Source organism: Photobacterium damselae (assembly GCF_003026815.1).
Lineage (GTDB): Bacteria > Pseudomonadota > Gammaproteobacteria > Enterobacterales > Vibrionaceae > Photobacterium > Photobacterium damselae.
Window position 1 is genome coordinate 1 of sequence record NZ_PYOG01000021.1, and the last position, 57,671, is coordinate 57,671.

A 57,671-nucleotide genomic window follows, 5' to 3' on the forward strand; every position below is an offset into this window, starting at 1 on the left:
TGAGCTAACCTGTACTAATTGCCCGTGAGGCTTAACCATACAACACCCAAGGGGTTTTATCGGACTCCACAAACACTTGAATGTAAGTTTGAGAACTAGTTAACTTTCCCAGATTGCTATTTCAAGCGTTGCTTGAAATAAACGAATTTGCTTGGCGACCTTAGCGCTGTGGTCCCACCTGAATCCATGCCGAACTCAGAAGTGAAACGCAGCAGCGCCGATGGTAGTGTGGGGTCTCCCCATGTGAGAGTAGGACATCGCCAAGCACCCATTTCTTGTTTTTAGATTTTTAAAAAATCTAAAGGCAAAAATAATTACCGTACTGAACATACGGTAGTTTAAGTGGAGCGGTAGTTCAGTTGGTTAGAATACCGGCCTGTCACGCCGGGGGTCGCGGGTTCGAGTCCCGTCCGCTCCGCCACTTATTTAGAAAAGCCTGATTCGAAAGAATCAGGCTTTTTTTCATTATACGTTTTAGAAATAAAAATATATAAAAAGCTGAGCGGTAGTTCAGTTGGTTTGCTTTTTGTTTAAGAGCAAGCCGGCCTGTCACCCCGGGGGCGCGCTGATGTTCGGTATAGCAGTCCCGTCCGCTCCGCCATTTGTTTAGAGAAAGCCTGATTCGAAAGAGTCAGGCTTTTTTTCATTATATGCTTTATAAATAAAAATAGATAAAAGTTGAGTGGTAGTTCAGTTGGTTTGCTTTTTTCGTTATAGTAATTTATCAAATAATACTAAGCCCGAGTCGAAAGACTTGGGCTTTTCTACATTTGAGTAAAAACTGAGTTGGGTAATAGGTATCTGATTAAGATATGTTTACCTAGATGATTATTATATGTGCTTATCGGATTCGATTTGAAAGTGTCGGCTTAAAGTATCAATAATATTTTTGCGGTAGCCTGAATTATCATGGTCACCTAAAAGGTGTTCGAGCTCTTGTCCGATAATACTAAGTCGATAATAACTGAATGTACTTTTTGTTTTTAGACTCACTAGTTGATAAGTATGCTGACCTTTCGATAATGTTAATGCACTATTTTTAGCAATGGCCTTAGTTGATAGTTCTGTTTTAAGTAATAACCCAGCTTCCATCAAAATCATTAACATAGATACTGTAAGTGTGTTGGGCAACAAATCAATTTCTAGATACTGGTTTGAAAAAAGTCTTTTATTAGTGATTACTATTTGGCTTAACAGTTTACTGTTGTTGTCTTGGTTTCCTAGTTGCCAGCATGTGTTGAGGGCTTTTTTAAATATAGCAAGCTCATAGTGAGTTAATTGCGCCAAGGTTTGTAATGCTTTTAGACTGATGCTATGAGGATTCAATGTTTCTTGGATTAAAGCTTTTGCCCATACTTTTTGCATTTGCGGGCTATAAATATCTTGTGCTAGCTGTAAGTAATGATGCCACCAATCGATATCAAGTTCCCGTGAGTTTTCTTCACCTGCATAGCTGTGAGCAAGCTTTATGATTTGCTCTAAGTTATTTTGTTTACTTTGCGCTAGGTATCGTTCTCGATGCTCTAAACGTTCAATTAAAGACAGCTCAGAACTATTGATTAATTCAGCTATATAATTTTGTTTTGCTAGGCGCTCGATACGCTGTTTACTTGAAATGAGAGACGAGGAAGTTCGAGCAAATGGTAAGTTAGCCATATTTTAATTACTGTCAGCTTAGAGTAATGAACCGTTTGGGATCTTAATCTTTTGTCCAAAAAATCATAGAGGCAGCCAGATGATTTGGCTACCTCTGAGATCTTGGTTACAGATTTGCTTTAGTTAGCTCAATTACTTTAGTGACTTGTTGTGGTGATAATTTACCTTCTTGAGCAAATAATATTTTACCGGCTTTATCGATAACAATAATGGCTGAATTATCTTTTTCTAATTGCCAGCTTTGTTGTACTTTTCCTTTAGCATCTAGCACTAGAGATGACCAGGGGAATTCTTTTTTGCTATCTTCTGCCGATGATTTTACTAAGCTTCCTGTGCCCCAAATGGAGTCATCTTGGTTAATAATAGTGATAGTTTGATACTTATCTGCTGGGAATTTAGCTTGGGTAATTGCACTGACTACAGAGGCATTCATCTCTTTAGCTGAGCTTCTTCCTGCAATAGCTTGAATAATGTGAACCTTTCCTGCAAGTTTTTGTGTGCTCCATGACTGATAATAAATATCGTCTTTTTTATTTAGGACGATTTCACCTTTATCTTGTACTTTTACTTGTGGAAGTGATTCACCCAATTTTAAATTGTGAGCACTTACAGAGCTTGAGAGTAAAGTAAAAAATAAAAGGGCTAGGGGCTTCTTGTTCATCATATTAATTTCCATATGTTTTTATATATCCAGATGTTAAAAAATCACTGGGAGATAAATCGCTGTTATCTATAATTGCTTTTTGTTGACACTTTGACCAATTAATATTGATATAGTTTCGCAAATGAATAGTTAACATCTTAAGAATACTTGATTTTTTAGATTTAGAGAAAGTTGACTGGCAAGAAATTTGCTAGTTCTTTGATGAAGAGTCGAAACCAAGTCGCTCGTTGATTGTCTTAACCTTACATCAAGTCTGGAGGCAATAATGTTACGAATTTTTAAGCAATATAGGCCGATTCAAGTTGCTCGTCATGTGAAAAAATATTTCAGAGGTCGAGTTTTTATTTGGGGCGTAGGAGCTTTTGAATTTGATAAGGGGCGCTTACTTCCAGCGGAACACCATAATATACAGGCGCTAAATACACTTTCTGAAGTGAACCGTCATATTGATGCGTTAGCCGTTGATTTGGCTCTTGTATAATTAAACGATCTTCTAGAGACTACTCTCATTTATTTATTGTAGTTTCTCCCTATCTCTATAGTTGTTCTAATCTATATCTTTGTGGGTATGTATTATTTTGATAAATGTTGAATATGTGTGTTAGTGAGAGCTTGGTAGGCATATTCAAATTTTTTCAGCGCCAACTTATTGGCAGCGTAGTTGTACTTTGTCAAAATGCACAAGATCCTAAATAAAAATCCACCATTCCATAATAAGAAGCTCATTGGACATGAAAAAGTTTTTCAAGCCGCTTAGCTTGACTGCATTTGCTTTAGCTTTTTCTACCGCTGCTCATGCCTCTTCATCTTTGAAGATCAAAGGCCTAGACGGTAAGTTAGAAAGTAATGTTGAAGCATATCTGTCAGGTATTCCAAAGGAAGATTATAGTGCCACCTTACGTTTTCAAGAGCAGGTTGAAGATGAAGTAAAGCAAGCTCTTCAAGCTCTGGGGTATTACCAACCATCTATTGATTATCGAGCAAAGCCTGATGGTGATGAAATTGATATTACCATTACGGTTGATGCCGGAACTGCGACTCATATTGCGAAAAGTGATATTGAAATTACAGGTGCAGCAGCAAATGACCCTGACTTTCTTGCTTTGATCAGAAATAGTGGCCTAAGTATTGGCGATCAACTCAATCATGGCAATTACGAAGCATTTAAATCATCTCTATCAAGTTTAGCGTTGAAAAAAGGCTACTTTGATGCCGAGATGACGAAAAGTGTTATGGAAGTTGCTCCAAGTCGAGCAGAAGCTTTTATCATCATTCACTTTGATTCTGGTAAGCGTTACAACTTTGGTCAAACTCTTTTCCAAGGCAGCCAGATTGATCAAGATCGTTTAGATTCATTAATTCCATATCAAGAGAATGAGCCTTATCTTGCCTCTAAGTTAGGGTTGTTTAATGAACGACTATCTAGTGTAGGGTGGTTTTCATCGATCTTTGTTGGTGGTGATGTTAATGAGCGTAAAGGTGATGAAATCCCAATTCATGTAGCTCTGTCTCCTGCTGTTCGTAATAAGGTTGAAGTTGGTATGGGTTACTCTACCGATGTGGGATACAACTTTAAGCTGAACTGGAAAAAACCGTGGATCAACAGTAAAGGTCATAGCCTTACTGTTAAAAGTGAGTTCTCGAAAGTACAGCCTAAAATTGAGGCGGCTTATAAGATCCCGCTTGATGATGTTCTAAATAATTATTATCAAGTGATTGGTGGTATTCGTTATGTTGATAACCATGATACTCGTAGTACAGAGTACAGTGCTGGTTTAGAGCGTCATTGGAAACTAGAGTCTGGCTGGAAACGTGTCGCTTCTTTACGTTGGTTGTATGAAGACTATAAGCAAGGTGAATTTGAAAGTGGCGTTGCTCATATGCTTATTCCTGGTCTGACTTATTCAAGAACTCGAACTCGTGGTGGTGCGATGCCAACGTGGGGTGATCGTCAAATGTTCTCAGTTGAAGTGACCGATCCGGCACTGGGTTCTGATAATCGTCTCGCTCGTTTGCGTGGTCAAACAGCATGGATTCGCTCTCTTAGTGAGAATCAACGAGGCTTATTCCGGTTAGATGCTGGAGCGGTCTTTACTGATCATTTAGCAACCGTACCACCATCTATGCGCTTCTTTGCAGGTGGTGATAATAGTATTCGTGGTTACGGTTATGAATCAGTGGGTCCTCGCGACTCTGCGGGTAAGTTGCTTGGTGGTAAGTACATGGCAACATCATCACTTGAATATCAATACCGTGTCTATGGCGATTGGTGGGGAGCTATTTTCTACGACTATGGTTCGGCATGGAATGATAGTCCTGATTGGGTGAGCGGTGCTGGTGTTGGCGTTCGCTGGGCATCTCCTGTTGGTCCTGTCACCCTTGATTTTGCCTGGGGTCTAGATAAAGAAAAAGATAAGTTCCAGCTCCACTTCTCATTAGGTCCTGAATTATGATCTGGGTAAAACGTATATCTCTTGCTGTGCTGGCAATATTGCTGGTTTTAGTAATAACGCTAGCAACCTTGCTGTTTACTCCTGCAGGGGTAAAAGTTGCGCTATGGGGGGCTCAAAAGGCACTGCCTGCGCTAAAGATTGAAAGTAGTGATGGCGGCTTCTTTGATGGCTTGATCTTGAATAATGTTCAATACGATGATGGGAACATGTCGTTATTGGCCAAAAAGATCTCATTGAATTTAGACGATGGCTGCCTGTTAACTCCCGAAATTTGTGTTAAAGAGCTCGGAGTTGACGGGGTAACTTTTGCGATGCCTGAGTTACCTCCACCATCGACTGAACCTGAGCAACCTTCAGAGCCTGTCACTGAAATATCAATGCCTTTACCGATTCATATTGAAAATGTCCATCTTAATGACATTAAACTTGATATTTTGGGTAATAAGGTTGGATGGAAAAGTTTCACAACAGCAGCTGAATTGGCTGGTAGCAAGGTGACACTTAAACCAACAGATTGGCAAGATATTGATTTAACACTAGCGCCAGCTAAGCCTCAAACAAAAAGTTCATCTAAAGCAAAGAGCAGTGCTCCAACTAAAGCTGAACCGATTGTATTGCCAGATGTTGTGTTGCCGATGTCGTTTGATGTTGAGCGATTTACCGTTAAAAACTTTGAGCTACATGGTGAAACACCGCATAAAGTGAGCTTGCTTGAACTGATAGCAAAAGCTGAAAAAAGTAATATTAATATCAGTAAGCTGGAATTAATTGCACCCCAAGCAAGTGTGAATGCAAAAGCGGATGTGACATTAACCGGTGATTATCCCCTTGAGTTAGATGCCAATGCTAAAGTTGCCATGAAACCGCTCCAGGGGCATAAACTGAGCGTAAAAGCATCGGGTTCATTAGCGAAATTATCACTTGATGCCAATTTGAAAGGTAAGCTCGATGCGTTAGTGAAAGGTCAATTATCACCGTTGGATCCTAACTTACCGTTTGATGTCAAAGTATCGAGTAATCACATTCAGTGGCCTATTGATACGAAAGCAGAGTACAACGTTAATAAAACCAACATTAAGGCGAAAGGTAGCTTAAAAGGGTTCAGTTTCAGTGCCAAAACAGATGTTAATGGTACGACTATTCCTACGGTTAATGTGGACCTAAATGGTAAAGGCGATCTTAATCAGGTTGATTTAAGTGCTTTGACGATTAAAACGCTTGGTGGTGTTGTTTCTGGTAATGCGAAAGCCAGCTGGAAAAATACGGTAAAATGGCAAGGTGCAATCGCTCTTGACAGTATTCAACCTGGCAAACAGTGGCCAGAAGCTGACGGTAATATCAGTGGTAAGTTAGAGACATCTGGTGGGCTTACTGCTAAAGGTGGATGGTTTGCTAAATTACCACTATTAGATATTCACGGTAACATCATGAAACAACCGTTTACCTTAGCGGGCTCTGCAAATGCAGAAGATCTGTCAGGTAAAGGTGATCTTAATGTTGTTACCGATGGCTTAACCTTGAAACACGGTATTAATGGATTAACAGCAAAAGGCAGTTTAGGTAAAGACTGGAACATGATCGCACAAGTGAATGCGCCTGATCTTTCCCGTTCTCTTGCTGGATTACGCGGCCGAGTAATGGGTGATGTTAAGCTAACTGGCAAGATGGCAGAACCCAATGTGATGATCGACCTAGAGGGTAATGGTTTAGGTTGGCAGAAGATGGCAAGCCTACAATCTTTTGCAATTAAAGGTCAGATTAAACCGATGCCTGAATTACAAGGTGATTTAAGCATTACTGCTGCGAATGGCAAATATGACACTATGTCGTTAAAAGACCTTAAGGTGCTATTTAATGGCAGTGAGAAGCAGCATACTCTAACGCTTAACCTTGATGCTGAGCCAGTAAGTGCCAACCTCGCTCTTGAAGGTCAATTAAATCGTGAGACTGGATGGCAGGGGATGCTATCTAAAGGCAATATCAAAACCCCTGTTGGTAATTGGGTACTCAATCATCCAACGCGTTTAGGTTATAACTTAAAAACAGCGATGGCGAATGTTGAAGCCCATTGTTGGCAACAAGGTCAAGCTAGTATTTGCCTAACTCAAAACCTAACCGCAGGTAAATCGGGTAAAGCAGATTTAGCAATTAAGAACATTAACTTTGAGATGTTGAAGCCATATCTTCCTGATGGTATCGAATTGAAAGGTGGTGTTGGAGCAACGGCATCGGCTTCTTGGGCTCCAAATCAAGCACCTGTGGTCAATGCTCAAGTGCTTTTACCTGAAGGTTCTGTTAATCAACGTTTTTCACCTGATGAGCGCCCATTAACCTTTGCTTGGGATAAAGTGACGCTTAATGCTGATATGAAAAATGATGTCTTAAATGCGAATTGGTTATTTGCAATAAAAGATAATGGTGATTTAAGTGGTCAAGCTCGTATTACGAATCTGCAAGGTAATCAGCAGATCAATGCACAAGTAAAACTCGATCGCTTTATGCTGGCCTTCTTAGAGCCTGTGATTAAGGACTATCATAAGTTCGATGGGGCAGTAAATGCTGATCTACGAGTGACGGGCCCTATTTTACACCCTGCAGTTAATGGTCAATTGAGCGTTGATAAATTACAAGCGACTGGACGTAAAGTTCCGCTTGATATTAAAGACGCTGAAATTACAATTGATTTTAATGGTTACAATGCCCAGCTCTCTGGTGATATTTTCACTCCAGACGGTAAGTTGTTATTGCGAGGTATGGGTGACTGGCAAAACATGGCAGCTTGGAAATCTGAGCTTCATGTAAAAGGTAGTGAACTTCAAGTAAGCGTACCTCCTATGGTTTCGTTGAAAGTCTCTCCTGAATTGAGCATTACAGCGAATCCTAAAGGCGCCGATATTACCGGTAATGTGGAAATTCCTTGGGGTCGTATTCGAGTCAATCAATTGCCTAAGTCTGCGGTATCAGTTTCTAAAGATCAGGTGTTATTAAATAACGATCTGAAACCGGTAAAAGAGCAAGTATCTACACCATTTGATATTCGTACCAATGTGATGGTGAAGATTGGCGATGATATGAAGCTTAAAGCCTTTGGTTTAAATGCAGGACTTACAGGTGATCTAAATGTTCGCCAAGAAGGTAAAGGACCGATGATTTACGGTGAGATCAATATCACTGATGGTTCGTTCTATCGTGCTCTTGGTCAAGAACTGCAAATCCGTAAAGGTCAGATTATCTTTAACGGGCCAGCTGATCAGCCATATCTTGCTTTTGAAGCGATTCGGGATCCTGACAATATTGAAGATGATGTGATTGCTGGTGTGCGTGTAACTGGTTCAGCAGATGCACCTAAGGTTGAGATTTTCTCAGATCCTGCGATGCCACAGCAAAATGCTTTATCGTACATCTTAACTGGTCGTAATTTAGATAGCGAAGATGCTGATAACGGTAATGCGATGACAACTGCGCTGATCGGTATGGGCCTAGCTCAAAGTGGTCAGTTAGTCGGTGACATTGGCGAAGCTGTTGGGGTAAAAGATCTTAGTTTATCAACGGCAGGTTCTGGCGACGATTCTCAGGTTCAAATCAGTGGTTATATTGCACCTGGTTTACAGGTTAAATATGGTGTTGGTATCTTTAACTCAATCGGTGAATTTACCGTGCGCTATCGTCTAATGAAGGACCTCTATGTTGAGGCTGTTTCTGGGCTTGATAGTGCAGTAGATTTACTGTACCAATTTGAATTTAACTAAGCTAAACTAGGCAGTAAAAAGAGCGTGTGGTGAAAAGCCAGGCGCTCTTTTTTTATTTATTGAAACTAATTTTAACCTAATTTAAATCGGTTATGGTTTTGCTTGTAACAGTTGCTGATAGCTCATGCCATTAAAGGTGTTTGGATAACCTAAGGCATTAAGTTGTTGTTCGGCAATACGAGCTCGTTGGCCAGAACGGCAATAGAGTAGAATTGGACGATCTTTTTCTTTCACTTGAGCTTCAAGTTGAGCGATTTGATCAAAAGGAATATTCATAGCTGAAGGGAAATGCCCTTGCTTAAATTCAGCCGGAGAGCGCACATCAACAATGACTGTATTAGGTGTTTGCTCTAATTGCCAAAATTCAGCAGGGGTAACCTCTTTTGCGGATAAATTTTGGCTACTAAATAAGCCACAGAAAAGGATTCCCATTGTTTTTAAGTGGAAACTAGAGGTAGTAGTTCTATACATTATTTTTTCTCAGCGCGCTGAAAAGAGGTTTCAATTTCGGCTTTAGCGGCAGTAGCATCAGCCCAACCATCGACCTTAACCCACTTCCCAACTTCAAGCTCTTTGTAGCGTTCAAAAAACTGAGTGATTTGTGCTTTTAGTAGGGCTGGCAAGTCACCAATATCTTGAATGTGCTCGTACTCTTTACTGACTTTATGATGAGGAACGGCAATGACTTTGGCATCTTCACCGGATTCATCTGTCATTTTTAGAACACCGACTGGGCGGCATCGTATTACAGAGCCTGGTTGCAGTGGATATGGGGTTGGGACTAATACATCAACCGGATCGCCATCTAAAGATAAAGTGTGATTGATATAGCCGTAATTACATGGATAAAACATCGGGGCAGACATAAATCGGTCAACAAATAGCGCTCCGCTGTCTTTATCGACTTCATACTTGATAGGATCGGCATTGGCTGGGATTTCAATAATGACGTAAATATCATCGGGCAGTGATAGTCCAGCTGGGACGTGGTTCAAACTCATTGGCTTTCCTTACTGTGAGTTAATAAATTGTTACTACGAATTATAAACACAGTTGAACAAAATATCAGCACTCTTAACGGAGATACCCAAGTCACTCCAAACTTGGTTTGAAATTTCTTGGGTATCAATATGCGTGACTTTTTGTTTTATTCGCAATAGCGTTCTAGATAGTCTTCCACCTGTTTAACCATATTTTTAGAGCCAACAAAAAATGGTACACGTTGGTGAAGTTCTTGTGGTTTCAGATCTAATATACGATTGATACCATCTGATGCACATCCCCCTGCTTGTTCAACAATAAATGCCATCGGATTGCACTCATACAGTAATCGCAATTTGCCGTTAGGATGAGTCAAGGTACTTGGGTAGAGATAAATCCCCCCTTTTAATAGGTTGCGATGAAAGTCTGCGACGAGAGAGCCGATATAGCGAGAGGTATAAGGGCGATTATGTTCGGGTGTATTCTCTTGGCAGAACTTAATGTACTGTTTAATGCCTTGCGGAAAACGGATGTAGTTACCTTCGTTAATGGAGTAAATGGTGCCATTAACTGGAATTTGCATATTTTCATGAGAGAGACAAAATACGCCCAAAGATGGGTCATAGGTAAAACCATGAACACCATTTCCTGTGGTATAGACCAACATTGTGGAAGAACCGTAGATGACATATCCTGCCGCAACTTGTTGATGACCCGGTTGAAGGAAGTCTTCTTGGGTTGGTGGGGTGCCAATAGGAGAGACTCGGCGGTAAATAGAGAAGATGGTGCCAACAGAGACATTAACATCAATATTAGATGAGCCATCTAACGGATCCATCAATACCACGTATTTCGCATTACGATTAAGCTCTTTGTTAAACGCAACTGCTTCATCTTCTTCTTCACTTGCAACACCACACACTTGATCTCGTGCTTCTAGTGCCGCTTTAAATTTGTCATTGGCATAGACATCGAGTTTTTGTTGCTGCTCTCCTTGTATATTTTCAGCACCCACGGCTCCTGTGATATCAACAAGACCGGCTTTATTAATTTCGCGGTTAACGATCTTTGCTGCTAGTTTAATTGAGCCTAGTAAGGAGGAGAGTTCACCGCTGGCGTGGGGAAAATCATTTTGTTTTTCAACAATGAATTCGCCAAGCGTTCGAATGTCAGACATAGATAATCCTTGCATCCTATTGTCATTAAGGGAGAAATCTCAGGTACAATAAGGATAGACTTTATTTTGATACACTGAGTTTTCACAGTTTGATGTTCTCGTATTTCCAGCCATGCTTTTACTGCATTATTGTTATCCGCTGGAGATATAACAAATTGTATGAAAAGATCTTTTTTATGGTAACGAAGTAACGCAAAAGCGTGAAAAATGCCAAGATTTGTGAGGGAGATAGCAGATATGCATATCCATATTTTAGGTATTTGCGGTACGTTTATGGGTGGCGCTGCCATTCTTGCTCGTCAACTCGGCCATAAGGTAACGGGCTGTGATGCGAATGTGTATCCACCGATGAGTACTTTATTGGAATCGCAAGGGATCGAGATTATTCAAGGCTACGATCCTAGTCAACTGGATCCAGCCCCCGATCTTGTTGTGATTGGTAATGCGATGAGCCGTGGCAACCCATGTGTTGAATACGTCCTAAATCATAATCTTCGCTACACTTCTGGCCCGCAGTGGCTACAAGAGTTTTTATTGCATGACCGCTGGGTGATGGCTGTTTCGGGTACGCACGGTAAAACAACCACAGCAAGTATGCTCGCGTGGATCTTAGAAGATTGTGGCTATAACCCAGGCTTTTTAGTCGGTGGTGTATTGGGGAACTTTGGTGTTTCGGCGCGTTTAGGCGAGAGCATGTTTTTTGTGGTCGAAGCGGATGAGTATGACAGTGCTTTCTTTGATAAGCGTTCTAAGTTTGTTCATTACCACCCTCGAACTCTGATCATGAATAACCTTGAGTTTGATCATGCTGATATTTTTGATGATCTCAAATCGATTCAGCGCCAATTTCACCATCTGGTACGAACGGTTCCGGGTAATGGTCGTATCCTTGCTCCTCATGGCGTTGCCGCAATAGATGAAACGCTTGAAATGGGATGTTGGAGTGAGTTGGAATACATAGGTGGTGATGGCCATTGGCAGGCTGAAAAGCTTATGGCTGATGGCAGTCAATTTTCTGTTTTGCTTGATGGGGAAAAGGTTGGCGTAGTGAATTGGCCTTTGGTTGGCGATCACAATGTCAATAATGCTTTAATGGCGATAGCTGCTGCTCGACATGTTGGTGTGACCCCAGATCTTGCATGTGAAGCTTTGGGTAATTTTATTAACACTAAACGCCGCTTGGAATTAAAAGGCGAAGTGAATGGAGTGAAGGTCTATGACGATTTCGCCCATCATCCAACAGCTATTGAGTTAACGTTAGGTGGCCTTCGAGCTAAAGTAGGAGCTGATGCTCGCATTCTGGCTGTGCTTGAGCCTCGTTCTAACACCATGAAGTTGGGTGTTCATAAAGATGATCTTGCACCATCGCTGCAGGCAGCAGATGAAGTCTTTTTGTTCCAGCCAAATAATATTCCATGGTCAGTTAGCGATATTGCTAATCAGTGTTCACAGCCTGCTTTTACAAATGATGATCTTGATGGCTTAGTGGCGGAGATCTGTGCTCATGCGAAAGAGGGCGATACTATCTTAGTAATGAGTAATGGCGGATTTGGTGGTATTCACGATAAGTTATTGGCTAAACTAGGACAATAGTCACGAAGCTAAGGATAAACCATGAGAGATAAGCGCATTACTTTAGCCTGGACCGGAGCCTCTGGTGCCCCTTATGGTCTACGGTTATTGCAATCACTGTTGGCCGCTGAGTTTGAAGTCTATTTATTGATCTCATCGGCTGCTCGCGTTGTGCTGGCAACCGAACATGGTTTAAAGCTGTCTGCCAATCCTGAAATTGCGAAATCCCAATTAGTGGAGCATCTCGCTTGTGAGGCTCATTTTCTTCATGTATGTGGTAAAGACGATTGGTTCTCGCCGGTCGCTTCTGGATCTGCCGCTCCCAAACAGATGGTGGTATGTCCATGTTCTGCTGGGTGTGTGGCTGCAATAGCTCATGGCATGTCTGACAATTTGTTAGAGCGTGCTGCGGATGTTGTACTAAAAGAGCGCGGGCAATTACTGCTGGTGGTGCGAGAGACTCCATTTTCAACGTTACATCTTGAAAATATGCTTAAACTATCGCAAATGGGCGTCACAATAATGCCCGCCGCACCGGGGTTTTACCATCAGCCACAATCGATTGAGGATTTAATTGATTTTATGGTGGCAAGAATTCTCGATCACTTACAGATTGAGCAAAAGTTAGTACCTCGCTGGGGATATGATAATCGTCAATCCTAGTCTCTCATCCTAATAAAAAATGGCCTGTTATATTATCGATAACGGGCCATTTTTATATCAGTTAACAAATACTCTTACCCATATTATGGTGCTTTAAATAGTAAGAGCTCGACGTCGATGATTCCAAGCCAATAAACTTAGAATAAAGAGCACCGGAATAAATACCCACTCTTTCATTGGCCTTGGATTTGGTACACTTATCGATTGAATCTGCCAATCAAAATCAATTCCTACCGCTTCGGCCGGACTTGCAAAATCGACCATATCAACCCAGATTGTGTTCTCTTCTTGGCGCAGATTTAATCCGGTCGATTGAATTCGTTGTTGCGCTGTTTCTGCTTTATCATCAAAGGGTAATAAGACATGTTTACTGACTTCTTTTCCTTCGAGATTGATACCTGTGACTTGCAGTTCTATTGGTGAGCCTATCGGTAGATTTGCAACGACTTGCTCAATATTTTTCCCAGGTAAAATGTTTTTTGCTGGATAGATTTGATCCCACCAAAATCCAGGCCTAAAAAGTGAAAAAGTAATCACCAGTAGGGCGATAACTTCCCACCATTTTGTTTTCGTTAACCACCACCCTTGAGTGGCGACTGAGAACGTAAGCATGGCTAAGATTGCAGAAATAACGGTAAGTAAAAGATGCCACCAAGAATCGATATTGAGCAATAACAGCTGAGTATTAAAGATAAACATAAATGGCAAAATCGCAGTACGGATATCATAGGTAAAGCCTTGGATACCGGTTTTTATTGGGTCTGATTTGGCAATTGCTGCTGCGGCAAAGGCGGCCAAACCAACCGGAGGGGTATCATCGGCTAAAATACCAAAATAGAACACAAACAGGTGCACTGCGATCAACGGAATGATCAAACCGTGTTGTGCTCCTAGGGTTACGATCACGGGAGCCATTAATGTTGAAACGACAATATAGTTAGCTGTTGTTGGCAGTCCCATACCTAAAATTAAACTGATCACTGCGGTAAATATCAACATTAATAAGATATTGCCACCAGAGATAAACTCAACAAAATCAGTCATAACCAGACCAATTCCCGTTAATGTCACTACGCCAACAATGATTCCTGCTGCCGCTGTGGCTACACCTATCCCTATCATATTGCGAGCCCCTGATATCAGGCTAGCAATGAGATCTTGACCTCCTTGTGCGAATGCTTGAGAAAGCGTTTGTTCTTGAGTAAAGAGAGCCAATAGTGGTCTTTGCGTTAGTAAAATAAAGATCATAAAGACGGTTGCCCAAAACGCAGATAAGCCAGGTGAGAAGCGTTCAACCGTGAGACACCAAACTAAAACAACAATAGGCAATAAAAAGTAAAGCCCGGATTTTAGTGTTGGTAAAGGATCGGGGACATAGGTCAGCTCTTGGTTGGGATCTTCTAATAAATGATCTTGATAGCAGGCGGCCAGTTTGATGAGCAGCACATAAGCAATGAGTAAGGCGATAGTAATCATCGGGGTTGCTAAGACGCCAAATACTGTTTTTGTCCAGCCAATACCGTAGTAGACTGCGGCACTTATTACGAGAAAGAGTAAAATAGTGAAAATAAAAGAGAGCAGCTTTTGAGCCATACTGGGCTGATGTTTGCGAGGTAACCCTGACATATTGGCTTTACAGGCTTCTAAGTGGACGATGTACAGCAGTGCGATATAGGAAATAGCAGCAGGTAAGATCGCCGCTTTAATCACTTCGACATAAGAAATACCAACATATTCCACCATTAAAAAAGCAGCTGCTCCCATAATAGGGGGGGTCAATTGACCGTTGGTTGAGGCTGCTACTTCGACAGCTCCTGCCTTAGTGCCGGGAAAACCGACTCGTTTCATCAAGGGAATAGTAAAGGTTCCCGTTGTAACCACATTGGCAATTGATGAGCCAGAAACTAACCCTGAGAGGCCAGATGCGACAACAGCGGCCTTGGCGGGGCCTCCTTTCATATGCCCTAAGAGAGAGAACGCAAGTTTAATAAAATAGGCTCCAGCTCCCGCTTTTTCTAACATAGCTCCGAATAACACAAACAAGAAAACAAATGAGGTTGAGACTCCTAATGCAACACCATAGACCCCTTCTGTGGTGAGCCAAAGATGAGACATGGCTTTGTTTAAGCTCGCCCCTTTATGTGCAATGACATCGGGCATGTGAGGACCGGCAAAGGTATAAGTTAAAAAGATGGCTGCAACGACCATTAAAGGTGGACCTAAAGTACGACGAGTGGCTTCAAGTAATAAGATCATTCCAGTACAAGCGATATAGATATCAGGTGTCGTTGGCGCTCCAGATCGCTCCGCTAATTGTTGATAGAAAATAAATAGGTAGCATGCAGAAAAACTTCCTGCAAAAGCAAATAGCCAGTCGAGTAGTGGGATTTGATCTCGTGCTGAGTGCTTAAATGCAGGATAAGCCGTAAAGGCTAAGAACATGGCAAAGCTTAGATGGATTGCTCGGGCTTGAGTATCATTAAAAATGCCGACATTAAAAATAAAGGGAAGAGGTGAGGCATACCAAAGTTGAAATAGAGACCAGCAAAGAGCAATAGAAAGTAATATTTTTCCCGCTAACCCAGACGGGGTACGGGCTCCAGTATCGGACTGAGCGACTAAGTCTTCAACATGTTGTGCTGTATGATTTTTCTCTGTCTTCATCAAAACATCCTTATGATGGCAGCAGAAAGTAAGCCAATATCCTATGGCTTATAACAAGATCTACGAGATAAAAAGTAAGCGCACACTTTCAAGTATGCGCTTGGGCTTATTATTCTTTAGGAAGTAGTCCCGCTTCTTTGTAATAGCGAATTGCGCCTGGGTGTAGTGGAATAGAGATACCGTTTTTTACCATATCTTGAGGTTTTAAATGGGCAAAGGCAGGATGGAGTCGTTTGAATGTATCAAAATTTTCAAACACGGCTTTGGTTAAAGCATAAACTGCATCATCAGAGACATCGGTGCTGGTCACGAGAGTTGCAGCCACACCAAAGCTTTCTACATCATCATTTCCTTGGTACATATTGCCCGGAACTTCTGTTGCCGTATAATATGGATTATCAGCAATGATCTTTTCGATCGCCTCACCAGTAACTGGGATCAATTTTGCATTACACGATGTAGTGGCTTCTTTAATCGACCCATTTGGGTGACCAACCATGTAAATAAAGGCATCAATTTTATTGTCGCACAGGGCTTGCGAACGCTCAGAACCTTTTAGCTCAGAAGCTAATTTAAAATCCTTTTCAGTCCAGCCAAGGGCATCCATAACAACGCCCATAGTAGCGCGATCTCCTGAGCCTGGATTACCTATATTGACCCGTTTCCCTTTAAGATCTGCAAGGGTTTTAATGCCAGAATCAGCACGGGCGATAATGTTAAAGGGTTCGGTATGGATGGAGAAAACTGCACGAAGTTTTGGATATGGGCCTTGTTCTTTAAACTTACTACTACCGTTATAGCCATGATATTGCCAATCTGACTGAACCACTCCAAAATCTAACTCACCACTGCGTAGGGTATTTATGTTATAGATGGATCCCCCCGTTGATTCAACAGAACAACGGATATTGTGATCTTTTCGATCTTTATTAACGAGTTTGCAGATTGCACCGCCTGTTGGGTAATAGACACCCGTTACTGAACCGGTACCTATGGTAATAAACTCTTGCGCACTGGCTTGACCGGCCAATAACAGGGTTGCAGCAATCGCGCTACTGGAGATAAGTGTTTTTAATGCCATTGTTGTCCCTTCCTATTATGGTTCGTTTCCATGTGAAATAGCGTATGAGATCGCAATTGATCTTATGGACAGAATAATAGCAAAAAAACCTTAAAAGTTAAAAAAAGGTTAACAAATTGGAAATTAGAAAGGGAGTAAAAGGAAGGGTAAAGGAGGAGTGGTTTCCTCCTCTACAAAGCAGTTAGTGTGCGTATTCAAATAGCTCACAAACAGAATCGTACAGTTCTTCTGTTGTTGTTGAATTAGTTGGAGTAATGAAAATCGTATCATCACCAGCAACAACACCAAGAATACCCTCAGCTTTGCCTAATGAGTCAAGTAAACGCGCGATAACTTGAGCCGCACCAGGACCAGTATGAATAACAACTAAAGCTGAGTTGTAGCCCACTTCCATCACAAGCTCTTTTAGCGGGCTTGTTGTTGTTGGAACACCAAGCTCAATAGGAAGGCAGTACACCATTTCCATTTTAGCGTTGCGTGTACGTACCGCACCAAACTTAGTTAGCATGCGCGATACTTTAGACTGGTTAATATTGTCAAATCCTTGAGCTTTTAACGCGTCGACAATTTCGCCCTGAGAGCTGAATTTTTCTTCTTTTAGAATAGCTTTAAAAGCACGAACTAGGCGTTCTTGTTTATCTGAATTTCGCATAAGTAATTCTTATATATCAGGATGAGATACCGTATTTTTGCATAGACTTCTAGCTGCAAGCAAACGAAGTTCATGCAAATTGGTATGTCTATCACCCTTATGATTAGGATTAGATACTAGGTGGTATAGACCAAAAGAGTGAAATAGTATAGCAAAATTTATGCAAAATATGCTTTCTAGCTATACCAAAACCATATAGGAAGTAGTGCTATTAAGTTGTTTATTTTCGCATTTTTATTCGGATTATGCGTGACTTCGCAAAGCTGATCGCTATAGATTGTATTTATTTAAGCCTTGCTATACCGTTTTTGTCAGTTGTTATATTTGATTTTTAGGTCTGAAAAAATACTTCTATCGGAAAGGAGAACGAATATGAAAGTGGCTGTTATTGGTGCTGCTGGTGGTATTGGACAAGCACTAGCTCTACTACTAAAAAATCGCCTACCAGCAGGCTCTGATCTTGCTTTATATGATATTGCACCAGTAACGCCTGGTGTGGCAGCAGATCTAAGCCATATCCCTACGCCAGTATCCATTAAAGGTTATGCCGGTGAGGATCCAACACCTGCATTAGAAGGTGCTGACGTGGTTCTTATCTCTGCAGGTGTTGCCCGTAAGCCGGGGATGGATCGTTCGGATCTATTTAATGTTAACGCAGGTATTGTTAAATCACTGGCTGAGAAAATTGCTGTGGTTTGTCCAAATGCTTGTGTTGGGATTATCACAAACCCTGTTAATACGACAGTTGCTATTGCTGCAGAAGTATTAAAGAAAGCAGGTGTGTACGATAAGCGTAAATTATTTGGGATTACAACACTGGATGTGATTCGTTCTGAAACGTTTGTTGCTGAACTAAAAGGCAAAGCACCATGTGATATCCGTGTACCAGTAATTGGTGGTCACTCTGGTGTAACCATTTTGCCTTTATTATCGCAAGTTGAAGGTGTTGAGTTTACTGAAGAAGAAGTGCAAGCGCTGACACCTCGTATTCAAAATGCGGGTACCGAAGTTGTTGAAGCTAAAGCGGGCGGTGGTTCTGCAACACTTTCTATGGGTCAAGCGGCTTGTCGTTTTGGTCTTGCTTTAGTGCGTGCTCTGCAAGGTGAGCACGGTGTGGTTGAATGTGCTTATGTTGAAGGCAATGGTGAGCATGCACGTTTCTTCGCACAACCTGTTCTACTTGGTAAAGACGGTATTGAAGAGGTGATGGACTACGGCACTTTAAGCGCGTTTGAACAACAAGCGCTAGAGAGCATGTTAGACACATTGCGTGGTGATATTGCTATTGGCGAAGAGTTCGCTGCGAAATAATTAACGCGCGCTCCCATATACAGAAAGCCCCAACGAGAATGTATCGTGGGGCTTTTTTTTCGTTAAGAGTATTACGGTGGCAAAAGAGGATCTTAATAGTATTGATCACACCCACTATGTAATTGAGGTTGATCGTGTAAATCATCACAAGATAATTGAAAGGTTTGTTGATCATTGGGATTTTCAATGATCACTGAGTCAGAGAGATGATCAATGGCGACAACTTTGCCGATACCATGGGGGAACTCGATCCACATGCCGATCTTAATTTGATGAATATTCATTGTGGCCTCCTTTCTTTGAGTATAGAAGAGGATGCTTTGAGATAAAATAAAAGCCGATAGGTACCCATACCCATCGGCTTTACTGTATTTAGTTATGTGATTACTTATTACGCTGCACAGAAAGATGGGCCAGTGCGATAAGCGCTTGTTTGTGTGCTGACTCAGGTAAGATATCTAAAGCTGCAATTGCTTTATCAGCTTCTTGTTCAGCACGCTGTTGAGTATATTCTAGCGCCCCTGTTTCACGCATGCAGGTCAAGATCTCATCTAGCTTATCCATTCCGTTAGCTTGTTCGATGGCTTCTCGAATCATAGCGGCTTGTTGTGGATTACCGTGGCGCATAGCGTAAAGGAGAGGAAGAGTGGGTTTGCCTTCAGCCAGGTCATCACCAACATTCTTACCCATTTCTTTACCATCGGCGACGTAATCTAAAACATCATCAATCAACTGGAAGGCGGTACCTAAGTAACGGCCGTAGTCTTGAAATGCAGTTTCAACTTCAGGTGAAGCTTTTGCAATAATTGCTGCGACTTGTGTTGCTGCTTCAAATAGGCGAGCTGTTTTGGAGTAAATGACTTCCATATAGCTCTCTTCCGTCGTATCAGGATCGTTACAGTTCATTAATTGCTGTACTTCACCTTCTGCGATCACATTGGTAGCCGCACTCATGATATCGAGGATCTTCAAGGATCTTAGGCTCGTCATCATTTGGAAAGAGCGGGTATAAATGTAGTCACCGACAAGCACACTGGCGGCATTACCAAAAGCAGCATTGGCCGTTGCTTTTCCACGACGCATATCTGATTCATCGACAACATCATCGTGCAGCAAAGTTGCAGTATGAATAAACTCGATAAATGCTGCTGCTGTGGTGTGATCTTCACCTTGATAATCGAGTGCACGAGCAGCTAAAACTGCAAGCATTGGACGTAGGCGTTTACCTCCGCCACTTACAATGTAAAAACCGAGTTGGTTAATTAGGGCAACATCTGAGTTAAGTTGCGCTTGTATCTTTGCGTCTACAGCCGCCATGTCGTTGGCAGTGAGCGCTTGGATCGCTTTAAAATCCATTATACATCCAGCAAATTTGTTGGCCGCGATAGGCGGAAAGTTTTTTAATTAAGTTAGCTGATATTACACCAAAATGGACAAATTCTCATAACCCCTAGTTATTGTATTTTTAACTCTTTTTTCCGTGGGCGACTTTTCACCAATTTTCTTTACTGAATCTCTTGCCAGAAAGACGATTTTCACGTAACATCCGCACCCTATTGATGACAAGATTAAGCGCATACCCATTGCCCAAAAATTAAGCGGCGAATGGCCTATGCGGAAAAGCGGAGTAAGACATGTACGCTGTTTTCCAAAGTGGTGGTAAACAACACCGTGTTAGCGAAGGTCAAACCCTTCGTCTAGAAAAACTAGAAGCAGAAACTGGTTCAACTGTAGAATTCGATTCAGTTCTTCTAGTAGCTAACGGTGAAGAAGTAACAGTGGGTGCACCATTTGTTGCTGGCGGTAAAGTAACTGCTGAAGTTGTAACGCACGGTCGTGGCGATAAAGTTAAAATCGTTAAGTTCCGTCGTCGTAAGCATTCTCGTAAGCAAATGGGCCACCGTCAGTGGTTCACTGAAGTCAAAATTACTGGCATCAGCGCTTAATAATAGGAGAGTTTAAAGATGGCACACAAAAAAGCTGGCGGTTCTACACGTAACGGTCGTGATTCAGAAAGCAAACGTCTAGGTGTTAAGCGTTTCGGTGGCGAATCTGTTCTTGCAGGTAACATCATCGTTCGTCAACGTGGTACTAAATTCCACGCTGGCACAAACGTTGGCCTAGGTAAAGACCACACTCTATTCGCTCTATCTGACGGTAAAGTGAAGTTTGAAGTTAAAGGTCCTAAAAACCGTAAATTCGTATCAATCGAAGCTGAGTAATATCAGTCTCGACACGAGTTCTAAAGCCCTGCCATTTGGCGGGGCTTTTTATATTTGGAGGGTTTATGTCGGGTCCCGTTATTGGAGCATTATTAGCGTTAACAACAGCAGTGTTTTGGGGCGCATTGCCCATAGCGATGAAGCAAGCTGTTGAAGTTATGTCACCGTTTACTATTGTTTGGTATCGCTTTATAACCGCGTTTATTGGCTTAGGTATTTGGTTATTATGGCGCAAGCAGTTACCCGCAAAATCATCCCTAAACTTCCCTCGTTTTGGTTTCCTTTTATTAGCCAGTTTAGGGTTGGCAGGCAACTTTGTTTTATTCAACAGTGCCTTACAATATCTGAGTCCTCCGGTTGTTCAGGTCATTATTCAGCTTGCTCCAGTGATACTATTATTAAGTAGTGTGTGGCTGTTTAAAGAAACCTTAGGTCGTCATCAAATCATTGGTGTGATCTGCTTATTTTCAGGCTTATTGTTATTTTTCAATGAGCGATTAGTTGAGCTATTTACCAGCTTATCAGGCTATACTCTTGGCGTGATACTGGCAGTGACAGCGGCTTTGGTATGGGTTGTATATGGCCTAACCCAGAAGCGCTTGTTACGAGATTTTAGCTCAGCGCAGATACTATTTATGGTATATGGCATTTGTGCGTTATTATTAACGCCCTTTGCTGAGCCAAAGCAGTTATTGCTGATGGACTCACGACAACTGGGCATGTTGATGTTCTGTTGTATTAATACGCTGGTTGGCTATGGTGCTTTTGCCGAAGCGCTAGCACGTTGGCAAGCAGCTCAGGTAAGTGCAGTGATTACACTTGCCCCTCTATTTACGATATTATTTGTAGACCTTGCTAGTTTGGTATGGCCAAAATTTGTTGCGCCAGTCGCTCTAAATAGCTGGGGTTATTTAGGTGCTATGGTTGTCGTCAGTGGTGCTATGTTCTGCGCTATTGGTCATAAGCTTATTCGACAGCAGAGATAGCAAAGGTCGATTACAATGGTTAATACGGTAAGATCTTTGAGGATCTAAGATCTTACTCGTACAGTAAACGCCCAAGTGCGGAGAATAAGATGAAATTTGTAGATGAAGCGGTAATTCGAGTTGACGCTGGTGACGGCGGTAACGGTGTAGTGAGTTTCCGTCGTGAAAAATATGTGCCAAAAGGTGGCCCTGATGGTGGCGATGGCGGTGACGGCGGCGACGTATACCTTGTTGCTGATGAGAACTTAAATACTCTGATCGATTACCGTTTCCAGCGTTTCTATGCTGCTGAGCGTGGTGAAAACGGTCGTGGCGGTAACTGTACTGGTAAGCGTGGTGAAGACATCATTCTATCAGTTCCTGTTGGTACTCGTGCGGTAGACGAAGAGACAGGCGAGGTGATCGCTGATCTTACTGAGCATGGTATGAAACTTATGGTTGCTAAGGGTGGTTTCCACGGTCTTGGTAATACTCGTTTTAAATCATCAGTAAACCGTGCTCCTCGTCAAAAGACCATGGGTACAAAGGGTGAGATTCGTCATCTTCGCCTTGAGCTTCTACTGCTTGCTGATGTGGGTATGCTTGGTTTGCCAAACGCTGGTAAGTCTACGTTTATTCGCGCAGTATCGGCAGCGAAGCCTAAAGTTGCAGACTATCCATTTACCACATTAGTTCCAAGCTTAGGTGTGGTTCGTGCTGGTGCGGATCGTAGCTTCGTGGTTGCAGATATTCCAGGATTGATCGAAGGTGCCGCAGATGGTGCTGGTCTTGGTATTCGTTTCTTGAAGCACCTTGAGCGTTGTCGTGTATTACTACACATGATTGATCTGCTACCTGCTGACGGTTCTGATCCTGTGGAAAATACTTTCACAATAATCAATGAACTTGAGCAATACAGTGAAAAACTAACAGGTAAGCCTCGTTGGTTAGTATTTAATAAAGTTGATCTAATGCCTGAAGATGAAGCAAATGAAAAGATCCAAGAGATCTTAGATGCTTTGGCATGGGAAGATAAATACTACCGCATTTCAGCGCTTAACCGTTTAGGTACTCAAGAGCTGTGTTATGACTTGATGGAGTTCATTGAGCAACTTCCTCGTGAAATTGAGATCGAAGAAGAGAAGCAAGAGAAAGTCGAGTTCAAGTGGGATGATTACCATGCAGAACAAGTTAAGCGTCACCAGAAAGATGACGATGATGACGACGACGATTGGGAAGATTGGAATGAAGATGATTACGATGTTGAAATCATCTACAAGCCATAATCCAATATAAATTATGAAAACCGCTCCTTGTGAGCGGTTTTTTTGTGTCTAATCAAGCAGAATGTTGAAAAATTATTCGATAATATTTGCGCGTGCTCACACCATGATTAAGGTAATGTGAGTTTTATAATGATTTGGAACAAAAGGAGATTGCCCCAACTATGCCTGATCATGAGGGATGTTTGTCTGAGCCTGAGCAGCGAGAAATATCGCATCTTGCCGTTACTGCCGGACAAAAATTGCTGCAACACGGCGCGGAAAGTACTTTGATTGCCGATGTCACAAGACGGATAGGGTTGGCTTTAGGAGTCGATACCGTTGAGGTCTCGTTATCAGCCAGCTCCATGGTGATCACAACGCGCTATCAAGGACGCTGTATTACCACAACGAGACGTTGCCAAGATGGTGGCATAAATATGCAGGTTGTTACCGAAATTCAGCGGATCTGTATTCTGGCTGAGCGGGGACTGATTAGTGTTAAAGAAGTTCATCACCGTTTAGAGCATCTTAAAGCAACACGTTATAACCGCTATTTAGTGGTGTTTATGATCGGTCTTTCTTGCGCTTCATTTAGTCGTTTAGCAGGGGGCGATTGGCCTGTTTTTTGGTTAACGTTTTTCGCTTCAAGTATTGGAATGTTTGTTCGTCAAGAGATAGCACATTGCCAATTTAACCCTCTTATTAACTTTGGTATTACCGCTTTTGTCACCACGCTAATCTCAGGCTTTGGTCAGGTTTACCAAGTGGGGGATACACCTTTTATTGCGATGGCATCATCAGTCTTAATGTTAGTACCTGGCTTTCCTTTGATTAATTCAATCGCTGATATGGTGAAAGGTTATGTCAATATGGGAATTGCTCGTTGGGCAATGGCGACGTTATTAACCTTATCCACTTGTATGGGAATCGTTGCTGCTATGAATGTACTCGATGTATGGGGATGGTTATGAATGATATGCTGACACTATTGCTGGCTCTTGCCAATGATATGTTCTTTGCCATGATCCCGGCGGTTGGTTTTGCGTTGGTTTTTAATGTTCCTCCCAAAGCACTGAAATATTGTGCCATTGGTGGAGCTTTAGGGCATGGTTGTCGTTTTCTACTGATGCACTGGGGTGTTCCTATTGAGTGGGCAACGTTAGCAGCTGCAACCTTAGTTGGTATGATTGGCGTACATTGGTCTCATCGTTTTTTAGCTCACCCAAAAGTATTCACAGTCGCTGCGATGATCCCTATGGTCCCTGGTGTTTTTGCATTTAAAGCTATGATTGCCGTTGTTGAAATAAACCATAGAGGCTTCTCGCTTGAGTTATGGGGATTGATGGTTGAAAATGTACTAAAAGCCATCTTTATCATTGCGGCGTTAGCAATCGGTCTTGCGATGCCAGGGCTGTTATTTTACCGTCGTCGTCCAGTGGTATAACTCAAAAGTCATCATGAGAAAATATATGAAAATCAGTATGATTGCCGCCATGGCAAAAGACCGAGTGATCGGAAAAGATAATGCAATGCCTTGGCATCTTCCTGCTGACTTTGCGTGGTTTAAACAGTCGACATTAGGTAAGCCGATAGTGATGGGACGAAAAACCTATCAATCTATTGGTCGTCCATTACCAGGGCGATTAAACATTGTGATCAGTCGAGATCCTCAACTAACGATTGAGGGGGTAACGGTTGTTAACTCTCTTGAACATGCGAAAATGGTTGCTGGAGAGGTAGAAGAGCTAATGATCATTGGTGGTGGATCGATTTATGAGCATTACTTGGCGCAAGCTGATTGCCTATATTTAACTTTTATTGAAGCTCAGCTTGAAGGTGATACTCGTTTCCCTAATTGGGGCGAAGGGTGGCTCAAGACCTATAGTGAACATTATACCGCTGATGAGAATAATGCTTATGATATGGAGTTTGTTATTTTACAGCGATCTTAACTGTTTCTTGTACCGCTATTTTCTTAAATAAATATAGGCTTTACTTCTCTTACTAAGAAAAGTGAAGCCTATATTTCTATAACGATTATTATCGCAAAACAGCTAATTAGTGGCTGTAGATAGGGCAAGGAGTAGAGAAAAAAGCTTTGTCTTCCCAGCGCATCATAGTAAGGCTATTACCCCATACACACCCAGTATCAAGCCCAATACAATATTCATCTTGATGCCCCATCAGTGCAGCCCAGTGACCAAATAGAATGGTTTTCTCCATTGGCGTTAAGCGAGGAATGTCAAACCAAGGTTTAAGCTCGGTAACGGATTGAGAGTCAGGGCCTTCCTTACAAGCCATATCTAAACGACCATCGGGGTAGCAAAAACGCATTCGAGTAAAGTTATTGATGGTAAAACGCAGCTGCTCTAGCTCAGTTAAATTATCTTGCCATAAGTTAGGACCATCGCCATACATATTGGTCAATAGCCATAAATAACGATCTGATTGTAGAACCGATTCTACATGACGGGCCTGAGTACGAGCTTGCTCTAGTGACCACTGTGGCGTAATTCCAGCATGAACCATAACAAAATTATGCTGAGGATGTTCAGCTAAAATAGGCTGCATGCGAAGCCAGTTAAGCAGTTCTTCGCCATCTGGTGCGGTAAAAATGTCGTGAATTTTATCTTTGGATTTTGCTTTTGCTATTCCATTTGCAACCGCCAGAAGATGGAGGTCATGGTTACCTAAAACGATGGTAGCTGCGTTGCCAAGTGCTTTAATAAAACGTAATGTTTGTAATGATTTTGGCCCGCGAGCGACCAGATCTCCTGCTAACCATAGCTCATCAGTGTTTGCATCAAACTGAACTTGCTGCAGCAGTTTTTCTAAATCATCAAAACAGCCCTGGATATCTCCAACGATATAAGTTGCCATTAAACACTCACTTATCTGATTGTGCCTCTGAAGGTGTGGGGCAAAGAGGTGGATACGATGTTTATTTGATAAAAAAATCCCCTTTGCTCAAAAAGCGAAAGGGGATGATATTAGCTCAGTTGCAATTACTCGGCTTGGTAATTTGCATCCAGCCAGTTAGCCAGCGCCACAAATTTTTCGACTGAAATATTTTCGGGACGATCGCTTGGGTTAACCCCTAATGCTTCGATCTGCTCTGCGGTCATAAGAGCTTTAAAGCAGTTACGAACGGTTTTACGACGCTGGTTAAAGCCTTCACGACAGACGCGATCCAACCATTTTAGATTGGTACATGGGAAAGGCAGTGTCTCATACGGTGTTAGACGTACAACAGCAGAATCTACTTTAGGTGCTGGTACGAAAGATTCAGGTGGAACTTCCAGTACTGGCATGACTTTACAGTAGTATTGTGCCATTACAGTTAAACGACCATACGCTTTGCAACCTGGACCTGCCGCTAGACGGTTTACCACTTCTTTTTGCAGCATAAAGTGCATATCCTGAACATCTTTATGATAAGTGAACAGGTGGAACATCAGTGGGGTTGAAATGTTGTATGGCAGGTTACCAAATATACGTAGCTTAGCATCTTCACGAATCAGTTTAGTGAAGTCAAAGCGCATTGCATCGCCTTCATTGATGGTAAGCTTTGGACCCAGATCTGGGTGATTGCGTAGACGCTCTGCAAGATCTCGGTCTAGTTCAATAACATTAAAGTGATCAACTAGCTTACCTACTTCTTCGGTGATGGCGCCAAGGCCTGGACCGATTTCAACTAGGTTTTGACCTGATCTTGGGTTAATCGCCGATACGATACCGTCGATAATAAAAGGGTCGGTTAAGAAGTTTTGACCAAAGCGCTTACGGGCGCGGTGGCCTAAATGGACATCGTTGCTCATGCTTGTTTTTCTACCAGTTCTACGGCATGAGTAAGCGCCGTCCAAAGGCTGCCTATCTCTGCCTGTCCAGTACCTGCGAGTTCCAGTGCGGTACCATGATCTACTGAGGTTCGAATGAAGGGTAGTCCTAACGTGATGTTAACGGACTTACCAAAGCCTTTAAATTTGAGCACTGGTAACCCTTGGTCGTGATACATAGCTAATACTGTATCTGCCTCAGCCAAATATTTAGGTTGGAAAATTGTATCAGCAGGTAAAGGTCCTACTAAATGGATATTTTCCTCGCGAAGTCGATTGAGCGTTGGAGTAATCACATCGATTTCTTCATGGCCTAAACAACCGTCTTCGCCTGCATGCGGATTGAGTCCACATACATAGATTTTGGGAGCAGCAAGACCAAATTTTGTAACAAGATCTTGATGCAATATACGAATAACTTGCTCTAGTCGTTGTGGTGTAATGGCTTTTGCAACACAAGAAAGAGGTATGTGAGTTGTCACTAACGCAACTCGTAACCCTTCGGTTGCTAACATCATAACAACTTGCGCTGTATTAGATTGCTCTGCAAAAAATTCAGTATGTCCGCTAAATGCAACACCGGCTCGGTTAATAACACCTTTATGTACCGGTCCTGTCACGATTGCCGAAAACTCACCACTTAAGCAGCCCTGGGCCGCCCTGGCTAGTGTGTTCAGTACATAGTGACCATTGGCTTCATTTAACTGGCCCGCACAGACAGCCTCTTGTGTATCTATTTGAGCAACGACAAGTGTCCCTGCTCGATGAGGTTCTGCTGGTTGGGTTTGATCATAGCGGATGATCTCAACTTGAATTCCCAATTGAACCGCACGTTCTACCATAACCTGCGCGTCAGCACAAATGACAAGTTGGTGCGGCCAGTTGTGTTGGCTTAGAGCCAGAACTAAATCTGGCCCAATCCCTGCCGGTTCTCCAGGGGTTATCGCAATGCGTTTAACCTTATCCATTATTTCCTGTATTTGTTAAATTATCGATATAAGCACTAGCTCGCAGCTCTTGCAGCCAAGTTTGTGCTTCTTCGTTAAACTTACGGTTGAAGAGAATGCGATAAGCTCGATTTTTCAGTGCTGCATCGGTACGGTCAACATTGCGGCGACCTTCTACTTCAACGATGTGCCAACCGTGTACCGTTTTAAATGGCTGACTGATTGTATCTACTGGTAAAGTTTCTACTTTATCTTTAAATGCTGGAACATATAAATCTGGTGTCTGCCAACCTAATTCACCACCATTAGCCGCAGAACCTGGGTCTTGGCTAATCGCTTTTGCCGCTTGAGCAAACGTCTCTTTACCTGACAAAATCTTTTGACGAACTTGCTCTAACTCTTGTTTTGCTCCTGCATCACTTAGAATCACAGATGGCTTAAGCAAAATGTGGCGAGCTTTCACTTCCATAACAGAAACGGTTTGTAGGCCTTTCACATCGTTAATTTTTAAGATGTGGTAACCAACACCACTACGGAATGGACCAATAATTGCGCCTTTACCATTGTTTTTGATTTGATCGGCAAAGATAGTTGGCATTTCTTCTTTACTCATCCAACCCCATTCACCACCTTTTAGCGCTTTAGGGCCTTTAGAGTAGGTGTAAGCCAATTTGGCAAAATCAGCACCATCATTAAGATCTTTTACTAATTTATCCGCTTCTTCTTTAGCGGCATCTCGCTCTGCTTTGGAAGCACTTTCATCAACACGGATTTGAATTTGGCTGATGTTGTATTCAGTATTTTGCTGAGTCTGCTGGCCAAGTTGCTGAGCTAGATTTTCAACTTCCTGCGGTAAGATATTGATACGACGACGAACAATTGCGGTACGTGCTTCGCTTGCCATTAGATCTCGTCGAATTTGATCACGAAAATCAGCAAATGAAATACCATATTGAGCTAATTGCTGGCGTAGCTGATCGATCGACATATTGCGTTCTTTGGCAATTTGGCCAATCGCTTGCTCTAGTTGGCTATCGTCAATACGAATACCCATCTGCTTTGCCTGCTGAACCTGTAGCGTCTCCATGATCAATTGATCCATAACCTGTTGGCGCAGAATATTTTCTGGTGGTAATGGTTGATCGTGACCGGCTGCATTTAGATGTACCGTTTTTAGCATGTTGCTTACGTCACTTTGTAAAATCACACTGTCATTTACGGTAGTAACAATTTTATTCAGCTCTTGTGGCGCAGCAAATGAGCTTGCTGAGGCACCCATAATGGCTAAAGCTAATAGGGAAGACTTCCACTTTTTCATGTCAATTCCATCAAAATGAGAATAGCGGTCATCACAACCGCTATTTAAATATTAATTATTTAGTGAGAACGAGTTACCGTAAGACAGTGCATTACCATCATCGGTCGAGCCAAAAGGTTTAACGCCTTGTAAGCCCAGCAAGCTGAAGGAAATGCTGACGTTACTATCGTATTCGGTAAAGTCATTACCTAACGAATTCTTCGCGTAACGGTTATAGTTCAATCCAATCATCCAACACGCAGAGCGATAGGTTACACCCACTTGGCTTTCTATCATCTTATTGACATTAAGATCTTGGAAATAATCCGCCTTAACGTAAATATTGTCGTAAAGTGGGAAGCCAGTCGATAAACCAATCTGTGAAATACCGTCATTATCTTTATTTGGGTTCTTCACATATTTATCAAGATATGTATTTGAAACATAACGGTAGTTAGGCTGGATATACATACCATTAGCTCGATACTCAATAGCACCACTAGCCATTTGGATATCATTATCACTGGCATCGTATTGCATTGAGCTCTTCAAGAATAAACTGTCTGCAAGGTTAAACTCAGTTTCTAATGCTGTTGCAGAGTAACTCTGCGCATCCTGATTACCTTCTGCTGTCGGTTTATTGATATAGAAGATTTGACCTAATGATAGGGTAAATCGTTCCTTATAATTACTGTCAAAATAGCGAGTCGAAGCACCAATAGTGACTTGGTTTGCTGGAGCTATGTAGTCAATACCACTATAGGTACGGTCACTAAACAGGCCATAATAGTCTTGTTGTAAACGTGTAGAGTCGTAGCCACCGCCACTGTAGTCAAATGGGTTATAGATATCTTTTTGGTCGACATCTTTGATGTATAAGTACTGAATTTGTGGCTCTAAACTTTGAACATAATCTTCTCCTAGAATGGAGGTGTTGCGTTCAAAATATAGCCCGCTATGGATACGAAATTCAGGAATAGTACGGTCGACCGATTCTTTTAAGTCATTGAGACCTGAGTTACGAGCATCTTGGTTATAATGGGTATACATCAGTTTAGCTTCTGATGTTACTGTCCACCAAGGGGTTGCATAAGGCAGAACAAGACTTGGTGCAATATAAAAACGATCAGCAGTCGGTTTGGCTTTAGAGTCGTTATCAAAGCGGCTCACGCTAGAATTAACTTTAAACTCTAAGTTATATGGCAGATCTTGTTGGTAATAATTGAGATCGAACTGAGGCATCAATCGATATTGATTGCCTTGACCATCAGCGGTTAACGGCTGGAAGTCTCGTACTCGTAAGGTGGAATCCCAATTGGTATCACGATAAGAGACATCGGCTGTTTGCAACAGGTTGTTATCTTCTCGGTTACCGATATCAGAATCAAGATCAGAGAAATATTGGAAGTCACTGGCTTTACTGTAATCAATATCAAACAACCAATGCTGATTGTAGATACCTTTATGTTCCCAGTTAAATGCCCAGCGAGCACCTTTATCTTTATACAGTTTATCGCTGTTAAGATATTCGCCTTTTAAGCTACCTTGCCCTAGTTCGGTTAGATAGCGGAATTGAGAATCAAGTTGTAGTCCTCGATTACTCATATATTTAGGCGTTAAGGTTAGGTCGTAGTTCGGTGCGATATTCCAGTAGAATGGCGTTTCTAGCTCAAAACCATCACGAGAACCGTAGCCAATTGATGGGTATAAGAAACCGGTTAAACGCTGATCGGTAACGGGCACACGTAAATACGGTAAATAAAAGACCGGTACATCGAGTACTTCAAATCGAGCATTGTAAAGATCGGCAAATGGCGATTCGCCATCACGTTCTAAAGATGAAGCAGAAAAACGCCAGCTTTTATCTTTGGCTGGGCAGGTGGTATAGGTACCATCTTTCATCTTATAGAACTGGGTGCCATCTACATTGGTCTTGATGATCTGTGCCGCATCGCCACGACCTGGTTGGCAGGTCATATTATAGATGGCATCATCCATTTCTGAATTTTGGGTATCAAGATTACTGGTGATACGCTTAGCATCAACCTCGATACCACCATCATGGAGATACACATCACCTGTTGCCGTCACAACATTTTCAGGTTGCTTTAATGAGGCCTGATCCGCAACAATTGTGCGAGTGCCTTGCTTAACAATGACATCACCCTTATAGGTGATCTTTTTCTCATTAATGGCTTCGGCACTATCAGCTGTGATTTTAACTGGTAGGTTATTGGTGTCTTCTTGGCGATCTTGTGGCGCAATACAAACTCCGCGAACCACTTTCGGTTCATCAGCCTGAGCGACAGTATGTTCATCTTTTACTTTGTCACTTGGCGCTGAGAGTTCATTCGCCATTGCTGGTCCGTATAGGGCCAGACTGATCATGGTGGCAAGCAAGCTGCGGGAGGTTAATGACATTAATTAAACATTCCTGTATCAGAGTCGTTGCGCGTAAAATTGGTGGCGCTTTTTACAAGCATTCCCGATAAATGACAGCTATCATAAAGCAAATTCAACTCGACGGCATCCTTTCTCGCCAAAGAGTCGGGTAAACATTGAATAAATTTAGCAAATTACCAGAGAGTATAGAATGCAAACAGCAGGTATTTGGGGAAAAATCATCGGCGCATTGCTCGGTTTGGCCGTATTTAAACTCCCTGGACTTTTTATTGGCCTTTTTATTGGTCATCAATTTGATAAAGCCTACGCCCGTCAGATGGGGAGTTTCGCTGGGTTTGGTGAGCGTATGTCAAATGCGGATCGACAGGCCGCTTTTTTTGATGCGTGCTTCTCAGTTATGGGACACTTGGCAAAATCTAAAGGCCGAGTGACTGAACAAGAGATTCGGGTAGCCAGTGCTATTATGGATCGTATGGGACTACAAGGTGAAGCTCGCCGCCGTGCCCAAGATGCTTTTCGCCAAGGTAAAAATGAGCAGTTTCCACTGGAAGAAACACTATTAAAAGTACGCCAAGCGCGACGTGCGGATCTTTCTCGCTTTTTCCTTGAACTACAAATTGCTGCAGCCTTTGCTGATGGTTCGATTCACCCGAATGAGCGTCAAATGCTGCATGTTATTGCGCGTCACTTGGGCTTTTCTGAAGCGCAGCTAGAGCAAACATTGCGTATGCAAGAAGCAGCATTTCGTTTTCAACAAGGTGGCTTTAATCAGCAGTATCAAAATGCTGGTGGCTTTCAACAAGCCCCAACTCGCGATCAACTAGCCGATGCGTACAATGTATTGGGTGTTGATGAAAGCGCATCTGCACAAGAGGTGAAGCGAGCTTATCGTAAGCTGATGAGTGAGCACCATCCCGATAAACTGGCTGCAAAAGGCTTACCTCCTGAGATGATGGAGATCGCTAAGCAAAAAGCACAAGAGTTGCAAGCGGCTTATGATTTAATCCGTAAAGAGAAAGGCTTTAAATAAAGCATCTTAAAATAAAAGCGAGTCAGATTTTGGTCGACTAAGACTGAATATCTGGCTCGCTTTTTTATGTGCGATTAATCTAAAGTGCGCGTTGGTGCATCAGGATAAAAGTCGCATGGTGCAAAGATATGCATTGGCTCTTCTGTATAAGGGTGAGCAAAGGTCAGTTCTGCTGCATGTAACTGCAGACGAGGTGCCATTTCACGAGCTTCATCGTGAGCGTAGAAACGGTCGCCTAAAATCGGATGTCCAATCGCCATCATGTGTACACGCAGTTGATGGGAGCGACCTGTCACTGGGAGTAAACGTACTAAAGTGGCATTTTCTTCATAGCGCACCACTTCATAATGAGTCAGTGATGGCTTCCCTTCTTCGTAACACACCTTTTGTTTTGGGCGATTTGGCCAGTCACAAATTAAAGGTAAGTCTACCGAACCGTGTTGTTGTTCTAGATGACCCCAAACCCGAGCATAGTAAACCTTATGAGTTTGACGCTCTCGAAACTGGGCTTTGAGATGGCGCTCCGCGTTTTTATTAATCGCCAGTACAATCAATCCAGAGGTGGTCATATCTAGGCGATGCACAATCTGTGATTTTGGATGATCACGTAATACGCGTGAGTAGATACTGTCATAGTGAGCCGGATCGCGGCCAGGGACAGAGAGAAGGCCTGACGGTTTATTTACCGCAATAATATCGCGATCTAGATGAAGGACATCTAACCAAGGATCTTGAGGCGGATTGTAATCCAACAAAGGTAACGGTTTCATGGCTGACTCGAAGTGAATACGGTAAATCATAAAGGTTGGGGATCCTAATACGAATTATCGTGAATACCAAGAGTAATTGAAATCCAACCCAAGAAAACCTGCACCTTGGTTGGAGATAACGAAAAAAAAGCCGCTAGTAAAATAGCGGCTTGATATACATATTTTATTCTCAAGTTAAGAGCTTATCTTGCTTGAGCTAATACGCTCAGATCAGTTATGACTAACGACGATTAAGCGCAGTGAATCTAACTGGATTTGCGCTTTACCGATGTAATTTGTTAGCTCTTGAATCTGCGTTTGCAGCAGTTCTAACTCGTCATCACGAATATTTGGGTTAACGGCTTTTAGCACTTGCAGGCGATTAAACTCCGCTTGTAGTGTTGCTTCCATTTCCGCTTGTGCTTGCTGGCGAACTTGGTCTAGCTCAGTTTCAATTGCACGTTCAGCATGCTCAATTAGTACGTGAATGTCTTTTTGTACTGAATTAACCAGTTTGCTACCTAGATGGCGGTTAACTGGGCTTAGTTGGCGGTTAAAGCTTTCAAACTCAACATTAGCTGCAAGGTTGTTGCCTTTACTATCAAGTAAGATACGAATTGGTGTTTTTGGTAAGAAGCGACCAATACCTGACTGCTTTGGTGCTTGGGCATCTACCACATAAACCAATTCAAGCAGAAGGGTACCAACTGGCAATGCTTTGTTCTTCAGTAAAGAAACCGCAGTTGTACCCACCCCCTCTGTTAATAGTAGATCGATACCACCTTGGATCATTGGGTGCTCCCAACTGATAAAGTGCATATCTTCACGAGAAAGTGCCGTGTCACGATCAAAGGTGATCGTACAACCGTCGTATGGAAGACCTGGGTAGCTCGATACCATCATGTGCTCAGACGGAGTAACCACAATAGCATTTTCACCACGATCGTCTTGGTTTAAACCTATGGTGTCAAATAGACCAAGCGCAAAGGTAACTAGGTTGGTATCGCCATCTTTTGCTGAAATCTCATCAACTAAAGCGTGTGCTGCTTCACCGCCATTAGAATGCATTTCCAATAAACGGTCACGGCCTTGCTCCAGCTTAGCTTTTAGCTCATTGTGCATAGCGGCACTGCTGGTGATCAGATTTTCAAGTTCTGCTTCATCGTGCTTTTCACTTGCAAGAAGCGCTAATAAAGCATCTTGATGAGCATCATATACCGCACGACCGGTTGGGCAAGTCTCTTCAAAAGCATTAAGACCTTCGTTATACCAACGAGCCAGAAGCGCTTGAGAGGTGCCTTCTAGATGTGGAACATGAATTTCTATATCGCGTTTTTGACCAATACGATCAAGACGACCAATACGCTGTTCCAGCAAGTCAGGGTTATTTGGTAGATCGAACATCACCAATTGATTAGAGAACTGGAAGTTACGACCTTCAGAACCGATCTCTGAACACAATAGTACCTGAGCGCCTTCTTCATCTTGCGCAAAGTAAGCCGCTGCTTTATCACGCTCAATGATCGACATCCCTTCATGGAACACTGATGCTCGAATACCTTCACGTTCGCGCAGGGCTTGCTCTAGTGTCAGGGCTGTTTGAGCTCGAGAACAGATCACTAAAACTTTTTCACCACGGTTAGCTTTTAAGTGCTCAATTAACCAAGTTACACGAGGATCAAAGTTCCACCATGTGGCTGTATCACCTTCAAATTCTTGATAGATATCTTCAGGATACAGGAGCTTCATCACTTTTTGCTCAGGGCTCATTCGACCGCCCATCATGCTTGCAACACGCATTGCCGTTTGGTATTGAGTCGGCATAGCAAGTGGATACATGTTTAAGTGACGCTGTGGGAAACCTTTGATGGCTGCACGAGTGTTACGAAATAGAACACGACCTGTACCATGGCGATCCATTAAGTTGGCAATTAACTCATTACGGGCAGCAATTGCTTCACCATTATCTAAGCTAGATGATTCGATAAACGCTAGGGTTGGCGCGATATCTTGCTCAGGTAGAAGTTGTGCTAAGGTTTCTTTCTCTTGCTCAGTTAATGTTTCACCTGATAATAAGCGAGAAACCGCATCAGCAACGGGCTCATATTTACGTTCTTCTTCGACAAACTCTTGGTAGTCATAGAAGCGATCTGGATCGAGTAGACGCAAACGGGCAAAGTGACTTTCGCGGCCAAGTTGTTCTGGTGTTGCGGTTAGCAGAAGCACACTTGGGGTTTTTTCTGCAATTTCTTCAACCACTTGATATTGGCGACTTGGCTTGTCTTCACTCCACTCTAGGTGATGAGCCTCATCGACAACTAAGAGATCCCAATCGGCTTCAAGAGCTTGTTCAAAACGGCGACGACTCTTACGTAAGAAGTCTAATGAACAAAGCACATATTGCGCGGTATCAAATGGGTTAGCTGCATCAGCATAGGCTTCAACACAGCGCTCTTCATCAAAAATAGAGAAGTGCAGGTTAAAACGGCGCATCATCTCAACCAGCCATTGATGCTGAAGAGTTTCTGGTACCAAAATTAAGATACGTTCGGCACGACCAGATAACACTTGCTGGTGGATGATCATACCCGCTTCAATGGTTTTACCTAGACCTACTTCATCGGCAAGTAAAACGCGAGGGGCATAACGACGACCGACTTCATGAGCAATATAGAGCTGATGAGGGATCAAACCTGCACGCATACCGCATAGACCACGTAATGGGCTCTTATGCTGTTCGTACTGGTTTTTCAATGCTCGATAACGCAGAGCGAAACGATCCATACGATCGATTTGGCCTGCAAAAAGCTTATCTTGAGGCTTGTTGAAGCGAATTTGATGATTCAAGAATAGTTCACGTAACGCAACATCTTCTTCTTGAGTATCAGTACGGGTTCCGACGTAAGTTAATACGCCTTTCTCTTCAACGATGTTTTCGACTTTGAGGGTCCAGCCTTCATGGCTTTCAACCACATCACCAACATTAAACATTACACGGGTAACAGGAGCATCATTGCGTGCATACAGACGGTTCTCTTCAGAGGCAGAAAACATCAAAGTCACGGTACGCGCATCCAGCGCCACAACGGTACCCAGACCTAAATCACTCTCAGTATCACTGATCCAACGTTGACCCAAAGCAAATGGCATAGTGGTAAAAACCTTCTAATTGTTTGATATCAAGGAAATTGTTTGGTGTAGCATTCCAATATTTATGGTCTACACTGAAAAGTAAGTGTAAGCCAAAATTGAGAATTTGGTATGCCACGAAAAAGGGAAGTTATGTTACTGCATGATGGACTCAAGATCACGATGTAAGTCAGCTTTTTTAGTGATATCGCAAAGCATCTTGGCCTCTTAGAAGAATCTACCCTTTGTCATACCCGCGTCATATTACAACGGCATTAATAATTAAGGAGTTCAATCAAAAAGGAACAACAATTGCAGGACATAAATTGAGTTCTGCAGCTATCAAGGAGGCTATATGGATGGCAGCACAAGGAAACTCTTTGTTTTAGATACCAATATACTGTTACATGAACCTCTCGCTATTTACTCATTTCAAGAACACGATGTGATTGTTCCGATGACAGTGCTTGAAGAGCTCGATCGGATTAAAGATTCTAAACGCGATGTCTCTCGTGATGCTCGAGTGGCTATTCGAGCTTTAGAAGATATCTTTCATGATGCAACCCCTGAACAAATCTCTGCGGGTGTTCCGCTGCAATCTCAGAACGAGACTGGTGGCACTATTGCTATTTTTGCTGACTATGAAGTCAAAGAAACGGTACATGCTTTTAGTGACAAGATGGGGGATAACCGTATCTTAAATAGCGTGTTATTTTTGCAGCAGAAGTTTGCCCCTCGTGATGTGGTCTTGGTGACTAAAGACATCAATATGCGGTTGCGGGCCAAAGGAGCGGGGGTCTATTTTGTTGATGATTACCGAACCGATCAGCTTATTGATGATGTCGCTTTATTAAGTAAAGGCTTTCATCGCTTTGACGGTTCTTTTTGGGCGGGTGTTGCGCAATGTGATTCTGAAAAACGCGGTATGAGTACCTGTCACACGTTACCTAAACATTTGTTTGAAAATCCCTATCCAAACCAATACCTCATTGATGAGTCGCAAGATTTTGCTGCTCGAATCCAAGAGATTGATGCTGAAACTATTACAGTAAAAGATCTAGGGTTTGAACGTTTGATGCATCGACAAGCGTGGGGTATTTCACCTAAAAATATCTATCAGGCGATGGCGCTTGATGCCATGTTAGATCCTAAGATTGATCTGGTAATACTCACAGGACCTGCTGGGTGTGGTAAAACCATTTTGGCCATGGCGGCGGCTCTTGAGCAAGTTATTGAAAAAGGGATGTACGATAAGATACTGGTGACACGAAATACCCCTGAAATTGCCGAATCAATTGGTTTTTTACCCGGCAGTGAAGAAGAGAAAATGTTGCCATGGCTTGGTGCGGTAACCGATACTTTGGAAGCTTTGCATAAGCATGATGTATGTACCGATGGCTCAATGAAATACATTTTTGATAAAGCCAATATTCAATTTAAATCAATTAACTTTATGCGTGGGCGCTCCATTCAAAATGCGTTTGTGTTGTTAGATGAGTGCCAGAATTTAACCGCTTCCCAAATTAAAACCATTATTACTCGTTGTGGCGAGGGAACCAAAATTGTCTGCTCGGGTAACCTTGCGCAAATTGACTCCAATTACCTCTCACCAGTTACTTCTGGCTTAACCTATATTGTTGAGCGTTTTAAGAATTTTGAAGGAAGTGCCAATATTTACCTCAATGGCGTTGTGCGTAGTCGCTTGGCCGAATTTGCTGAAGAAAACCTGTAGTATTTATTGTTTGTTATGATAAAGAGGGGCTTTGAGTTCCCCTCTATTTTTTGGTTTTTACTATAAGCCGAAGGATATGGCACCGGACATTAATCAAGCCCAAGGTAGCGCTGTAGTTCTGGATGAGCGGGGGCGTGAAAAAGCGCTTGAGTCGAACCAAATTCCACTACTTCACCTCCTGAGACAAAAGCACATTTATCACTGATTAGTAATGCATCATCTGGATTGTGGGTGATCATTAACACCGTAATATGCTGCTCTTTAGCGAGCTGTTTCACTTGATTGAGCATCTCTTGGCGCAATATCGGATCTAAAGCCGAAAAGGGTTCATCAAGCAACAATAAAGGACGTTGTCGAGCTAAACATCGAGCTAAGGCTACTCGCTGTTTTTGGCCGCCTGAAAGTGATGGCGGGAGTCGGTCCAAGAAAGAGTCAAGGCCTACTTGAGCGGCCACTTGAGTAATAGTATCTCGCTGGGCATCAGAGAGGTGCAACTTACCATTAAGACCTAATCCGATATTGGCAAATACGGTTAAATGTGGAAACAAATTGTGTTCTTGAAACAAAATGGAAAGTGGTCGTTGGGCTGGTTTAAGTTGATTGAGCACTTGTCCATTAAACATTATCTGGCCGCTTTGTGGGGTTAAAAAACCACTGATTAGGGCCATAAGAGTACTTTTACCAGCACCACTGGGGCCCAAAATAGCCACAATCTCACCGTCTTGAGCCTGTAGATTGAACATCATCGTTTCACCGTTTTCGTAATGATAACGAACTTGCTCTAATTTAAGCATGAGATGATCCTTTGGTTGATCCTACCTTATGAGAGGCGGTTGTTGTGGTGTTTATGGCGTTATGATTGGGTTTTAATATGCCTTCGATGATGCTAAAAACCCCAAAGCTTAATAGCAAAAGAATAAGTGCCGCGACACTAGCTGCTGCCATCTGGTAACTGCCCATGAGCTGGAATAAGTACAAGGGCAGTGTTTGAAAATCTTGACTGCCAAATAGAGAAATAGCGCCAAGATCGCCCAAAGATAGCACAAAGCTAATTGCGACCGCTTGGGCTATTGGATAACGAAGTAATCGCCATTCAACCCAGTAGAGACGCGAGAGGCCACTCATATTTAAACTGCAACATAATTGATTATATTGTTGGGCAACATGCAGCATTGGTTGGCTTAACGTCTTGATAATATAGGGTAGAGCCATCAAAGCATTGACCAAGGTGACAACCCAAAATGCGGCGCCATAGGCATCGGTATAGTTACGCAATAATAAGAAAATACCCGTACTGAGCACTAATCCCGGAGTGAGTAAGATAATGGTTCCAAGCATTTCAATTGTATTGGCAGACCATAAACGGGAGCTAAGACGCCAGTAACGGCTCGTTAGGATAATGGCAACAGCGAATACGAAAGCGATCACACTGGCACAACTGGCAATGGTTAAAGAATTTTTGATTGCCTGCCAAAGTTCAGCTTGTTGCAGTAAGTGCCAAAACTCGTGATTAAGCCCTGCCACAATGACGGCAACAAAAGGTGGTATCACCAGCAGTAAAGAGGCGCCAATCCACAATCCATCCCACCATTTTGCCAAGGTGCCATTTTCAAATTGAGGCTGTACTTTATTTTGGCCACTTTCAATTGCAATCGGCTGGCTAAAATAATGACTCAGAAGTACTAAACCAGAGCAAAGAACAATTTGCCATAGTGCTAAAATTGCACCGGTAGCTAAATCAAAGTCATAACGAAGCGCTTGATAGATAGCCAGCTCAATCGTGGTTGCTTTAGGACCGCCCCCCAGAGACATGATAACGGCAAAGCTGGTAAAGCAAAGCATAAAGACTAAACCTACAACATGGGGAAGTTGCTGCTTTAGTCGAGGCCAAGCAACAAAACGAAATTTGCTCCACCCTGTAATACCAAGATGGGCTGCAAGCTGGTGGTGCTCAATTGGAATACTTTCTAAACTCTGTAATAACAAGCGTACAGATAGGGGCAAATTTAGAAATACATGGGCCAGTAAGATCCCACTCAAACCATAAATATTAGGAGCAGGCAGTCCAAAGTGTTGCATCCATTGAGATATGATCCCCCCTTTACCATATATCGCAAGTAGACCAAATACGGCAATCAATACTGGCAATACCAAAGTCATGGCGAACAGTTTTAGCACTAAGGCTCGCCCGATAAATTGGCGACGAGAAAAAGCATACGCAATCGCAATCGCAGGGATCACACTGAGTAATGTTGAGTACAGAGCTTGTTTAAAGCTAAAGGCAGTAACATGACGTAAATAAGGATCGGTCCAAATAACCGTAATAGAGAGATCTTTAGCTTGTGAGATGAGAGCGAATAAGGCCCCCATTACAACGGCCATAATAAGCCCAGAGCTGATAACTCCGGGCCAAGTTGTAGAAGAAAAACGCGAACTATTCAATTGAGAAACCAATTATTGGGTTAGTGCTTGTTGCCATTCACGAATCCAACTACGACGCTCTTGAGCTATCTTTTCTGGGCTGAATTCCAGTGCTTTGGTTGGAATGGTTAACTGATCAAATCCCTTTGGTAGTGGTTCTGAAATCACAGGATACATCCAGTTTCCCGTTGCCATTAAAGATTGAAAAGGCTTAGTTAAGATAAACTGCATAAATTCATCGGCCAACTTGGGATGAGTGCTGTTTTTTAATTTAGCGGCGACCTCGACCTGCATATAGTGGCCTTCTTTAAAGTCTGCGGCTCGGTATTGCTGCTTGTTTTCTTCAATAATATGGTAGGCCGGAGAGGTGGTATAAGAGAGCACCATATCCGCTTCACCTTGTAAAAACATATTATAAGCTTCCGACCAACCTTTAGTCACAGTAACCGTATGCTTTGCAAGAGCTTGCCATGCTTGAGGTGCTTTATCGCCATAGACAGATTTGATCCACAGCATTAAGCCTTGCCCTGGTGTTGAGGTGCGAGGATCTTGGTAGATTACACTGATAGATTGATCATGAATCAATTGATCTAAGCTGCTTGGTACCTGTTTTAGCTTATTACTGTTATAGACAAAGGCAAAATAACCGTAATCGTAAGGAACAAAAATAGGGTCATGCCAGCCATTAGGGATATTAACTTTGCTAGTATCTACGCCACTTGGTGCTAAAAGACCGGTTTTTTTTGCTTCTTCAATTAGGTTGTTATCTAAACCCAATAAGACATCAGCCTTGGTTCGGCTACCTTCTAAGCGCACGCGATTTAAGATGGATACACCGTCATCTAAAGCAACGAAATTAAGATTACAGCCACACTCTTGTTCAAAAGCGCGTTTGACCTTAGGTCCTGGCCCCCAGTCCGCGGCAAATGAGCTGTAAGTGTAGACGGTTAATGTGGGTTTATCCTGAGCCATTACCGATGCCGATAATAACGTCAGTCCCAATAGAGGGAGTATTTTTTTCACTATGCGCTCCTGTGTCAGGCATCCTGCAGTGACAGTAAAAATGAGAGCGGCACAGGTTGGGAAGCTAGCTTAAGCATGATAAGAGTAATACTTAACTAGAGGGGCTTCTCAATTCCTACGCCAGCATGATCTGGTTCAGGTTCGATGGGTTCTGATTACTCAATCTCAGCCAAAGGCACCCCATGAGAACAGCCATATTGTAAAACGGTGGTTTGTGACAGGCTAGTGATTTTATCTAAGCTTTAGATTTGCTAGCGCTTTAATTCATTTAATTGCCAGTTATAGTCAAAACGCACCTTATCTAAACTCACAGGCTGTTTGCGATAATGGTTAATATGAGCATTGAGCTCAGATTGCGAGCCAAAATCACTGCTGTACCAATCATAAATCGATGAGAGTTGAATTTGGTTGTTGTTAGCATTAATGACATCGACACCTTTGGTGCTATTAATAAACCGAGTTGCCGCTTGATCCAGTAGGGTTTGACTGTTGCTTGCTGTAAGTGCGGTTGGCATTAAATCAGGGCAGCCTAAACTGGCACAATTGACAACATAATGAATGCGTTTATCTTGCCAGATAGGGCGCAAAATTCGATGTTCGATATCATTTAACGTCAATGACCTACCATTTATGGTTAACAATTTTTCATCCCATAGACCAAAACTAAATAGCCCACCTAATTTGGTAATAGAAGCTATAGGATAGTTTTGTAAGATGAGATCAACCGTTGCCGCATTATAGAGATTAACCCAGTAGGCAAATTGTTCGTTACGGTTTAGTTTCCGAGGATCGATTGCTGTTAATCCTTGAATATATTGTTGCAGTTGTTGGCGGCTTTGTTGCGTGACAAGACGGTAATTAAAATAGGTTTGATGAGGTGTTACCGTTACATATCGTGTTAGCAATTGTTGCCAGACTTGATGGTCTATAGTCTGCTGGCTAGTGGCATTATTGGTTTGCCAGTATGGCCACAATTGCGCTTTAGGTGCGGCCCAAATCCCAGAACTGAAACAGGCGCTGATAAGGGTAAATATAATAAGCCAAGATCGCATAGTAAACTCCAATAAACCGTTATTTTAGTATACGACCTTAGCTTGAATAAGATCCTTTCAGTTAAACCAAAAATGATGGAATCTGTTGCTCAAATTCACTAATTTTCGCTTCATGCTGTAAGGTAAGTCCAATATTGTCTAAGCCGTTAAGTAAGCAGTAACGACGAAACTCATCAATCTCAAAAGGATAGGTTTGGCCGTTGGCACTGACTTGTTGATTTTGTAAATCGACGGTAATGGTAGCGCCTTCATTGTGATGCACAAAATTAAAGAGTTCATCGACTTGTTGCTCGGTTAAGCGTACTGGAACCATTTGATTATTAATAGTATTGCCATAAAAAATATCAGCAAAGCTTGGCGCTATAATCACTTTAATACCATAATCATCCAGAGCCCAAGGTGCATGTTCACGAGAGGACCCACAACCAAAGTTTTCTCGTGCTAATAAAATGCTTGCACCTTGATAGCGCGGAAAATTCAGGACAAAGTCGGGGTTGGGGACTTGACCATCATCATCCAAAAAACGCCAGTCATGAAAGAGATGCTGTCCAAATCCAGTTCGGGTTACTTTTTGTAAAAACTGTTTTGGAATGATGGCATCGGTATCGACATTGGCCGCATCTAAAGCAACGACGATGCCTGTATGTTGTTGAAATCCAGCCATTAGCAAACTCCTTCTGTTGGTTGGGCCTCAAGGGTACGAATATCGACAAAATGCCCGGTACAGGCTGCTGCTGCGGCCATTGCAGGGCTAACTAAGTGAGTTCTACCTTCTCGGCCTTGGCGACCTTCAAAATTACGGTTACTGGTTGACGCACAGCGCTCTTTTGGGCCTAAACGGTCGTTATTCATCGCTAAACACATAGAGCAACCCGGTAAGCGCCACTCAAACCCGGCACTGATTAAGATTTTATCTAAGCCTTCTTGCTCTGCTTGTGCTTTAACTTGTTCAGAACCTGGTACAACGAGAGCTTGAACATGGGAGGCAACATGACGGCCTTTAGCAATAGCCGCGGCTGCTCGAATATCTTCAATCCGTGAGTTTGTACAAGAACCAATAAAGACTTTATCAATTGTGATATCGCTAAGGGCTTGACCGGGCGTAAGTCCCATATAATTAAGCGCCTTAATCGCTGATGCTTGCTCAATGGGATCGCGAATTAATGCGGGATCAGGAATTGGCTCATCAATAGCAATGACTTGACCTGGGTTAGTTCCCCATGTCACTTGCGGTTTAATATCGGCACCGTTTAGTGTCACAACCGCATCAAATTGGGCATCTGGATCACTGGTTAAGGTTGACCAATAGCGAATAGCTTGCTCTAGCTGTTCATCTTTTGGCGCAAATTTGCGGTCTTTAATATAAGCAAAAGTGGTCTCATCGGGAGCAATTAATCCTGCTTTTGCACCTAATTCAATTGCCATATTACACACAGTCATGCGTCCTTCCATTGAAAGGTCGGTAATGGCTTCGCCACAAAACTCCACCACATAACCGGTTCCGCCTGCCGCTGTGGTTTTGCCGATGATCGCTAGCACAATATCTTTTGCTGTGACACCTGGTGCGACTTTACCTATGACCTCAATTTTCATGGTCTTAGCTTTCGCTTGCTTTAGCGTTTGAGTGGCAAGGACATGCTCAACTTCTGAGGTACCAATACCAAAGGCGAGTGCGCCAAATGCACCATGGGTTGCTGTATGTGAGTCCCCACATACTATGGTCATTCCTGGGAGAGTAATGCCCAATTCAGGCCCCATAACATGGACGATACCCTGATATTTATGATTAATATCATATAGGGTCACCCCAAATTCAGCACAATTTTTTGCCAGTGTTTCCATTTGAATTCGAGCCATCTCTCCTGAGGCTTGAATATCTTTAGTTTGAGTTGAAACGTTATGATCCATTGTGGCGAACGTTTTATTTACTTGGCGTACTGAACGTCCTTTAGCGCGTAGGCCATCAAATGCTTGTGGTGAAGTAACTTCATGGACCAAATGGCGGTCGATATACAGAATGGGAGTTTCACCTGCTGCTGCAACTGCCACATGGGCATCATAAATCTTGTCATATAAGGTTTTAGACATGCTCACTTCCTTATTTTTGTCTGCCTGTGATTTTTATGATTGAGCACTAACATAATGAGCAATTCGGTCGCCCATTTCGTTGGTGGATAATGCGCTCTGCTCACGAGCAAGATCAGCGGTAACTTCGCCCGCTTCCAAAGCCTGAGCAACAGCACATTCAATGGCGCGAGCCGCTTCTTCTTCACCTAAGCTGTAGCGTAGCATCAAGGCTGCAGAGAGAATTTGAGCCACTGGATTGGCAATATTTTTTCCTGCAATATCGGGTGCAGATCCACCTGCAGGTTCATACAGTCCAAACTGTTTTTGGTTTAAACTGGCCGATGGCAGCATGCCCATTGAGCCTGTGATCATGGCGCACTCATCCGATAAAATATCGCCAAAGATGTTTGAGCACAGCATGACATCAAATTGGGCCGGATTTTTGATCAGCTGCATGGTCGCATTATCAATATACATATGGCTTAGTTCGATATGGGGATAGTCTTTGTGTACTTCTTCTACAACTTGTCGCCATAGAATCGAGCTTTGCAGCACATTGGCTTTATCAATTGAGCAGACCTTTTGTTGTCTTAAGTTCGCCGATTCAAAGGCAATACGAGCAATTCGTTCTATTTCATAACGGTGGTAGATTTCGGTATCAAACGCTTTTTCCATCGCGCCTTCACCTTCTCGACCTTTTGGTTGACCAAAATAAATACCACCTGTCAGTTCTCGTACCACCACAATGTCAAAGCCTTGAGCTGATATATCGGCTCTTAAAGGTGATAAAGCCTCAAGACCTGAATGAATTTGGGCTGGGCGAAGATTACAAAACAGCTCAAAGTGTTTGCGCAAAGGAAGTAGGGCACCACGCTCAGGTTGTTCATTAGGAGGAAGGTGTTCCCATTTCGGCCCGCCTACGGAGCCAAATAAAATGGCGTCTGCGTTTTGGCATCCTGTAAGAGTGCTCTCTGGAAGTGGGGTGCCGTGATGATCAATGGCAACCCCTCCCACATCATATTGCTCACAACTTAGGGTAAAACCAAATCGTTGTTGTATCGCAGCTAAGACTTTTAGTGCCTGTTCCATCACTTCAGGACCAATGCCATCACCGGGCAGGACTGCGATTCGATATTGTGGTGCCATAATTTTCTCTCCTTAAAAATAATTGGCTTATGCGTGAGCACTGCGCTTAATTTCTGCGATTTGGTTGGCGCGATGAATACTATTGATTACGTGCAGTAGCGCTTGACCTGAGGCTTCAACAATGTCGGTAGCAAGGCCTGTACCGTGATATTTTCGACCTTGATAGTTCGCAATGATATCGGCTTGTCCGAGGCCATCTTCGCCTTCCCCTTTGGCGGTAAGATCAAATTTATCCAGTACAATCTCATAACCTGTTAAGCGATAAATGCATTGATAAAGAGCATCGACCGGTCCATTCCCCACGGCGGCTTCACATTTTTCTGTTTCGCCACATTGCAGTTTGATACTGGTGGTCGCCATGACACTACCAGACTGAACACTGAGATAATTTAGTTTGTAGTAATCGTCTTCTTCACGCACATTTGCAAAGTGAACTAGAGCTTCTAAGTCATAATCGAAGACTTGCCCTTTGCGATCGGCTAGCTTTAGAAAGTCTTGGTATAAGGTATCTAGATTGTATTCTTGTTCGCTGTAGCCCAGTTGATCCATATGACTTTTAACCGCAGCTCGCCCTGAACGGCTGGTTAGATTTAGGCTTTGATTTTTAAGTCCTATCGATTCAGGGGTCATGATCTCATAGGTGTTTTTATTTTTTAGCATGCCATCTTGATGAATCCCTGATGAGTGGCTAAAAGCATTAGTACCAACAATAGCTTTATTGGCTTGAACCGGCATATTACACAGCTGGCTCACCATTTTACTGGTGCGATAGATCTCTTCATGGTTAATCTGGGTCTGAACGCCAAGTAGATCGGAGCGAGTTTTAATGATCATGGCTATTTCTTCGAGTGAGCAGTTACCCGCACGCTCTCCAATACCATTAATTGTACACTCCACCTGTCGCGCCCCAGCTTGTACAGCCGCCATTGAGTTTGCAACCGACATGCCTAAATCATCATGACAGTGAACGGAAATAATCGCTTTATCGATATTAGGGACTCGGTTAAATAGATGTTCAATGATGGAACCAAATTCACTAGGTAGGGTGTAACCAACGGTATCTGGAATATTAATGGTGCGAGCTCCCGCGCAAATTGCAGCTTCGACCATTTTGCATAGATTATCGATTGGGGTTCTACCTGCATCTTCACAAGAAAACTCCACATCATCGGTATAGTTACGGGCTCGTTTTACTGCCGCAACACCCATTTCAATCACGTCATCATAACTACGGCGTAGCTTATCTTGAACATGGATGGTTGATGTTGAGATAAAGGTGTGGATTCGAAAGGCTTCAGCCACTTTTAGTGATTCCGCCGCCACATCAATATCTTTAGCGACTGCTCGTGATAATGCACAAATACGGCTTTGTTTTATGTTTTCGGCAATGGTTCTAACTGAATCAAAATCGCCAGGAGAAGACACCGGAAATCCAGCTTCAATGACATCCACTCCAAGACGCTCAAGAGCAAAAGCTATTTGTAGTTTTTCTTTGACAGTAAGACTGGCTGATAGAGCCTGCTCGCCATCTCTTAGAGTGGTATCAAAGATAATGACTTGATCATTCATAGTTACATCCTTTTGCTACAAAAAGCCGCATTCCTTGCGCTGAGATAGATATAAAAAACCCGCGCTTCGGTGCACGGGTTGAAAGTTTTGGTTAAGGCTTTCTTCTGCTCATAAGCTACCCGCGCAATGGTAATGCGATAAGGAGGAGGCTTAAGAGGAGAGTGAAAACTGTTTTCATTTAACTTAACCATAAAAATTGATTTACTTAGTAGTACAAATGAATATCAAATGCTCAAGTGTTGCGTCAAGTGTTTATTTTTTGAGTGCTGTTTTGAAGTTAGCTAAGCTACAGGAGTAAGAGCTGTAAATTAAAATTACAATGGTTTTTTTAACTATTTATAACATTTCGGTTTTATCAAATATCCTCTAAGAATGAGATAAAGTACGATCTTATATTGAACGATTTTTTCTTTTATTCTCTGCAATTTCATCCCTTGCTGTTTATTGCTTATTTAGCATTAGAATTTGAAAAGCATTTAGCAGGCTAATTATATTTAAATGATGAATTCGATGTGCGTGTGCATCTATTTTAAATAATAAAATAGAGATAAAAGTGACAAATATCTGACGAATTTCTGAATATTTACCTTATTTTCAGATCTTTTTTGTTTTTTTATATATTGGTTAATCGATTGAAAAATATATTTTATTTCGTTGAAAAGTCCTTATGATTTTTTCTTGGTTATGAATTCGTATTTGGGTCTATTGGTTTCATCAATCTCTATCTGCATACTGATATGGCTCGCAAGGGGATTGCGAGGTAAATCATTTGAATTGAAATAAATATTATACATTTTTATGCCCAAGGATGAGGCACTTAACAGTAGAACAGGTAGAGGCTAAATATGACACGTAGAAGTTCAGCTATTCATCCAATCGATAGTTTTAAGATGGAATCGAGTTTACGTAGTGTTGATCTGAATTTGTTAACAGTGTTCGATGCTGTTATGCAAGAGCAGAACATTACTCGAGCGGCTCATAACTTGGGCATGTCTCAGCCTGCAGTAAGTAATGCTGTGGCTCGTCTGAAAGTGATGTTTAACGATGAACTTTTTATCCGTCATGGTCGTGGTATTCAGCCGACACAACGCGCTAAACAACTATTTGGTCCGATGCGTCAAGCTCTACAATTAGTAAAAAATGAGCTGCCATCATCAATTTTTGCACCAGAAACATCGTCTCGTACTTTTAAGTTAGCGATCGGTAGTCCATCGGATATGCGTTTTGCGCCACGTATTCTTCGCAATATTGCCCAGCTAGCACCTAATGTAACGTTACAATTGGATGCTGAGTTGTGTGATGGTCTAAATCAGAAAATGCATTATCAAGAAGTGGATTTTGTGATCGATTATGCTCGTTTTGAAGAACCTGGCTTTTGCAGTACAGAACTGTTCCGTGATGAGTTAGTTGTTGTCGCTGCCAAACATCACCCTCGCATTGGTGCGCAGATCTCAGAATCTGAATTTGTTTCTGAAGCACATGCAGTTTTGAAATCTCTACCTAATAGCGGTAATTTTGCTGATCATATTTACAACGCACAAGCTGGCATTGTTGAAGCGTATCAAGGCGCAAGTTTGAGTAATATCTTATATGTTGTTGCTCAATCTGAATTGGTTACGGTTGCCCCGCGTTGGTTAGTTGAAACGACAGCAAGCAATTTGGGCCTAAAAGTATTACCGCTTCCGTTTGCTAATAATATTGCTTGTGGCTATTTAAGCTGGCACGAGTCTTCGCAAAAAGATAAAGGTCACCTTTGGATGCGTGATCAGCTACTGCAAATTTGTGGTGATAATCGTCTATAAGATGATTCTAGAATTTTATTCTAAGCCGGCATTTTGTCGGCTTTTTAGTGTCTAATTACAGTAAATGGTTGCATATTAGTGTGATTGTACCGAGTCTCTGTCTATTTTGTTATCTAACAGATGAGATTGGAGCTTGATTTTTTGACCAAACAGCGTTGCTATAGTGTGCAATCAGTTGAATTAAGGTGCATAAGCAAGTTTCTTACAGTTGTTTACACTTATATAAGAATAGTTAATTACTCGTATTAAGCTTGTACAGTCAAAACGTTAGAGTGGGATCATACTTACAATACCATGATTTTATCATGGATTATGGTTGGCTTTTTTAATGCTCGACTGTAGACTGCACTTCCATAATAAGCTTACAGGTGTAAGCTCAAATAATTAGAGTTACTATGGCACAACACGAATTTCATATTGTTCATCGCATTCGTACTCAAATTGAGCGTCTAAGTGATCGTGTTGCTCTACGTCATCAAGTTGATGGGGAGTGGCAAGATACAACTTGGCAGTCATTTGGTGAGCAAATTCATCAGTTAGCACAGGCAATGCTAACCAAAGGCTTAAATATTCAAGATAAAGTGGCAATCTTTTCCAACAATATGCCTCGTTGGACAATCGCCGATTTTGCGACTTTATATAACCGCTGTGTTACGGTTCCTATCTATCCAACCAATACGGCTCAACAATCGGCTTATATCTTAAATGACTCGGATGCTCGTATTTTATTTGTAGGTGAACAACCTCAGATGAATGCAGCAATGGAGCTGATTGAGCAATGCCCTCAGCTGGAATATGTTGTTGCGATGAGTGACGACATTGAGCTGCCAGAGCATGAGAAGGTTTTCTCTTTTGCAGATTTTGTCGCACAGCGAGATGATACAGTTGAAGCTGAGTTACAAAATCGTCTATCTGCTCTTGCGATGGATGACCTACTGACTCTGATTTATACCTCTGGTACAACAGGTACGCCAAAAGGGGTTATGCTAGATTACTCGAATATTGCTTCTCAGATAGAGGCTCATGATCAGCGTTTAGCATTAGATGAAGGCGATTCATCCCTGTGTTTCTTACCACTTTCTCATGTGTTTGAGCGTGCATGGACTTTTTATGTGTTCCATCGCGGAGTGGTTAACTGCTACCTTTCTGATACCAATAAAGTTCGTGAAGCTTTGGTTGAGGTAAAACCAAACTATATGTCGGCGGTTCCTCGTGTTTACGAGAAAATTTATTCAGCCGTACATGACAAAGTTTCTAAAGCACCATTTCACCGTAAGTTAATCTTTACTTGGGCTGTGAATATGGGCGCTCGAATGGCAGTTGCTCGTCAAAATTGTACTGAGCCATCATGGTTGCTGCGTAAGAGCCATGCATTAGCTGATAAAATGGTGTTGTCTAAATTACGTGAAGTATTAGGTGGCAATATTAAATTTATGCCAGCAGGCGGTGCTAAGCTTGATGCTACTATCGGTCGTTTCTTCCACGCAATTGGTATCAATGTCAAATTAGGTTATGGCATGACAGAAACGACGGCGACGGTATCGTGTTGGGATGATAAGTGTTTCAATCCTGATTCGATCGGTATGCCAATGCCGGGTGCTGAAGTGAAGATTGGTGATGATAATGAGATTTTAGTTCGTGGTCCAATGGTGATGCGCGGCTATTATAAAATGCCTGAAGAGACCGCGAATAACTTCACTGAAGATGGCTTCTTAAAAACTGGCGATGCGGGTCATTTTGATGAACAAGGTAATTTGTTTATTACTGATCGTATCAAAGAGTTGATGAAAACATCTGGTGGTAAATATATCGCACCACAGGTTATTGAAGGGGCGATTGGTAAAGATCACTTTATTGAGCAAATTGCAGTTGTTGCCGATACTCGCAAGTTTGTATCCGCTCTGATTGTGCCATGCTTTGAAACATTAGAAGAACACGCACGCGAGCTAAACATAAAATATCAAGACCGTTTAGAGTTGGTAAAAAATAGCCAAATCGTGGAATTGATTGAAAAGCGAGTGGCTGATCTACAAAAAGATTTAGCGCGTTTTGAACAAGTGAAGAAATTTACCTTGTTACCAAAAGCATTCTCTATGGATCATGGTGAGCTAACTCCAACGCAAAAACTGCGTCGTAAAGTAATTCAAGATCGCTACCATCAAGAAATTGAGCGTATGTACGAAGAGAGTCACAAAAAAGCCTCTCACGATTAATACTCCAAAGGGATCTCATCGAGATCCCTTTAGTTTTTTATATCCTCCGATCTGTATCCATTGGCTGATCTTCTCGTTATATCTGCAATATCCCCACATTTTTTATCTGTATATTGTTTAACCAAAGAATATTTGTGTTAACTCATGTTACGCTATGGATCTTTTAGTTGAAAAAACGTTAAAGTTTCCAAAGGCCATTAGTTCAGTTATGACTGCAACTAATGAACATAGCATTTATCTTTAGGCTAAAAATAAGCCCTAACTATGTTATCGACCTGTATAGCTTTGTTCTTTGAGTTTAACTCTCCTGTTTGGATGGCGAACCACCGACAGCCTTCGACGCTATATAGCTAGATATCATTCTATTCGGAGGCAAAATATGGAAATGTTGTCCGGTGCCGATATGGTTGTGCGTTCAATGATCGACCAAGGAGTGAAACACATCTTCGGCTACCCTGGTGGTTCAGTGCTTGATATTTACGATGCTCTACATGAAAAAAGCGATATTGAGCATGTCTTGGTCCGTCATGAACAAGCCGCTGTTCATATGGCAGATGGCTACGCACGAGCAACTGGTGAGGTTGGCGTTGTGCTTGTGACATCAGGACCTGGGGCTACCAATGCCATCACAGGGATTGCAACGGCTTATATGGATTCGATCCCGATGGTCGTGCTCTCAGGTCAGGTAATGAGTAGCTTGATTGGCAATGATGCTTTTCAAGAGTGTGATATGGTGGGAATTTCTCGACCTGTTGTTAAACACAGCTTTTTAGTTACCAAGCCTGAAGATATTCCGACCATAATCAAAAAGGCATTTTATCTTGCAGCAACGGGACGCCCGGGGCCTGTTGTGGTTGATATTCCGAAAGATATGCTCAATCCACAAGAGCGTTATCCGTATCATTATCCTGAAACTATTGCACTGCGCTCGTATAATCCAACAACGAATGGCCATAAAGGGCAAATTAAGCGAGGACTTAAAGCCTTGCTTGCCGCTAAACGTCCGGCTCTTTATGTTGGTGGCGGGGCCATTATGTCTGGTTGTTCTGCGCAATTATTGGAACTGGCAGAGAGGCTCAATCTTCCCGTTGTTAGTACGTTAATGGGACTTGGAGCATTTCCTGGCGATCATCCAAACAGTGTCGGAATGCTTGGTATGCATGGTACCTATGAAGCCAATATGACCATGCACAACTCAGATTTAATTTTTGGTGTTGGGGTTCGCTTTGATGATCGAACCACAAATAATCTCGCTAAATACTGTCCTAATGCCACGATCCTTCATATTGATATTGACCCATCTTCAATTTCCAAAACGGTTAATGCTGATATTCCTATCGTAGGTTCGGCTGATGTAGTTTTAGAACTGATGCTAAAACTGCTCAATGAACAACAAGAAACAAATGATGGGGCAGAATTGGATCGTTGGTGGCACGACATTCAAGGCTGGCGGGATCGTCAATGTTTGCAGTATGAGACTAATAGTGATCGTATTAAGCCGCAGCAAGTTATTGAATCGTTATATCAATTAACTCAAGGCAATGCTTATGTTGCCTCCGATGTTGGTCAGCATCAGATGTTTGCTGCACTTTATTATCCCTTTGCAAAACCACGTCGTTGGATTAACTCTGGTGGGCTTGGCACCATGGGCTTTGGTTTACCAGCCGCTATGGGGGTTAAGTTTGCTTTACCCGAGGAAGAGGTGATCTGTGTAACGGGTGATGGCAGTATACAGATGAATATTCAAGAGCTATCAACCGCGCTGCAATATGATATACCCGTTAAGATTGTTAACCTAAACAATCGGTTCTTAGGCATGGTAAAACAGTGGCAAGATATGATTTATCAAGGTCGACATTCTCACTCTTATATGGACTCTGTTCCTGACTTTGCCGCTATTGCTGAAGCTTATGGTCACGTTGGCGTACGCATTACAGATCCTAAGACGCTAGATAGTCAGCTAAAAGAGGCGTTAGCGCTAAAAGATAAATTAGTGTTTATTGATATCAGCGTCGATGAAACTGAACATGTCTATCCGATGTTGGTGCGTGGTGGGGCGATGAATGAAATGTGGCTGAGTAAAACGGAGAAAACCGATGCGTAGAGTAATATCAGTTTTATTAGAAAACCAACCGGGGGCATTATCTCGAGTGGTTGGCCTGTTTTCTCAGCGTGGTTATAACATTGAATCGTTAACTGTAGCGCCAACAGATGACCCAACGCTATCTCGACTTAATATCACAACTCATGTGAAAGACGAATCGGCCTATGAGCAAATAGAGAAACAACTGCATAAGTTAATTGATACGCTGAAGGTGTGTAATATTTGCGAATCTGACTATATTGAGCGGGAGATCATTCTTGTTAAAGTGAAAGCAAGTGGTTTTGCTCGTGCTGAAGTAAAACGCACTGCAGATATTTTTCGAGGTCAGATAGTGGATGTGACTAGCTCTATCTATACGATTCAATTAACAGGATCAGGGGATAAGCTTGATGCTTTCATTGCTGCTCTTGGTGAAGCTACAGATATTATAGAGGTGGCTCGTAGTGGTGTTGTGGGTATTGCTCGGGGTGAGCGAGCGTTAAGAGCTTAATCATATGCGCTAGATTTTGAACGATGAACTAGGCTAAATAAGAGGGTGCATAAACTCTTACTATGGATAGAACCGAACAATAGGGATGCAATAGTAACCCAGTCACTAGGTGATACGAATGAAGTCTTTTCTCGTACGTCTAACGACAGGAAGTCTGGTGATATTAGGATTTAAAGTCAGCGCCTTGTATTTTTTACTGGTCGTGCTGCTACTTAATACTCATCATAAAGAACTATTTGGATGGTAATATCATAGGTTAATCACCTGATTGATATAACAAAAAAGCTCAATCATTGATCGAGCTTTTTTTATTCACTTTTCTATTATAAATCGAGACTACAAGAAAGGCTTGATAGTCTCTATCGCTCGCTGAAAGTGCTTATTAAGCAGACGTAGAGCTTCCTCTGTATTTCGGCTCAACACGGCTTTCATCATTGCTTCGTGCTCACCATTATCTTGGTAACGGTGTTCATAGCCACGAGATCGGCTTAGCCAAATGTGACGATAGCGCTCAATTTGTTCGTATACTTCACGATAAAGAGCCATCATGACCGGCGAGTTACTGCCAGCCATTAAAGCCAGATGGAAATCACTGTGGCGTTGATCCCATTCATTGTAATCAATATCGGCTGCCGCTGGATTTACGCGGCTTAGTTTATGGTATGTAGTGAGAATATTGAGCTCCCAGCTCTCATCTCCATTTGCAATAGATCGAGTTAATAGTTCACGAGATAGAAGAAGATTGGTATTAAAGAGATCTTCCAGTTCTGCAATAGATACCGGAGCAACCCAACAGCCTTTTTGTGGGGCAAACTTAACATATTTCCGCCACGATAATTGTACTAAGGCTTCACGAATGGGTGAGGCTCCAACGTTATAACGTTCTTTTAAATCTGCAACGACAAGTTTTTGTCCTGGTGCTAATTCTCCAAGCAGAATATCTTGTCGTATCACCTCCATCACTTGGTTGGTCAAAGTCGGACTAGACACAAATTTCCTCTTACATGATGATCATTGTTGTATATTTTATGTTGTCGCTATTGATGATTATGCGTTCTATCCATAAGGGGTTAACTGCAACAGTGTTCTTGTTTAGGTAAAAAAACACACTATAGAGTTGTGCCTATATAGGGTAAGTTTTAATCGGCATAATTATATGATTTATTGTGCATCTATGCGATATATGGAGTAGAAAATAAGCGTTAAAACTTAGTGTTTGTTACTGATAGGATTGTCAAATAGTGGGCGTTTTATAGAACATAAAAGGTTTTATGAGAGTAAAAATAAAAAAGGAGCACAATGTGCTCCTTTTTTCATGCTATACCTGTACCGAATTATAGTACGTGTACAGATGCAGTATTTGTAGTGCCTGATGGTACTAGAGCACCAGAAACCATAACTACGATATCGCCTTTAGCGCCAAGACCAGTTTCTAGAGCAAGTTCTTTACCACGTGCGTAGAAAGTATCTGTGCTTTCGATTGAATCAACGATAACTGGAGTCACGCCTTTGCTTAGACATAGCTGAGCTGCTGTCTTAGTGTTAGTTGTGATCGCTAGGATACGTGCAGTTGGGAAGTACTTACGGATAGAACGAGCTGATTTACCCGCTTCAGTAGCAACAACGATTAGAGGTGCTGCTAGTTTTTCTGCTGTATCAACTGCGCCTTTACATACTGCTTCAGTGATGCGTAGACGAGGGCTGTCTAGGCGAGAACCTAGCTCAGCTTTAAGTGCTTTATCTGTACGAGAACAGATTTGCGCCATGATAGATACTGCTTCGATAGGGTACTTACCTTTTGCAGTTTCACCAGAAAGCATTACTGCGTCAGTACCATCCATGATTGCGTTTGCAACGTCACCCGCTTCTGCGCGAGTTGGACGTGGGTTCTTAATCATAGAATCAAGCATTTGAGTTGCAGTGATAACTACTTTACGAGCGCGGTTACACTTCTCAATCATCATCTTCTGAGCGAAGATAACTTCTTCAACTGGAATTTCAACACCTAGGTCACCACGAGCAACCATGATACCGTCAGATAGCTCTAGAATTTCGTCGAAGTTATCAACGCCTTCTTGGTTTTCAATCTTAGAGATGATCTGGATGTTTTCGCCGCCATTTGCGTTTAGAAGCTCACGGATTTCGCGAACGTCGTCTGCTTTACGGATGAAAGATGCAGCAACGAAATCAACGCCTTGCTCACAACCAAACTTAAGGTCTGCTTTATCTTTTTCAGCAAGAGCTGGTAGGTTTACAGATACGCCTGGTAAGTTAACACCTTTGTTTTCACCTAGGTCACCGTTGTTAAGTACAGTACACTTAACTTCAGTTTCAGTTGTTTCGATAACTTCCATTTCAATTAGGCCGTCATCAACTAGGATAGTGTTACCTTTGTTTAGGTCTTTAGCAAAACCTGGGTAAGTTACTGCTACACGATCTTTGTTACCAACAACTGAAGTGTCAGTAGTGAAAGTGAACTCTTGACCTGCAACTAGAGCAACGTCTTCGCCGTTTTCTAGTTTGATAGTACGAATTTCAGGACCTTTAGTGTCTAGAAGAATCGCAAGTTGTTTACCTGTGTTTTTCATCACTTCACGAAGGTTGCTGATACGACGACCATGCTCTTCGAAATCACCGTGAGAAAAGTTTAGGCGCATTACGTTCATACCAGCGTCAGCTAGTTTAGTAAGCACTTCTACAGATTCAGTTTTAGGTCCAATCGTACATACGATCTTGGTCTTTTTCATTGAGGATTCTCTCCAGACGAACTTTTTACCCAAGGGAAATTTAACCCCAGTGTTATACAGTAAAAATGTGAACCAATGATGTTGAAACTTACCAATAAAGTGAGATTCTGATCATAATTTCACAAAATTTATGTATTACTGGGTGTAATAATACCAATTCAATCGCAAAAACATTGCTTTAGCAAAACGTGTTCTCGCTTTGATAAAGCTCATGAATCTAATTTATAACCGAGTTGTTATTGCTTTGTGACAAGAGCCACTGTGTCAGCTATTCATTACTCACTTTTTACGGTGCTGGATTATAGCAGACTTCATTTCGCTAAGCACTATGTGATATTGATCAAATTTTTAAGCTGAAAATGTGACGTAAAGATGGGAATTATGTAGCAAAACCAAAAGAAAGTTTTGTTTTTCATCAATAGATTGGCAAATATCTCAGTTTTTTATTAGTTCGTTAGAGTAAATTGTGAGATTTATGGTGGGCTAGAACGAAAAAAGGCTACCCGAAGGTAGCCTTTTCTAAATTCTGGTGGCCCCTCCCAGACTTGAACTGGGGACCAAGCGATTATGAGTCGCCTGCTCTAACCACTGAGCTAAGGGGCCAATATGCGCAAATTATAGGGGATGAGTTTGGCCTTGTCTAGCGCTTAACTCATTTATTTTGTTCGCTTTTTATTCACTTAATTAAAAATTGTAGGCTAGGGCGCAGAATGACAATTTTTAGCAGATAATAAAAAAGCGAGCATAACGCTCGCTTTTTTCGCATCAACTTACAACGATTACTCGTCTAGGAAGCTGCGTAATACGTCTGAACGACTTGGATGACGTAGCTTACGTAG

48 protein-coding genes, 2 tRNA genes, 1 rRNA gene and 1 riboswitch (1 of these 52 running past the window's edge) are annotated in these 57,671 nt (G+C 42.2%); of the genes, 22 read left to right on the plus strand and 29 right to left on the minus strand.

The genetic code is table 11. The features are described from left to right. Positions 1 to 150 precede the first annotated feature (150 nt). A 5S ribosomal RNA gene (gene rrf, locus CTN07_RS15885) occupies positions 151 to 266 on the plus strand. A 78-nt stretch (positions 267 to 344) separates the two neighbouring features. After that, positions 345 to 421, plus strand: a tRNA-Asp gene (locus CTN07_RS15890). 410 nt (positions 422 to 831) lie between these two features. On the opposite strand, the gene CTN07_RS15895 is transcribed toward CTN07_RS15890, so the two are convergent. Further along, complete coding sequence (locus CTN07_RS15895) at positions 832 to 1,656, minus strand: TIGR03899 family protein (protein ID WP_005301511.1); 825 nt, start codon at positions 1,654 to 1,656, stop codon at positions 832 to 834. A gap of 106 nt (positions 1,657 to 1,762) precedes the next feature. Further along, positions 1,763 to 2,317 carry a YtfJ family protein gene (locus tag CTN07_RS15900; RefSeq protein WP_036765157.1) on the minus strand — a complete coding sequence of 185 codons (555 nt, stop codon included), beginning with the start codon at positions 2,315 to 2,317 and terminating at the stop codon, positions 1,763 to 1,765. A 268-nt stretch (positions 2,318 to 2,585) separates the two neighbouring features. On the opposite strand from CTN07_RS15900, the gene CTN07_RS15905 reads away from it, so the two are divergent. The 3 genes from CTN07_RS15905 to tamB all read left to right on the plus strand — a co-directional run bounded on the left by CTN07_RS15905 (position 2,586) and on the right by tamB (position 8,522). After that, complete coding sequence (locus tag CTN07_RS15905) at positions 2,586 to 2,801, plus strand: DUF1107 domain-containing protein (RefSeq protein ID WP_036764477.1); 216 nt, start codon at positions 2,586 to 2,588, stop codon at positions 2,799 to 2,801. 250 nt (positions 2,802 to 3,051) lie between these two features. Then, positions 3,052 to 4,773, plus strand: coding sequence for an autotransporter assembly complex protein TamA (gene tamA / locus CTN07_RS15910; protein WP_005301508.1), 1,722 nt, complete (start codon positions 3,052 to 3,054; stop codon positions 4,771 to 4,773). Then, a complete protein-coding gene (gene tamB, locus CTN07_RS15915) occupies positions 4,770 to 8,522 on the plus strand; it encodes an autotransporter assembly complex protein TamB (protein ID WP_005301506.1) in 3,753 nt (1,250 codons plus the stop codon). Before tamA ends, tamB begins: the two co-directional genes overlap by 4 nt. 90 nt (positions 8,523 to 8,612) lie before the next feature. Here the strand turns inward: tamB and CTN07_RS15920 are convergent, their stop codons facing one another. From CTN07_RS15920 to fbp, 3 genes are all read right to left on the minus strand, one after another. Continuing rightward, complete coding sequence (locus CTN07_RS15920; RefSeq protein WP_036764474.1) at positions 8,613 to 8,993, minus strand: rhodanese-like domain-containing protein; 381 nt, start codon at positions 8,991 to 8,993, stop codon at positions 8,613 to 8,615. Then, positions 8,993 to 9,523, minus strand: a complete 531-nt coding sequence (gene ppa, locus CTN07_RS15925; protein WP_036764472.1) for an inorganic diphosphatase — start codon at positions 9,521 to 9,523, stop codon at positions 8,993 to 8,995. The genes CTN07_RS15920 and ppa overlap by 1 nt, the downstream gene beginning before the upstream one ends. Before the next feature lie 146 nt (positions 9,524 to 9,669). After that, complete coding sequence (fbp, locus tag CTN07_RS15930; RefSeq protein ID WP_005301498.1) at positions 9,670 to 10,680, minus strand: class 1 fructose-bisphosphatase; 1,011 nt, start codon at positions 10,678 to 10,680, stop codon at positions 9,670 to 9,672. Between the two features lie 237 nt (positions 10,681 to 10,917). On the opposite strand from fbp, the gene mpl reads away from it, so the two are divergent. Next, the gene (gene mpl, locus CTN07_RS15935) at positions 10,918 to 12,273 is read left to right on the plus strand and encodes a UDP-N-acetylmuramate:L-alanyl-gamma-D-glutamyl-meso-diaminopimelate ligase (RefSeq protein ID WP_005301496.1); all 1,356 of its coding nucleotides are present in this window, start codon (positions 10,918 to 10,920) and stop codon (positions 12,271 to 12,273) included. 21 nt (positions 12,274 to 12,294) lie between these two features. Then, positions 12,295 to 12,915, plus strand: a complete 621-nt coding sequence (locus CTN07_RS15940) for a flavin prenyltransferase UbiX (protein WP_005301494.1) — start codon at positions 12,295 to 12,297, stop codon at positions 12,913 to 12,915. Between the two features lie 93 nt (positions 12,916 to 13,008). Here CTN07_RS15940 and CTN07_RS15945 read toward each other — a convergent pair whose 3' ends face one another. The 3 genes from CTN07_RS15945 to argR all read right to left on the minus strand — a co-directional run bounded on the left by CTN07_RS15945 (position 13,009) and on the right by argR (position 17,312). Then, positions 13,009 to 15,579 carry a TRAP transporter permease gene (locus tag CTN07_RS15945; RefSeq protein WP_005301492.1) on the minus strand — a complete coding sequence of 857 codons (2,571 nt, stop codon included), beginning with the start codon at positions 15,577 to 15,579 and terminating at the stop codon, positions 13,009 to 13,011. 109 nt (positions 15,580 to 15,688) lie between these two features. Further along, positions 15,689 to 16,660: a TAXI family TRAP transporter solute-binding subunit gene (locus CTN07_RS15950; RefSeq protein ID WP_005301491.1), complete on the minus strand. Its 972-nt coding sequence runs from the start codon at positions 16,658 to 16,660 to the stop codon at positions 15,689 to 15,691. A 181-nt stretch (positions 16,661 to 16,841) separates the two neighbouring features. Continuing rightward, positions 16,842 to 17,312 (minus strand): transcriptional regulator ArgR, encoded by a 471-nt coding sequence (gene argR, locus CTN07_RS15955; RefSeq protein WP_005301489.1) that lies wholly within the window; start codon positions 17,310 to 17,312, stop codon positions 16,842 to 16,844. A gap of 372 nt (positions 17,313 to 17,684) precedes the next feature. On the opposite strand from argR, the gene mdh reads away from it, so the two are divergent. Then, positions 17,685 to 18,623: a malate dehydrogenase gene (gene mdh / locus CTN07_RS15960; RefSeq protein WP_005301467.1), complete on the plus strand. Its 939-nt coding sequence runs from the start codon at positions 17,685 to 17,687 to the stop codon at positions 18,621 to 18,623. Positions 18,624 to 18,715: 92 nt separating this feature from the next. Here the strand turns inward: mdh and CTN07_RS15965 are convergent, their stop codons facing one another. Both CTN07_RS15965 and ispB read right to left on the minus strand, forming a co-directional pair. Beyond that, on the minus strand, positions 18,716 to 18,907 hold the full coding sequence (locus tag CTN07_RS15965) for a hypothetical protein (protein ID WP_036764470.1): 192 nt from the start codon (positions 18,905 to 18,907) through the stop codon (positions 18,716 to 18,718). 100 nt (positions 18,908 to 19,007) lie between these two features. Continuing rightward, complete coding sequence (gene ispB / locus CTN07_RS15970) at positions 19,008 to 19,979, minus strand: octaprenyl diphosphate synthase (RefSeq protein WP_036764468.1); 972 nt, start codon at positions 19,977 to 19,979, stop codon at positions 19,008 to 19,010. Between the two features lie 278 nt (positions 19,980 to 20,257). On the opposite strand from ispB, the gene rplU reads away from it, so the two are divergent. From rplU to folA, 7 genes are all read left to right on the plus strand, one after another. Next, positions 20,258 to 20,569 (plus strand): 50S ribosomal protein L21, encoded by a 312-nt coding sequence (gene rplU, locus CTN07_RS15975; RefSeq protein WP_005301462.1) that lies wholly within the window; start codon positions 20,258 to 20,260, stop codon positions 20,567 to 20,569. A gap of 18 nt (positions 20,570 to 20,587) precedes the next feature. After that, entirely contained in the window at positions 20,588 to 20,845 is a 258-nt protein-coding gene (gene rpmA, locus CTN07_RS15980; protein ID WP_005301460.1) for a 50S ribosomal protein L27, read from the plus strand. A gap of 65 nt (positions 20,846 to 20,910) precedes the next feature. Beyond that, entirely contained in the window at positions 20,911 to 21,831 is a 921-nt protein-coding gene (locus CTN07_RS15985) for a DMT family transporter (RefSeq protein WP_005301458.1), read from the plus strand. An 89-nt stretch (positions 21,832 to 21,920) separates the two neighbouring features. After that, entirely contained in the window at positions 21,921 to 23,096 is a 1,176-nt protein-coding gene (gene cgtA, locus CTN07_RS15990; protein ID WP_005301454.1) for an Obg family GTPase CgtA, read from the plus strand. 161 nt (positions 23,097 to 23,257) lie between these two features. Further along, positions 23,258 to 24,046 carry a threonine/serine exporter family protein gene (locus tag CTN07_RS15995; protein ID WP_005301451.1) on the plus strand — a complete coding sequence of 263 codons (789 nt, stop codon included), beginning with the start codon at positions 23,258 to 23,260 and terminating at the stop codon, positions 24,044 to 24,046. Beyond that, on the plus strand, positions 24,043 to 24,519 hold the full coding sequence (locus CTN07_RS16000) for a threonine/serine exporter family protein (RefSeq protein WP_005301449.1): 477 nt from the start codon (positions 24,043 to 24,045) through the stop codon (positions 24,517 to 24,519). Before CTN07_RS15995 ends, CTN07_RS16000 begins: the two co-directional genes overlap by 4 nt. Before the next feature lie 25 nt (positions 24,520 to 24,544). Next, positions 24,545 to 25,027 (plus strand): type 3 dihydrofolate reductase, encoded by a 483-nt coding sequence (folA, locus tag CTN07_RS16005; RefSeq protein ID WP_036764465.1) that lies wholly within the window; start codon positions 24,545 to 24,547, stop codon positions 25,025 to 25,027. Between the two features lie 106 nt (positions 25,028 to 25,133). On the opposite strand, the gene CTN07_RS16010 is transcribed toward folA, so the two are convergent. The 5 genes from CTN07_RS16010 to lptD form a co-directional block, all read right to left on the minus strand. Further along, a complete protein-coding gene (locus CTN07_RS16010; protein ID WP_005301447.1) occupies positions 25,134 to 25,955 on the minus strand; it encodes a symmetrical bis(5'-nucleosyl)-tetraphosphatase in 822 nt (273 codons plus the stop codon). A gap of 125 nt (positions 25,956 to 26,080) precedes the next feature. After that, entirely contained in the window at positions 26,081 to 26,893 is an 813-nt protein-coding gene (gene rsmA / locus CTN07_RS16015) for a 16S rRNA (adenine(1518)-N(6)/adenine(1519)-N(6))-dimethyltransferase RsmA (RefSeq protein ID WP_005301446.1), read from the minus strand. After that, positions 26,890 to 27,879, minus strand: a complete 990-nt coding sequence (pdxA, locus tag CTN07_RS16020; RefSeq protein ID WP_005301445.1) for a 4-hydroxythreonine-4-phosphate dehydrogenase PdxA — start codon at positions 27,877 to 27,879, stop codon at positions 26,890 to 26,892. The genes rsmA and pdxA overlap by 4 nt, the downstream gene beginning before the upstream one ends. After that, positions 27,872 to 29,176 carry a peptidylprolyl isomerase SurA gene (gene surA, locus CTN07_RS16025; RefSeq protein WP_036764462.1) on the minus strand — a complete coding sequence of 435 codons (1,305 nt, stop codon included), beginning with the start codon at positions 29,174 to 29,176 and terminating at the stop codon, positions 27,872 to 27,874. Before surA ends, pdxA begins: the two co-directional genes overlap by 8 nt. 51 nt (positions 29,177 to 29,227) lie before the next feature. Continuing rightward, on the minus strand, positions 29,228 to 31,576 hold the full coding sequence (gene lptD, locus CTN07_RS16030; RefSeq protein WP_005301443.1) for an LPS assembly protein LptD: 2,349 nt from the start codon (positions 31,574 to 31,576) through the stop codon (positions 29,228 to 29,230). Between the two features lie 172 nt (positions 31,577 to 31,748). Between lptD and djlA the strand changes: the two genes are divergently transcribed. Then, positions 31,749 to 32,588 (plus strand): co-chaperone DjlA, encoded by an 840-nt coding sequence (djlA, locus tag CTN07_RS16035; RefSeq protein ID WP_036764460.1) that lies wholly within the window; start codon positions 31,749 to 31,751, stop codon positions 32,586 to 32,588. Positions 32,589 to 32,662: 74 nt separating this feature from the next. On the opposite strand, the gene rluA is transcribed toward djlA, so the two are convergent. Next, the gene (gene rluA, locus CTN07_RS16040) at positions 32,663 to 33,358 is read right to left on the minus strand and encodes a bifunctional tRNA pseudouridine(32) synthase/23S rRNA pseudouridine(746) synthase RluA (RefSeq protein WP_080551757.1); all 696 of its coding nucleotides are present in this window, start codon (positions 33,356 to 33,358) and stop codon (positions 32,663 to 32,665) included. A 210-nt stretch (positions 33,359 to 33,568) separates the two neighbouring features. Continuing rightward, the gene (gene rapA / locus CTN07_RS16045) at positions 33,569 to 36,487 is read right to left on the minus strand and encodes an RNA polymerase-associated protein RapA (protein WP_005301439.1); all 2,919 of its coding nucleotides are present in this window, start codon (positions 36,485 to 36,487) and stop codon (positions 33,569 to 33,571) included. Positions 36,488 to 36,821: 334 nt separating this feature from the next. Here rapA and CTN07_RS16050 point away from each other — a divergent pair, with 334 nt between their 5' ends. Continuing rightward, on the plus strand, positions 36,822 to 38,198 hold the full coding sequence (locus CTN07_RS16050; RefSeq protein WP_005301438.1) for a PhoH family protein: 1,377 nt from the start codon (positions 36,822 to 36,824) through the stop codon (positions 38,196 to 38,198). Between the two features lie 89 nt (positions 38,199 to 38,287). Here the strand turns inward: CTN07_RS16050 and thiQ are convergent, their stop codons facing one another. The 8 genes from thiQ to leuA form a co-directional block, all read right to left on the minus strand. Continuing rightward, on the minus strand, positions 38,288 to 38,992 hold the full coding sequence (thiQ, locus tag CTN07_RS16055) for a thiamine ABC transporter ATP-binding protein (RefSeq protein ID WP_005301437.1): 705 nt from the start codon (positions 38,990 to 38,992) through the stop codon (positions 38,288 to 38,290). Continuing rightward, complete coding sequence (gene thiP / locus CTN07_RS16060; protein WP_080551756.1) at positions 38,985 to 40,640, minus strand: thiamine/thiamine pyrophosphate ABC transporter permease; 1,656 nt, start codon at positions 40,638 to 40,640, stop codon at positions 38,985 to 38,987. The genes thiQ and thiP overlap by 8 nt, the downstream gene beginning before the upstream one ends. A gap of 12 nt (positions 40,641 to 40,652) precedes the next feature. Further along, the gene (gene thiB, locus CTN07_RS16065; RefSeq protein WP_005301435.1) at positions 40,653 to 41,642 is read right to left on the minus strand and encodes a thiamine ABC transporter substrate binding subunit; all 990 of its coding nucleotides are present in this window, start codon (positions 41,640 to 41,642) and stop codon (positions 40,653 to 40,655) included. Between the two features lie 94 nt (positions 41,643 to 41,736). Next, a riboswitch (TPP riboswitch) is annotated at positions 41,737 to 41,835 on the minus strand. A 58-nt stretch (positions 41,836 to 41,893) separates the two neighbouring features. Beyond that, positions 41,894 to 42,694 (minus strand): DUF547 domain-containing protein, encoded by an 801-nt coding sequence (locus tag CTN07_RS16070; RefSeq protein WP_005301434.1) that lies wholly within the window; start codon positions 42,692 to 42,694, stop codon positions 41,894 to 41,896. Positions 42,695 to 42,755: 61 nt separating this feature from the next. Continuing rightward, positions 42,756 to 43,358, minus strand: a complete 603-nt coding sequence (gene leuD, locus CTN07_RS16075) for a 3-isopropylmalate dehydratase small subunit (RefSeq protein WP_005301433.1) — start codon at positions 43,356 to 43,358, stop codon at positions 42,756 to 42,758. Then, a complete protein-coding gene (leuC, locus tag CTN07_RS16080; protein ID WP_005301431.1) occupies positions 43,358 to 44,782 on the minus strand; it encodes a 3-isopropylmalate dehydratase large subunit in 1,425 nt (474 codons plus the stop codon). Before leuC ends, leuD begins: the two co-directional genes overlap by 1 nt. A 33-nt stretch (positions 44,783 to 44,815) precedes the next feature. After that, on the minus strand, positions 44,816 to 45,907 hold the full coding sequence (leuB, locus tag CTN07_RS16085; RefSeq protein WP_005301430.1) for a 3-isopropylmalate dehydrogenase: 1,092 nt from the start codon (positions 45,905 to 45,907) through the stop codon (positions 44,816 to 44,818). A gap of 27 nt (positions 45,908 to 45,934) precedes the next feature. Continuing rightward, entirely contained in the window at positions 45,935 to 47,476 is a 1,542-nt protein-coding gene (leuA, locus tag CTN07_RS16090) for a 2-isopropylmalate synthase (protein ID WP_005301429.1), read from the minus strand. Between the two features lie 845 nt (positions 47,477 to 48,321). Here leuA and leuO point away from each other — a divergent pair. The 5 genes from leuO to CTN07_RS23265 all read left to right on the plus strand — a co-directional run bounded on the left by leuO (position 48,322) and on the right by CTN07_RS23265 (position 54,332). After that, the gene (gene leuO, locus CTN07_RS16095; protein WP_036764457.1) at positions 48,322 to 49,278 is read left to right on the plus strand and encodes a transcriptional regulator LeuO; all 957 of its coding nucleotides are present in this window, start codon (positions 48,322 to 48,324) and stop codon (positions 49,276 to 49,278) included. A 395-nt stretch (positions 49,279 to 49,673) separates the two neighbouring features. Further along, positions 49,674 to 51,491 carry an AMP-dependent synthetase/ligase gene (locus CTN07_RS16100; RefSeq protein ID WP_036764455.1) on the plus strand — a complete coding sequence of 606 codons (1,818 nt, stop codon included), beginning with the start codon at positions 49,674 to 49,676 and terminating at the stop codon, positions 51,489 to 51,491. Positions 51,492 to 51,870: 379 nt separating this feature from the next. After that, entirely contained in the window at positions 51,871 to 53,595 is a 1,725-nt protein-coding gene (locus CTN07_RS16105) for an acetolactate synthase 3 large subunit (RefSeq protein WP_005301424.1), read from the plus strand. Beyond that, on the plus strand, positions 53,588 to 54,085 hold the full coding sequence (gene ilvN / locus CTN07_RS16110; RefSeq protein WP_036764453.1) for an acetolactate synthase small subunit: 498 nt from the start codon (positions 53,588 to 53,590) through the stop codon (positions 54,083 to 54,085). Before CTN07_RS16105 ends, ilvN begins: the two co-directional genes overlap by 8 nt. 118 nt (positions 54,086 to 54,203) lie before the next feature. Then, positions 54,204 to 54,332, plus strand: a complete 129-nt coding sequence (locus tag CTN07_RS23265) for a hypothetical protein (RefSeq protein ID WP_106141552.1) — start codon at positions 54,204 to 54,206, stop codon at positions 54,330 to 54,332. An 89-nt stretch (positions 54,333 to 54,421) separates the two neighbouring features. Here CTN07_RS23265 and CTN07_RS16120 read toward each other — a convergent pair whose 3' ends face one another. The 4 genes from CTN07_RS16120 to rpoD all read right to left on the minus strand — a co-directional run. Continuing rightward, positions 54,422 to 55,075 carry a GntR family transcriptional regulator gene (locus tag CTN07_RS16120; RefSeq protein WP_005301422.1) on the minus strand — a complete coding sequence of 218 codons (654 nt, stop codon included), beginning with the start codon at positions 55,073 to 55,075 and terminating at the stop codon, positions 54,422 to 54,424. A gap of 344 nt (positions 55,076 to 55,419) precedes the next feature. After that, entirely contained in the window at positions 55,420 to 56,832 is a 1,413-nt protein-coding gene (pykF, locus tag CTN07_RS16125) for a pyruvate kinase PykF (protein ID WP_005301418.1), read from the minus strand. Between the two features lie 527 nt (positions 56,833 to 57,359). Next, positions 57,360 to 57,435: transfer RNA gene (locus CTN07_RS16130), tRNA-Ile, on the minus strand. A 176-nt stretch (positions 57,436 to 57,611) separates the two neighbouring features. Beyond that, positions 57,612 to 57,671, minus strand: partial view of an RNA polymerase sigma factor RpoD gene (gene rpoD, locus CTN07_RS16135; protein ID WP_005301416.1) — the 3' portion only. Its footprint extends 1,800 nt past the window's final position; 60 of the gene's 1,860 nt are visible here — the last part of the coding sequence; its start codon lies off the right edge, out of view; it ends in the stop codon at positions 57,612 to 57,614.

Bases quoted from the DNA above. Each gene is read 5' to 3' on its own strand.
- CTN07_RS16000 (WP_005301449.1), top strand. From the start codon at position 24,043: ATGAATGATATGCTGACACTATTGCTGGCTCTTGCCAATGATATGTTC.
- rplU (WP_005301462.1), top strand. From the start codon at position 20,258: ATGTACGCTGTTTTCCAAAGTGGTGGTAAACAACACCGTGTTAGCGAA.
- ispB (WP_036764468.1), bottom strand. From the start codon at position 19,979: ATGGATTTTAAAGCGATCCAAGCGCTCACTGCCAACGACATGGCGGCT.
- leuD (WP_005301433.1), bottom strand. From the start codon at position 43,358: ATGGCTGGATTTCAACAACATACAGGCATCGTCGTTGCTTTAGATGCG.
- mpl (WP_005301496.1), top strand. From the start codon at position 10,918: ATGCATATCCATATTTTAGGTATTTGCGGTACGTTTATGGGTGGCGCT.
- rapA (WP_005301439.1), bottom strand. From the start codon at position 36,487: ATGCCATTTGCTTTGGGTCAACGTTGGATCAGTGATACTGAGAGTGAT.
- CTN07_RS16070 (WP_005301434.1), bottom strand. From the start codon at position 42,694: ATGCGATCTTGGCTTATTATATTTACCCTTATCAGCGCCTGTTTCAGT.
- tamA (WP_005301508.1), top strand. From the start codon at position 3,052: ATGAAAAAGTTTTTCAAGCCGCTTAGCTTGACTGCATTTGCTTTAGCT.
- CTN07_RS15900 (WP_036765157.1), bottom strand. From the start codon at position 2,317: ATGAACAAGAAGCCCCTAGCCCTTTTATTTTTTACTTTACTCTCAAGC.
- ilvN (WP_036764453.1), top strand. From the start codon at position 53,588: ATGCGTAGAGTAATATCAGTTTTATTAGAAAACCAACCGGGGGCATTA.
- CTN07_RS16050 (WP_005301438.1), top strand. From the start codon at position 36,822: ATGGATGGCAGCACAAGGAAACTCTTTGTTTTAGATACCAATATACTG.
- argR (WP_005301489.1), bottom strand. From the start codon at position 17,312: ATGCGAAATTCAGATAAACAAGAACGCCTAGTTCGTGCTTTTAAAGCT.
- CTN07_RS15950 (WP_005301491.1), bottom strand. From the start codon at position 16,660: ATGGCATTAAAAACACTTATCTCCAGTAGCGCGATTGCTGCAACCCTG.
- pykF (WP_005301418.1), bottom strand. From the start codon at position 56,832: ATGAAAAAGACCAAGATCGTATGTACGATTGGACCTAAAACTGAATCT.
- folA (WP_036764465.1), top strand. From the start codon at position 24,545: ATGAAAATCAGTATGATTGCCGCCATGGCAAAAGACCGAGTGATCGGA.
- CTN07_RS15895 (WP_005301511.1), bottom strand. From the start codon at position 1,656: ATGGCTAACTTACCATTTGCTCGAACTTCCTCGTCTCTCATTTCAAGT.
- CTN07_RS23265 (WP_106141552.1), top strand. From the start codon at position 54,204: ATGAAGTCTTTTCTCGTACGTCTAACGACAGGAAGTCTGGTGATATTA.
- CTN07_RS16105 (WP_005301424.1), top strand. From the start codon at position 51,871: ATGGAAATGTTGTCCGGTGCCGATATGGTTGTGCGTTCAATGATCGAC.
- leuC (WP_005301431.1), bottom strand. From the start codon at position 44,782: ATGTCTAAAACCTTATATGACAAGATTTATGATGCCCATGTGGCAGTT.
- rpmA (WP_005301460.1), top strand. From the start codon at position 20,588: ATGGCACACAAAAAAGCTGGCGGTTCTACACGTAACGGTCGTGATTCA.
- tamB (WP_005301506.1), top strand. From the start codon at position 4,770: ATGATCTGGGTAAAACGTATATCTCTTGCTGTGCTGGCAATATTGCTG.
- leuO (WP_036764457.1), top strand. From the start codon at position 48,322: ATGACACGTAGAAGTTCAGCTATTCATCCAATCGATAGTTTTAAGATG.
- CTN07_RS16100 (WP_036764455.1), top strand. From the start codon at position 49,674: ATGGCACAACACGAATTTCATATTGTTCATCGCATTCGTACTCAAATT.
- CTN07_RS15965 (WP_036764470.1), bottom strand. From the start codon at position 18,907: ATGAATATTCATCAAATTAAGATCGGCATGTGGATCGAGTTCCCCCAT.
- rsmA (WP_005301446.1), bottom strand. From the start codon at position 26,893: ATGAGCAACGATGTCCATTTAGGCCACCGCGCCCGTAAGCGCTTTGGT.
- leuB (WP_005301430.1), bottom strand. From the start codon at position 45,907: ATGGCACCACAATATCGAATCGCAGTCCTGCCCGGTGATGGCATTGGT.
- cgtA (WP_005301454.1), top strand. From the start codon at position 21,921: ATGAAATTTGTAGATGAAGCGGTAATTCGAGTTGACGCTGGTGACGGC.
- pdxA (WP_005301445.1), bottom strand. From the start codon at position 27,879: ATGGATAAGGTTAAACGCATTGCGATAACCCCTGGAGAACCGGCAGGG.
- rluA (WP_080551757.1), bottom strand. From the start codon at position 33,358: ATGAAACCGTTACCTTTGTTGGATTACAATCCGCCTCAAGATCCTTGG.
- lptD (WP_005301443.1), bottom strand. From the start codon at position 31,576: ATGTCATTAACCTCCCGCAGCTTGCTTGCCACCATGATCAGTCTGGCC.
- CTN07_RS15905 (WP_036764477.1), top strand. From the start codon at position 2,586: ATGTTACGAATTTTTAAGCAATATAGGCCGATTCAAGTTGCTCGTCAT.
- surA (WP_036764462.1), bottom strand. From the start codon at position 29,176: ATGAAAAAGTGGAAGTCTTCCCTATTAGCTTTAGCCATTATGGGTGCC.
- CTN07_RS15995 (WP_005301451.1), top strand. From the start codon at position 23,258: ATGCCTGATCATGAGGGATGTTTGTCTGAGCCTGAGCAGCGAGAAATA.
- CTN07_RS15945 (WP_005301492.1), bottom strand. From the start codon at position 15,579: ATGAAGACAGAGAAAAATCATACAGCACAACATGTTGAAGACTTAGTC.
- leuA (WP_005301429.1), bottom strand. From the start codon at position 47,476: ATGAATGATCAAGTCATTATCTTTGATACCACTCTAAGAGATGGCGAG.
- CTN07_RS15985 (WP_005301458.1), top strand. From the start codon at position 20,911: ATGTCGGGTCCCGTTATTGGAGCATTATTAGCGTTAACAACAGCAGTG.
- CTN07_RS16010 (WP_005301447.1), bottom strand. From the start codon at position 25,955: ATGGCAACTTATATCGTTGGAGATATCCAGGGCTGTTTTGATGATTTA.
- mdh (WP_005301467.1), top strand. From the start codon at position 17,685: ATGAAAGTGGCTGTTATTGGTGCTGCTGGTGGTATTGGACAAGCACTA.
- ppa (WP_036764472.1), bottom strand. From the start codon at position 9,523: ATGAGTTTGAACCACGTCCCAGCTGGACTATCACTGCCCGATGATATT.
- thiQ (WP_005301437.1), bottom strand. From the start codon at position 38,992: ATGCTTAAATTAGAGCAAGTTCGTTATCATTACGAAAACGGTGAAACG.
- fbp (WP_005301498.1), bottom strand. From the start codon at position 10,680: ATGTCTGACATTCGAACGCTTGGCGAATTCATTGTTGAAAAACAAAAT.
- CTN07_RS15920 (WP_036764474.1), bottom strand. From the start codon at position 8,993: ATGTATAGAACTACTACCTCTAGTTTCCACTTAAAAACAATGGGAATC.
- CTN07_RS15940 (WP_005301494.1), top strand. From the start codon at position 12,295: ATGAGAGATAAGCGCATTACTTTAGCCTGGACCGGAGCCTCTGGTGCC.
- djlA (WP_036764460.1), top strand. From the start codon at position 31,749: ATGCAAACAGCAGGTATTTGGGGAAAAATCATCGGCGCATTGCTCGGT.